This window comes from Vibrio stylophorae (genome assembly GCF_921293875.1).
Classification (GTDB): domain Bacteria; phylum Pseudomonadota; class Gammaproteobacteria; order Enterobacterales; family Vibrionaceae; genus Vibrio_A; species Vibrio_A stylophorae.
Genome location: NZ_CAKLDI010000001.1, coordinates 2,190,774 through 2,248,444 on the forward strand (window position 1 = coordinate 2,190,774; position 57,671 = coordinate 2,248,444).

Annotated in this window: 55 protein-coding genes, 3 tRNA genes and 3 rRNA genes (2 of these 61 cut by a window edge); 29 read left to right on the plus strand and 32 right to left on the minus strand. The window is 48.1% G+C overall.

Going from position 1 to position 57,671, the window contains the following annotated elements:
* Nucleotides 1-707 carry the 5' portion of a cell division protein ZipA gene (zipA, locus tag L9P36_RS10155; protein ID WP_237466556.1) on the minus strand. Its footprint begins 277 nt before the window's first position, so 707 of the gene's 984 nt are visible here — the first part of the coding sequence; it begins with the start codon at nt 705-707; the stop codon falls past the left edge of the window.
* Between the two features lie 278 nt (nt 708-985).
* Between zipA and cysZ the strand changes: the two genes are divergently transcribed.
* From cysZ to crr, 5 genes are all read left to right on the plus strand, one after another.
* Complete coding sequence (cysZ, locus tag L9P36_RS10160) at nt 986-1,801, plus strand: sulfate transporter CysZ (RefSeq protein ID WP_237466557.1); 816 nt, start codon at nt 986-988, stop codon at nt 1,799-1,801.
* A 114-nt stretch (nt 1,802-1,915) separates the two neighbouring features.
* Nucleotides 1,916-2,884, plus strand: a complete 969-nt coding sequence (cysK, locus tag L9P36_RS10165; protein ID WP_237466558.1) for a cysteine synthase A — start codon at nt 1,916-1,918, stop codon at nt 2,882-2,884.
* Nucleotides 2,885-3,187: 303 nt separating this feature from the next.
* Nucleotides 3,188-3,445, plus strand: a complete 258-nt coding sequence (gene ptsH, locus L9P36_RS10170; protein WP_237466559.1) for a phosphocarrier protein Hpr — start codon at nt 3,188-3,190, stop codon at nt 3,443-3,445.
* 53 nt (nt 3,446-3,498) lie between these two features.
* Entirely contained in the window at nt 3,499-5,226 is a 1,728-nt protein-coding gene (gene ptsI / locus L9P36_RS10175) for a phosphoenolpyruvate-protein phosphotransferase PtsI (protein WP_237466560.1), read from the plus strand.
* 36 nt (nt 5,227-5,262) lie between these two features.
* On the plus strand, nt 5,263-5,772 hold the full coding sequence (gene crr / locus L9P36_RS10180) for a PTS glucose transporter subunit IIA (RefSeq protein ID WP_237466561.1): 510 nt from the start codon (nt 5,263-5,265) through the stop codon (nt 5,770-5,772).
* A 143-nt stretch (nt 5,773-5,915) separates the two neighbouring features.
* Here crr and L9P36_RS10185 read toward each other — a convergent pair whose 3' ends face one another.
* Together L9P36_RS10185 and L9P36_RS10190 are read right to left on the minus strand one after the other, a co-directional pair.
* Nucleotides 5,916-6,830 (minus strand): Dyp-type peroxidase, encoded by a 915-nt coding sequence (locus L9P36_RS10185; protein ID WP_237466562.1) that lies wholly within the window; start codon nt 6,828-6,830, stop codon nt 5,916-5,918.
* 93 nt (nt 6,831-6,923) lie between these two features.
* Complete coding sequence (locus tag L9P36_RS10190; protein WP_237466563.1) at nt 6,924-7,451, minus strand: DUF2919 family protein; 528 nt, start codon at nt 7,449-7,451, stop codon at nt 6,924-6,926.
* A 125-nt stretch (nt 7,452-7,576) separates the two neighbouring features.
* On the opposite strand from L9P36_RS10190, the gene L9P36_RS10195 reads away from it, so the two are divergent.
* From L9P36_RS10195 to arsJ, 4 genes are all read left to right on the plus strand, one after another.
* A complete protein-coding gene (locus tag L9P36_RS10195; RefSeq protein ID WP_237466564.1) occupies nt 7,577-7,921 on the plus strand; it encodes a DUF2956 family protein in 345 nt (114 codons plus the stop codon).
* Nucleotides 7,922-8,100: 179 nt separating this feature from the next.
* Complete coding sequence (locus L9P36_RS10200) at nt 8,101-9,108, plus strand: ArsJ-associated glyceraldehyde-3-phosphate dehydrogenase (RefSeq protein WP_237466565.1); 1,008 nt, start codon at nt 8,101-8,103, stop codon at nt 9,106-9,108.
* A gap of 11 nt (nt 9,109-9,119) precedes the next feature.
* Complete coding sequence (locus tag L9P36_RS10205; protein WP_237466566.1) at nt 9,120-9,626, plus strand: phosphatase domain-containing putative toxin; 507 nt, start codon at nt 9,120-9,122, stop codon at nt 9,624-9,626.
* Complete coding sequence (gene arsJ / locus L9P36_RS10210; protein ID WP_237466567.1) at nt 9,616-10,854, plus strand: organoarsenical effux MFS transporter ArsJ; 1,239 nt, start codon at nt 9,616-9,618, stop codon at nt 10,852-10,854. Before L9P36_RS10205 ends, arsJ begins: the two co-directional genes overlap by 11 nt.
* 65 nt (nt 10,855-10,919) lie before the next feature.
* Here arsJ and L9P36_RS10215 read toward each other — a convergent pair whose 3' ends face one another.
* Nucleotides 10,920-11,672 (minus strand): metalloregulator ArsR/SmtB family transcription factor, encoded by a 753-nt coding sequence (locus L9P36_RS10215; protein WP_237466568.1) that lies wholly within the window; start codon nt 11,670-11,672, stop codon nt 10,920-10,922.
* 174 nt (nt 11,673-11,846) lie between these two features.
* Complete coding sequence (locus L9P36_RS10220; RefSeq protein WP_237466569.1) at nt 11,847-12,125, minus strand: winged helix-turn-helix domain-containing protein; 279 nt, start codon at nt 12,123-12,125, stop codon at nt 11,847-11,849.
* Nucleotides 12,126-12,454: 329 nt separating this feature from the next.
* On the opposite strand from L9P36_RS10220, the gene L9P36_RS10225 reads away from it, so the two are divergent.
* Genes L9P36_RS10225 through L9P36_RS10240 form a run of 4 tightly spaced genes read left to right on the plus strand, consistent with a single transcriptional unit; the run spans nt 12,455 to nt 14,958 of the window.
* A complete protein-coding gene (locus L9P36_RS10225) occupies nt 12,455-12,805 on the plus strand; it encodes an ArsC family reductase (RefSeq protein WP_237466570.1) in 351 nt (116 codons plus the stop codon).
* A gap of 19 nt (nt 12,806-12,824) precedes the next feature.
* Nucleotides 12,825-13,961, plus strand: a complete 1,137-nt coding sequence (gene dapE / locus L9P36_RS10230; protein ID WP_237466571.1) for a succinyl-diaminopimelate desuccinylase — start codon at nt 12,825-12,827, stop codon at nt 13,959-13,961.
* On the plus strand, nt 13,958-14,656 hold the full coding sequence (locus tag L9P36_RS10235; protein ID WP_237466572.1) for a M15 family metallopeptidase: 699 nt from the start codon (nt 13,958-13,960) through the stop codon (nt 14,654-14,656). Before dapE ends, L9P36_RS10235 begins: the two co-directional genes overlap by 4 nt.
* On the plus strand, nt 14,656-14,958 hold the full coding sequence (locus L9P36_RS10240) for a hypothetical protein (RefSeq protein ID WP_237466573.1): 303 nt from the start codon (nt 14,656-14,658) through the stop codon (nt 14,956-14,958). Before L9P36_RS10235 ends, L9P36_RS10240 begins: the two co-directional genes overlap by 1 nt.
* Before the next feature lie 185 nt (nt 14,959-15,143).
* Here L9P36_RS10240 and bamC read toward each other — a convergent pair whose 3' ends face one another.
* Both bamC and dapA read right to left on the minus strand, forming a co-directional pair.
* Entirely contained in the window at nt 15,144-16,151 is a 1,008-nt protein-coding gene (gene bamC / locus L9P36_RS10245; protein WP_237466574.1) for an NlpB/DapX family lipoprotein, read from the minus strand.
* The gene (gene dapA, locus L9P36_RS10250) at nt 16,148-17,044 is read right to left on the minus strand and encodes a 4-hydroxy-tetrahydrodipicolinate synthase (protein WP_237466575.1); all 897 of its coding nucleotides are present in this window, start codon (nt 17,042-17,044) and stop codon (nt 16,148-16,150) included. The genes bamC and dapA overlap by 4 nt, the downstream gene beginning before the upstream one ends.
* Nucleotides 17,045-17,206: 162 nt before the next feature.
* Between dapA and L9P36_RS10255 the strand changes: the two genes are divergently transcribed.
* Together L9P36_RS10255 and bcp are read left to right on the plus strand one after the other, a co-directional pair.
* A complete protein-coding gene (locus L9P36_RS10255; protein WP_237466576.1) occupies nt 17,207-17,761 on the plus strand; it encodes an ACT domain-containing protein in 555 nt (184 codons plus the stop codon).
* Nucleotides 17,758-18,225 carry a thioredoxin-dependent thiol peroxidase gene (gene bcp / locus L9P36_RS10260; protein ID WP_237466577.1) on the plus strand — a complete coding sequence of 156 codons (468 nt, stop codon included), beginning with the start codon at nt 17,758-17,760 and terminating at the stop codon, nt 18,223-18,225. Before L9P36_RS10255 ends, bcp begins: the two co-directional genes overlap by 4 nt.
* Nucleotides 18,226-18,299: 74 nt before the next feature.
* On the opposite strand, the gene L9P36_RS10265 is transcribed toward bcp, so the two are convergent.
* Nucleotides 18,300-19,373, minus strand: coding sequence for an AI-2E family transporter (locus L9P36_RS10265; RefSeq protein WP_237466578.1), 1,074 nt, complete (start codon nt 19,371-19,373; stop codon nt 18,300-18,302).
* 260 nt (nt 19,374-19,633) lie between these two features.
* Here L9P36_RS10265 and bepA point away from each other — a divergent pair, with 260 nt between their 5' ends.
* Genes bepA through L9P36_RS10280 form a run of 3 tightly spaced genes read left to right on the plus strand, consistent with a single transcriptional unit; the run spans nt 19,634 to nt 21,886 of the window.
* Nucleotides 19,634-21,091 (plus strand): beta-barrel assembly-enhancing protease, encoded by a 1,458-nt coding sequence (bepA, locus tag L9P36_RS10270; protein WP_435532742.1) that lies wholly within the window; start codon nt 19,634-19,636, stop codon nt 21,089-21,091.
* 50 nt (nt 21,092-21,141) lie between these two features.
* Nucleotides 21,142-21,492, plus strand: a complete 351-nt coding sequence (arsC, locus tag L9P36_RS10275; RefSeq protein ID WP_237466579.1) for an arsenate reductase (glutaredoxin) — start codon at nt 21,142-21,144, stop codon at nt 21,490-21,492.
* Nucleotides 21,485-21,886: a DUF2069 domain-containing protein gene (locus L9P36_RS10280; protein ID WP_237466580.1), complete on the plus strand. Its 402-nt coding sequence runs from the start codon at nt 21,485-21,487 to the stop codon at nt 21,884-21,886. Before arsC ends, L9P36_RS10280 begins: the two co-directional genes overlap by 8 nt.
* Here L9P36_RS10280 and hda read toward each other — a convergent pair.
* The 4 genes from hda to upp all read right to left on the minus strand — a co-directional run bounded on the left by hda (nt 21,883) and on the right by upp (nt 25,985).
* On the minus strand, nt 21,883-22,584 hold the full coding sequence (gene hda / locus L9P36_RS10285; protein WP_237466581.1) for a DnaA inactivator Hda: 702 nt from the start codon (nt 22,582-22,584) through the stop codon (nt 21,883-21,885). The genes L9P36_RS10280 and hda overlap by 4 nt on opposite strands.
* Before the next feature lie 97 nt (nt 22,585-22,681).
* The gene (locus L9P36_RS10290; protein WP_354004724.1) at nt 22,682-23,902 is read right to left on the minus strand and encodes a DUF2066 domain-containing protein; all 1,221 of its coding nucleotides are present in this window, start codon (nt 23,900-23,902) and stop codon (nt 22,682-22,684) included.
* A gap of 41 nt (nt 23,903-23,943) precedes the next feature.
* On the minus strand, nt 23,944-25,272 hold the full coding sequence (locus tag L9P36_RS10295) for a uracil-xanthine permease family protein (protein ID WP_237466583.1): 1,329 nt from the start codon (nt 25,270-25,272) through the stop codon (nt 23,944-23,946).
* Nucleotides 25,273-25,358: 86 nt separating this feature from the next.
* Complete coding sequence (gene upp, locus L9P36_RS10300; RefSeq protein WP_237466584.1) at nt 25,359-25,985, minus strand: uracil phosphoribosyltransferase; 627 nt, start codon at nt 25,983-25,985, stop codon at nt 25,359-25,361.
* Between the two features lie 189 nt (nt 25,986-26,174).
* Between upp and purM the strand changes: the two genes are divergently transcribed.
* A complete protein-coding gene (purM, locus tag L9P36_RS10305) occupies nt 26,175-27,215 on the plus strand; it encodes a phosphoribosylformylglycinamidine cyclo-ligase (protein WP_237466585.1) in 1,041 nt (346 codons plus the stop codon).
* On the plus strand, nt 27,215-27,883 hold the full coding sequence (gene purN / locus L9P36_RS10310; protein ID WP_435532743.1) for a phosphoribosylglycinamide formyltransferase: 669 nt from the start codon (nt 27,215-27,217) through the stop codon (nt 27,881-27,883). Before purM ends, purN begins: the two co-directional genes overlap by 1 nt.
* 80 nt (nt 27,884-27,963) lie before the next feature.
* Here purN and L9P36_RS10315 read toward each other — a convergent pair whose 3' ends face one another.
* From L9P36_RS10315 to dauA, 3 genes are read right to left on the minus strand one after another with little or no spacing between them, the layout of a single operon-like run.
* Nucleotides 27,964-28,788 carry a class II glutamine amidotransferase gene (locus L9P36_RS10315; RefSeq protein WP_237466586.1) on the minus strand — a complete coding sequence of 275 codons (825 nt, stop codon included), beginning with the start codon at nt 28,786-28,788 and terminating at the stop codon, nt 27,964-27,966.
* A gap of 37 nt (nt 28,789-28,825) precedes the next feature.
* Entirely contained in the window at nt 28,826-29,407 is a 582-nt protein-coding gene (gene lpcA / locus L9P36_RS10320) for a D-sedoheptulose 7-phosphate isomerase (protein ID WP_237466587.1), read from the minus strand.
* Between the two features lie 30 nt (nt 29,408-29,437).
* Nucleotides 29,438-31,174, minus strand: coding sequence for a C4-dicarboxylic acid transporter DauA (dauA, locus tag L9P36_RS10325; protein ID WP_237466588.1), 1,737 nt, complete (start codon nt 31,172-31,174; stop codon nt 29,438-29,440).
* A gap of 305 nt (nt 31,175-31,479) precedes the next feature.
* Between dauA and L9P36_RS10330 the strand changes: the two genes are divergently transcribed.
* Entirely contained in the window at nt 31,480-33,690 is a 2,211-nt protein-coding gene (locus tag L9P36_RS10330; RefSeq protein ID WP_237466589.1) for an acyl-CoA dehydrogenase family protein, read from the plus strand.
* A gap of 111 nt (nt 33,691-33,801) precedes the next feature.
* Here the strand turns inward: L9P36_RS10330 and L9P36_RS10335 are convergent, their stop codons facing one another.
* Both L9P36_RS10335 and dnaQ read right to left on the minus strand, forming a co-directional pair.
* Nucleotides 33,802-35,064: a TIGR03503 family protein gene (locus tag L9P36_RS10335; RefSeq protein WP_237466590.1), complete on the minus strand. Its 1,263-nt coding sequence runs from the start codon at nt 35,062-35,064 to the stop codon at nt 33,802-33,804.
* Nucleotides 35,061-35,810, minus strand: coding sequence for a DNA polymerase III subunit epsilon (dnaQ, locus tag L9P36_RS10340; protein WP_237466591.1), 750 nt, complete (start codon nt 35,808-35,810; stop codon nt 35,061-35,063). Before dnaQ ends, L9P36_RS10335 begins: the two co-directional genes overlap by 4 nt.
* Before the next feature lie 46 nt (nt 35,811-35,856).
* Here dnaQ and rnhA point away from each other — a divergent pair, with 46 nt between their 5' ends.
* Entirely contained in the window at nt 35,857-36,318 is a 462-nt protein-coding gene (gene rnhA, locus L9P36_RS10345; RefSeq protein WP_237466592.1) for a ribonuclease HI, read from the plus strand.
* A gap of 10 nt (nt 36,319-36,328) precedes the next feature.
* On the opposite strand, the gene L9P36_RS10350 is transcribed toward rnhA, so the two are convergent.
* Complete coding sequence (locus tag L9P36_RS10350; protein WP_237466593.1) at nt 36,329-37,084, minus strand: methyltransferase domain-containing protein; 756 nt, start codon at nt 37,082-37,084, stop codon at nt 36,329-36,331.
* Nucleotides 37,085-37,107: 23 nt separating this feature from the next.
* Between L9P36_RS10350 and gloB the strand changes: the two genes are divergently transcribed.
* Together gloB and L9P36_RS10360 are read left to right on the plus strand one after the other, a co-directional pair.
* Nucleotides 37,108-37,863, plus strand: coding sequence for a hydroxyacylglutathione hydrolase (gene gloB / locus L9P36_RS10355; protein ID WP_237466594.1), 756 nt, complete (start codon nt 37,108-37,110; stop codon nt 37,861-37,863).
* 69 nt (nt 37,864-37,932) lie between these two features.
* Entirely contained in the window at nt 37,933-39,489 is a 1,557-nt protein-coding gene (locus L9P36_RS10360; protein WP_237466595.1) for a LysM peptidoglycan-binding domain-containing protein, read from the plus strand.
* Here L9P36_RS10360 and L9P36_RS10365 read toward each other — a convergent pair.
* The 14 genes from L9P36_RS10365 to gmhB form a co-directional block, all read right to left on the minus strand.
* The gene (locus tag L9P36_RS10365) at nt 39,486-40,316 is read right to left on the minus strand and encodes an endonuclease/exonuclease/phosphatase family protein (protein WP_290368707.1); all 831 of its coding nucleotides are present in this window, start codon (nt 40,314-40,316) and stop codon (nt 39,486-39,488) included. The two genes, L9P36_RS10360 and L9P36_RS10365, sit on opposite strands and share 4 nt — an antisense overlap.
* Before the next feature lie 41 nt (nt 40,317-40,357).
* The gene (locus L9P36_RS10370) at nt 40,358-40,693 is read right to left on the minus strand and encodes a DUF1904 domain-containing protein (RefSeq protein WP_237466597.1); all 336 of its coding nucleotides are present in this window, start codon (nt 40,691-40,693) and stop codon (nt 40,358-40,360) included.
* Nucleotides 40,694-40,880: 187 nt separating this feature from the next.
* A tRNA-Asp gene (locus L9P36_RS10375) sits at nt 40,881-40,957 on the minus strand.
* A 36-nt stretch (nt 40,958-40,993) separates the two neighbouring features.
* Nucleotides 40,994-41,109: ribosomal RNA gene (rrf, locus tag L9P36_RS10380) — 5S ribosomal RNA — on the minus strand.
* Between the two features lie 95 nt (nt 41,110-41,204).
* Nucleotides 41,205-44,095 (minus strand): 23S ribosomal RNA (locus L9P36_RS10385).
* A 239-nt stretch (nt 44,096-44,334) separates the two neighbouring features.
* A tRNA-Ala gene (locus tag L9P36_RS10390) sits at nt 44,335-44,410 on the minus strand.
* A 39-nt stretch (nt 44,411-44,449) separates the two neighbouring features.
* Nucleotides 44,450-44,526, minus strand: a tRNA-Ile gene (locus L9P36_RS10395).
* 65 nt (nt 44,527-44,591) lie between these two features.
* Nucleotides 44,592-46,144, minus strand: a 16S ribosomal RNA gene (locus L9P36_RS10400).
* The 16S, 23S and 5S rRNA genes sit together here with 3 tRNA genes alongside, the layout of an rRNA operon.
* A gap of 424 nt (nt 46,145-46,568) precedes the next feature.
* Nucleotides 46,569-47,408, minus strand: coding sequence for an ABC transporter ATP-binding protein (locus L9P36_RS10405; RefSeq protein WP_237466598.1), 840 nt, complete (start codon nt 47,406-47,408; stop codon nt 46,569-46,571).
* 1 nt (nt 47,409) lies between these two features.
* Nucleotides 47,410-48,387, minus strand: coding sequence for an ABC transporter ATP-binding protein (locus tag L9P36_RS10410; RefSeq protein ID WP_237467912.1), 978 nt, complete (start codon nt 48,385-48,387; stop codon nt 47,410-47,412).
* The gene (locus tag L9P36_RS10415) at nt 48,377-50,365 is read right to left on the minus strand and encodes an extracellular solute-binding protein (RefSeq protein ID WP_237466599.1); all 1,989 of its coding nucleotides are present in this window, start codon (nt 50,363-50,365) and stop codon (nt 48,377-48,379) included. The genes L9P36_RS10410 and L9P36_RS10415 overlap by 11 nt, the downstream gene beginning before the upstream one ends.
* A complete protein-coding gene (locus L9P36_RS10420; protein WP_237466600.1) occupies nt 50,365-51,396 on the minus strand; it encodes an ABC transporter permease in 1,032 nt (343 codons plus the stop codon). Before L9P36_RS10420 ends, L9P36_RS10415 begins: the two co-directional genes overlap by 1 nt.
* On the minus strand, nt 51,393-52,418 hold the full coding sequence (locus L9P36_RS10425) for an ABC transporter permease subunit (RefSeq protein WP_237466601.1): 1,026 nt from the start codon (nt 52,416-52,418) through the stop codon (nt 51,393-51,395). The genes L9P36_RS10420 and L9P36_RS10425 overlap by 4 nt, the downstream gene beginning before the upstream one ends.
* 184 nt (nt 52,419-52,602) lie before the next feature.
* The gene (gene gmhB, locus L9P36_RS10430) at nt 52,603-53,160 is read right to left on the minus strand and encodes a D-glycero-beta-D-manno-heptose 1,7-bisphosphate 7-phosphatase (protein WP_237466602.1); all 558 of its coding nucleotides are present in this window, start codon (nt 53,158-53,160) and stop codon (nt 52,603-52,605) included.
* Nucleotides 53,161-53,382: 222 nt separating this feature from the next.
* On the opposite strand from gmhB, the gene metN reads away from it, so the two are divergent.
* The 5 genes from metN to L9P36_RS10455 form a co-directional block, all read left to right on the plus strand.
* A complete protein-coding gene (metN, locus tag L9P36_RS10435) occupies nt 53,383-54,417 on the plus strand; it encodes a methionine ABC transporter ATP-binding protein MetN (RefSeq protein WP_237466603.1) in 1,035 nt (344 codons plus the stop codon).
* The gene (locus L9P36_RS10440; protein ID WP_290368694.1) at nt 54,407-55,096 is read left to right on the plus strand and encodes a methionine ABC transporter permease; all 690 of its coding nucleotides are present in this window, start codon (nt 54,407-54,409) and stop codon (nt 55,094-55,096) included. The genes metN and L9P36_RS10440 overlap by 11 nt, the downstream gene beginning before the upstream one ends.
* A gap of 31 nt (nt 55,097-55,127) precedes the next feature.
* Entirely contained in the window at nt 55,128-55,940 is an 813-nt protein-coding gene (gene metQ / locus L9P36_RS10445; protein ID WP_237466604.1) for a methionine ABC transporter substrate-binding lipoprotein MetQ, read from the plus strand.
* Nucleotides 55,941-56,077: 137 nt separating this feature from the next.
* Complete coding sequence (gene tsaA / locus L9P36_RS10450) at nt 56,078-56,791, plus strand: tRNA (N6-threonylcarbamoyladenosine(37)-N6)-methyltransferase TrmO (protein ID WP_237466605.1); 714 nt, start codon at nt 56,078-56,080, stop codon at nt 56,789-56,791.
* 61 nt (nt 56,792-56,852) lie between these two features.
* Nucleotides 56,853-57,671 carry the start of a proline--tRNA ligase gene (locus L9P36_RS10455; protein WP_237466606.1) on the plus strand. 897 nt of this gene lie beyond the right edge of the window, so 819 of the gene's 1,716 nt are visible here — the first part of the coding sequence; the start codon lies at nt 56,853-56,855; its stop codon lies beyond the right edge, outside the window.

Genomic DNA, 57,671 nt, shown 5'->3' on the forward strand with positions numbered 1-57,671 from the left:
GTCACATAGCGATGGAAAAGCTGCATCTCACCATATTGAAGGCCATTACGCTCTAAGCTATTGACCAAACGAACACCTTGGAAAACCTGATCGCGTCCCGCTGCGACATGCAGCACAATAATGATGTTTTCTGGCGCAGCTGGCGCCTCTTCTACCATTGTGTTTTCTAAAACAGTGTTGTCTAAAACAGCATCTTCTACCGCCACGGCTGGCTCAGCAGCAACCTGTTGCGGTTCACGGTGCATTTGCGCTGTACTTTGCATTTGAGCAGAAGTTCGCACAGCCTCAGGAGAGGCTACTGCCACTGCCACAGCTACGTCATCCGTAAAGGCGCTCATTTGTGGCTCAGTGCGCATCTGAATCTGCGACTCACCTGTAGACATCACATCAACAGCATCCGTATTGGCTTGAAAATGAGGAACGGGCGCATCTTGTGGCTCTTCACGACGCGCAAATAGCGGGTCGATTTCTTCCTCTTCCTCGGCAAAACCAAAATTTGGCTCTTGTCGTGCACTGCGCTTCACCACGCGCACTTCGCCAATACCATCTTGATCGAAACCATCGGTATCTCGGTGGCTCACTTTGCTTAGTGGCTTTTCATTAAATTTGGCGGGTTTTTCACGACGGCTTGACCACAAACCGTGCAGTAACAAACCACCAATCGCCAATAAACCAATCACGATTAAAACGAGGCGTAGGTCATCCATTGTGCTTTCTCTACCTTAGTCCGACCCGACAGGACGTTGTCTATTGCTCTTTCGAGCTCACTGATGCGCTTAATGTACCAAAGGTTGTGTAAAAAAAAGAAGCCTTGGTGCCAGTTAAATGTGAGGGGACAACCAATTCTGGTGATTGATCCAACATATTGCACGCCGAATCGCCGCCTATAGCATCACCGATATGCACCAAGCAGATTATTGCTGATGGGTTTTCCAGCACAAGCTGCTAGTATTGAACGCTTCATTTCAGCCTGTGACTCATATTTATGAAACAGAAAATGGCACCCAATCAATTTGGCCATGCGCTTCAAGATTTTCAGCAAGGATTTGAGCTTGCCTTTCATCCCAAGCTGCGCGCTTTTGTACTCATTCCCCTGATGATTAATGTGTTGCTCTTTGTCAGCGCTTTCATTTGGCTATTAAATCAATTTAATACATGGATTGATGCACTGCTGGCACCGCTTCCTGACTTTTTCACTTGGCTGCACTATATTCTTTGGCCGCTGATGCTGATGTCGATTTTGGTTATTTTTGCTTACATCTTTACCATCGTCGCCAACTTCATTGCCGCGCCGTTTAATGGCTTACTGTCAGAAAAAGCAGAAGCGCTGCTTTGTGGTGAGTCACAAGAAAGCATGAGCTGGTCGCAGCTTGTTGCCGATACCCCACGAATTCTTTGGCGCGAAGTACAAAAGCTTGTCTATTACCTGCCTAGAATTGTGGTTATCCTAATTCTGATGGTGATTCCAGTGATCGGACAAACCATTGGGCCGATTCTCTCTTTTCTATTTGCCAGTTGGATGCTGACCATTCAATACGGTGATTACCCCTTTGATAATCACAAAGTCCCCTTTATGGCGATGCGAAAAACGCTGGCGCAAAAACCCCTTCATAGCCTCTCTTTTGGTGCTATTGTCATGGGGTTATCGATGATTCCATTGGTCAATTTGGTGATTATGCCCGTCGCCGTTTGTGCAGCCACGCAAGCTTGGGTGCGTCATTACAAAACACCGACGGTTCACCAACGCCAGCAAAGGCAAGAAGCGGTTCGCGCGATAAAAAATAACCGCCTTGACTCATAACCATCATTCCAATCGATATAGATTATAACGATTTGTTACTTCTATTTTTTATGGGTGGATTTAAGCTGATTTCGACAAAACAAATCCACCTCGATGTGCAAGGACGAATTTATTATGAGCAAAATTTACGACGACAATTCATATACCATCGGTCATACCCCACTTGTGCGATTGAACCGCGTAAGTAACGGCAACGTACTGGTGAAAGTTGAAGCCCGTAACCCAAGTTTTAGCGTCAAGTGCCGTATCGGTGCCAACATGATTTGGGATGCTGAAAAATCAGGCAAACTCAAAGCCGGCATCGAGCTTGTAGAGCCGACTAGTGGTAACACCGGGGTTGCACTGGCTTATGTCGCAGCAGCGCGTGGTTATAAACTCACCCTTACCATGCCTGATACCATGAGCCTTGAGCGCCGCAAATTGCTCAAAGCGCTGGGAGCGAACCTGGTCCTTACTGAAGGTGCCAAGGGGATGAAAGGTGCGATTGCAAAAGCTGAAGAGATTGTCGCAAGCAACCCAGAGCAATATTTACTGCTGCAACAATTTAGCAACCCAGCCAACCCTGAAATTCATGAAAAAACCACAGGCCCAGAAATTTGGGAAGCGACCGACGGCGGCATCGATGTCTTCGTCGCAGGCGTGGGTACCGGCGGTACGCTCACTGGGGTGAGCCGTTATCTAAAAAATACCCAAGGCAAGGCAATCACCTCTGTCGCGGTTGAGCCTCTTGAATCTCCCGTGATTAGCCAAGCGCTTGCGGGCCAAGAAATTCAACCAGGCCCGCATAAAATTCAAGGCATTGGTGCCGGATTTATTCCTGGCAACCTTGATCTAAGCTTGATTGACCGCGTGGAAACCGTGACCTCCGATGATGCCATCACCATGGCCCGTCGATTGATGGAAGAAGAAGGTATTTTGGCCGGTATTTCATCAGGCGCAGCGGTTGTTGCAGCCAATCGTTTGGCTCAGTTGCCAGAGTTTGCAGACAAGACTATTGTTACTGTACTACCGAGCTCGGGCGAGCGTTATCTCAGTACCGCACTGTTTGCCGGCCTGTTTACCGATAAAGAGACCGAGCAATAAGTGCTGATAGAGTGAGCGCTCCTAGTTTGATCGAAATCAAAAAAGCCCCGATTTGGGGCTTTTTTGTTGATTTTCTCGTCGAGCTTTCGTATAAAACCCATGTTTTTATTTTATCGAAAAAAATAAAAATACGCGGAAGCAGAAAAAAGAAAAGGTTTGCGGTGAATAATTACGCAACTTTTACACTATGACACTGCTTTCACACGCTTTCTCTCATCGACTCTGGTTGGAAGCCATTGGCAGCAACCTTCCCGATGGAAAGCGCCAAAAAATATAGATAACCATAATATCGGGGTGAACAATATGTATCAGAAGCAAGTTGAAATTACTGCAGAAAACGGTCTACACACTCGTCCAGCAGCACAGTTCGTAAAAGATGCGAAAACTTTCGACGCAGACATCACTGTGACTTCTAACGGCAAAAGCGCAAGCGCGAAAAGCCTATTCAAGCTACAAACTCTTGGCCTAACCAAAGGCACCATGATCACTATCTCTGCTGAAGGCGCACAAGCGCAACAAGCTGTTGATCACCTAGTAGCACTAATGGACGAGCTAGAGTAATCTACTCAACACGCTCAAATACACCATTTTCTTTAACAATTTAAGGTAAGGCTATGATTTCAGGTATCTTGGCATCTCCGGGTATTGCCTTTGGCAAGGTGTTACTGCTCAAGGAAGATGACGTTGTCATCAACACCGCTCCCGTTCCTGCAGACCAGATCGAAAACGAAATTCAGCGTTTCTATGACGCACGTAACAAATCTGCACAACAACTTGAAGCTATCAAAGAGAAAGCGCGAATCACTTTTGGTGAGGAGAAAGAAGCAATCTTTGAAGGCCACATCATGTTGCTTGAAGATGAAGAGCTTGAAGAAGAAATCCTAGCCTACATCAAAGATAACAAGGCATCTGCTGACGCTGCGATTCACGCTGTGATCGAAGAGCAAGCGGCTGCACTTGAGTCTCTTGACGATGAATACCTTAAAGAGCGCGCTACTGATGTTCGCGACATCGGTAGCCGCTTTGTTAAAAACGCGCTGGGTGTAGAGATCATCTCTCTTAGCGCAATCAACGAAGAAGTAATTCTTGTTGCAAACGACCTAACCCCTTCAGAAACTGCGCAAATCAACCTTGATTACGTGCTTGGTTTTATCACTGATATCGGCGGTCGTACTTCACACACATCAATCATGGCACGCTCTCTAGAGCTTCCAGCGATTGTTGGAACCAATGACATCACTGCGCGAGTGAAATCTGGCGACATGTTGGTTCTTGATGCGATTAATAACCAAATCATCATCAACCCATCAGATGCCCAAATCGAATCATTCAAAGCTGTTCGCGCTGCATTCCTTGCAGAAAAAGAAGAGCTTGCACAATTGAAAGAGCTACCAGCTGTGACCCTAGATGGTCACCACGTTGAAGTATGCTCAAACATCGGTACAGTAAAAGACTGTGATGGTGCAGAGCGTAACGGCGCAGAAGGCGTTGGCTTGTACCGTACCGAGTTCCTATTTATGGACCGTGACGCGCTTCCTTCAGAAGCTGAACAATACCGTGCATACCGCGGCGTTGCTGAAGCCATGAAAGGCCAGCCTGTAATCGTTCGTACCATGGATATTGGTGGTGATAAAGACCTACCATACATGGATCTGCCAAAAGAGATGAACCCATTCCTTGGCTGGCGTGCGATTCGTATCTGTCTAGACCGTCGCGAGATCCTTCGTGATCAGCTTCGTGCGATCCTACGTGCATCTGCACACGGTAAACTTCGCATCATGTTCCCAATGATCATCTCTGTTGAAGAGGTGCGTGAACTAAAAGCTGAGCTAGAAAAATATAAAGCTGAACTTCGCGCCGAAGGCATTGCTTTTGATGAAAGCATTGAAGTTGGTGTGATGGTTGAGACCCCTGCGGCCGCAGCAATTGCTCATCACCTTGCTAAAGAAGTTGAATTCTTCAGTATTGGTACGAACGACTTAACGCAGTATACTCTTGCGGTGGATCGTGGCAATGAGCTAATTTCACATCTTTATAACCCACTTTCACCTGCAGTACTGACCGTAATCAAGCAAGTGATCGACGCTTCTCACAAGGAAGGTAAGTGGACGGGTATGTGTGGTGAGCTCGCAGGTGACGAGCGCGCAACCCTTCTATTGATGGGTATGGGCCTTGATGAGTTCAGCATGAGCTCCATCTCGATTCCACGCATTAAGAAAATTATTCGTAACGCGAACTTCGCTGAGGTGAAAACCATGGCAGAAGAAGCACTCGCAATGCCAACGGCTGCTGAGATCGAAGCGCACGTTGAAAAATTCATTGCAGAAAAAACGAACTGCTAAAATAGCAGCAATACAATAAGGCTTAGGAGCAACGACATGGGTCTGTTCGACATTTTTAAGAAGATGATTTCTGGCGATAGCGCAAAAAGCGGCGCGATTGAAGTAATCGCACCACTTTCTGGTGAGATCGTAAACATCGAAGATGTGCCAGATGTAGTATTTGCAGAGAAGATTGTTGGTGACGGTATCGCAATCAAACCTGCAGGTAACAAAATGGTTGCACCTGTAAGCGGCACCATTGGTAAAATCTTCGAAACCAACCACGCGTTCTCTATCGAGTCTGATGATGGTATCGAGCTATTCGTTCACTTTGGTATCGACACAGTTGAACTAAAAGGTGAAGGCTTTACTCGTATCGCAGAAGAAGGTCAACGCGTGAACGTGGGTGACACCATTGTTGAATTTGACCTAGCGCTTCTAGAAGAAAAAGCAAAATCAACACTAACGCCTGTTGTTATTTCAAACATGGACGAAATCAAAGAGCTAAACAAGCTTTCTGGTCAAGTCAGTGTTGGTGAAACGCCTGTTCTTCGCATCACCAAGTAATTGGTCTGCAAGTCAGAAAAAACGCAGCTTCGGCTGCGTTTTTTTATCTCTAGGATTTTGCGAAACCCATAAAAAAGCCGGCATATTCGCCGGCTTTTTATCATGTTTACTGTTTCGTTGATCATTTCATTGATAAGAGTTAGCTAGGCTGACTCAACAACTTTCAACTGACCTAACAAGTCAGCACTTGGACAGAAGAAATAAGCGCCAGTCACAGCATGGGTGTAATCCAATAGACGATCGTGAATACCATCCACTTCACCATACATACGCTTCAACATCACATCAAAATGATGCACGGTGGCGCAATAAGCAATAAATAACAAACCATGCTCACCTGATGCATAGCCATAAGGCAGGCTATGGCGCACAATCTTCAACCCTTTGCCATTCTCTTTGACATCCACTCGACCCACATGCGAGTCAGCAGGAACATCCTCAAGCTCTACAGAGTCAGGCTTAGTGCGCCCCATCATTTGCTCTTGTTCATGTTGAGAGTGATGATGCCAAGTGACCAAATCATGGACAAAACGCTGCAGCATGACATAGCTACCATTTACAAACTCACCTTCCGCAATACAAGCGGCTTCTTTGCGTTTTTCATCTGTCTTAGGGTTTTCTGTACCATCGACAAAATCTGTCATATCACGGCTATCAAGGAAGCGGAAACCATGGGTTTCATCTAAAACCGTGACACAATCTTGCAGTGCTGCAAGCCAGTTTTTAAAGGCCAAGTAATTTAAGTCATGACGCTGAGAATGTAGGTGAATCAATACATCAGCTTGCGTAGCTGGCGCATCAACCGTGCCATTGCCAAAACCAGGGAAAGGCACCAACTCAGGTGGCATGGCGCAATCTAGTTGCTGCCAGAATCCGGCAGAAAAACTGACGCAGGAAACCAAATCGGCACCTGGATAATCCTGATTAATCTTTTCGCAGGCTTGCGCCAAAAGCTGGCACTGCTCTAATACACGATCCGCACTGTGATCAACATTGACCAAAGCATATAACGCAAAATTACCCGCAATAGGCATCAAAGCTGGCTGTGACAAGGCCATAGATAACTCCTTATTATTTTGATGCACTATTGTAACCGGATGACTCCGAAGGAATAGGAAACGAGTCAAAATAAATCATAAAAGCACGTCAATTTATGGCTTAGATTCCGATTTTTCCTTGCTTGATGCTTTATCGACGGCGCTATGTGCGGCAAAAGCTTCACGCGAACGCTGACTTTTTAGCATAAAAATAAAGGCCCAAACTGTCGTCAGCAATAAAATTGGCTGCCATGTTGCAACCACCTCACCCTGTGACCAAAGATGGTGAATGGTCACCAGCTGGTTCAACCCATCTATCAAAAGGCTAAGCAGTAGAATTGGCTGACCATAACGCCAATAACGCGCAGAAAATGTATGACGGTATTGCTTCAAACTCGCCGTCCAAGCTAACACCAGTGCAGGGAGCCCCAACAAAAGCGCCACCGCTAATTGTCCATGTTGAGGATAAAATTGCGACAAAATAGGCGAGCCATGTTCACGACTAACCCCAGCCATCACAAAAATCAGCCAGCCACGCATCAGCAGCAATACCACCAGCCACAGCCAATGGCTGGGTTTTAATAGACCATATTGGTCAAAATCTTCATCGTTATAAGAGCCGAGGGCGATTTTCGCGGCCATAGTTCACCTCAAATTTACTGCCTTTCATCGCTATCTTGGGGCACAATGAAACGTTTTCAATCAGCAGGTGCTGATATGCTCGTCAAACTTACGTCAAATCATATTGACATAAACAAGGAGTCCGGATGAAACAACCGACGCGCGCGGCGCAAGATGCAGAAGCCATTGCTAAGGCCACACAAAAGCCGGGCCAAACCAAAGCACAAACCAAACTGATCGCACAAGGGATTCAGCAAGGCATTGAGCTTTACAAAAAACAGCAAAAACAAAAATCACGTGACGCCGATAAGGCTAAGAAAAAGCAGCTCAAAGCCAAACAACAACAAGAGGATACGGTGCAACCGTCGGCAGAAGAAAGCATGCCAATCAAAGCTCAATCCAAGGGGATGGGCGGCTGGATCTGCTGCATCCTCACTTGGGGATTACTCCTGACCTTGTATTTCACCAACCTGATGCAATTTAATTTCTAGTTTTACGCCACCTCTTCCATAAATCTCTGCCGATGAATGCCCCTCAAGTCTGGATTGAGGGGCGGCGCAGCGTCTTTTTAGAATCCTTAATAGTGAATTTGGCTAGAATTTGAGCATTGCATTGTTCAAATTGATTTTATATATTCACTTATGCGTATATACAAACATAGCGAGTTCATATGACACTTCGAGTTGGCATTAATGGTTTTGGCCGTATTGGTCGTTTGGTTCTTCGTCACGCCTTTGATTGGCCTGAGATTGAGTTTGTACAAATCAATGATGTGGCAGGTGACAGCCGCGCATTAGCGCATTTAATTGAATTTGATTCCGTGCAAGGTCGCTGGCCTCGACAAATTTCGCACAGTACAAACAATATTGAGATTGATGGTCAGCGCATTCATACCAGCCAACATGACACCATCGAAGCGGGTGATTGGTCTAACTGCGATATTGTCATTGAAGCCACAGGCGTTCATCGCTCGCCCGAGAAACTGCAAGCTTATTTTGACCAAGGTGTTCAGCGCGTGGTGGTCACTGCGCCCGTTAAATCCAATGAGGTGGCCAACATTGTTTATAGCGTCAACCATCATATCTTTGACCCTGCGAAACATCGCATCGTGACGGCTGCATCATGCACCACTAACTGTATCGCGCCAGTGATTCAAGCGCTCAGCGAAAAACTCAGTATTCAACGCGCTAGCTTTACCACCATTCACGATCTCACCAATACCCAAACCATCTTAGATGCACCGCACAAAGATCTACGCCGAGCTCGCGCTTGCGGTATGAGCTTGATCCCTACCACCACAGGCTCAGCTAAAGCGATTATCGATATTTTTCCTGCGCTTAAGGGCAAAATTGATGGCCATGCGGTGCGCGTACCACTGGCCAATGCCTCACTTACGGATCTCACCTTAGAATTTGCGCAAACCGTGACAGTTGAACAAATCAACACCATACTGCAACAAGCCTCTGAACAAGATCTCAAAGGAATTCTTGGCTTTGAGACAAAACCGTTAGTCTCGATCGATTATCGTGGCGATCAACGTTCAACCATTATCGATGCCCTCTCAACCATGGTGGTCGATGACCATATGGTGAAGCTTTATGCTTGGTATGATAATGAAATGGGGTACGCCTGCCGCACCGCAGATTTAATGCGTTATGTGGCGCAAAAAGCGTTCTAAGGAGCATGAATATGTCACACCCGTATTGGACCCTACCCGTGCGTGAAGGTTACGCTGCACTGGTTCTCACCCCTTGCCCTGGCACGCAAGGGAGTAACCTCGAAGAGAGCTTGCTACAGCTGCAAGCGCTTGGTGTTCGCGCCATTGTTACGGCACTCACAGAGCAAGAGATGGCCAATCATCAATTGAGCCATCTCGGTCAAACCATTGAAACACTTGGCATTGATTGGCTACATGCCCCCATTGAAGATGATCAAACGCCCGATGCCGCTTTTTTACAAAACTGGTTAGAGCAAAGTAAGCAGCTCAAAGATCACTTAAGTAAAGGCCACACCATCGCATTGCATTGTATGGGCGGCAGTGGCCGCACTGGTTTGCTCGCAGCGCATATCCTGCTCGAACAAGGATGGGATGAGCAAAGTATTGTGGAAAAAGTGCAAGCGCTTCGTCCAAACGCATTTACTAAAACCAATCAACGCGACTATCTTCGCCAACTCGCACAAGATCATGATGCATAACGCCACCTCGGCGCAGCAATCGCTGCGCCAATACATGCTTGTTACTTTTAATTACTGGAATTTCACTCTGACCGATGGCGCGCTGCGCATGTTGGTGGTGCTCTATTTTCATCAGCTTGGCTATAACGCCCTGACCATCGCCTCACTCTTTTTGTTTTATGAGTTTTTTGGCGTGGTGACCAATCTCGTCGGCGGCTGGCTCGGTGCGCGCTGGGGACTCAATCGCACCATGAATATTGGCCTAGCGATGCAGATCCTTGCCCTATTGATGCTGGCACTGCCCAATCCATGGCTCACCATACCTTGGGTAATGGCCGCGCAGGCTTTGTCTGGCATCGCCAAAGATCTCAATAAAATGAGTGCCAAAAGTGCCATTAAAACCCTCGTGCCCGATGAACAGCAAGGTGCGCTTTATCGTTGGGTGGCAATCCTCACTGGCTCTAAAAATGCGCTAAAAGGTGCGGGATTTTTCTTGGGTGGTTTATTGCTCGCCGTCCTTGGTTTTCAGCAAGCCATGCTACTGATGGCAAGCGTGCTCACGCTCGTGCTGCTCGGTAGCCTACTCTATCTCAATCAAGAGATGGGCAAAGCCAAACACAAGGTTAAATTTCGCCACCTCCTGGCAAAATCAGCGGCCATTAACTGGCTTTCTGCGGCGCGATTATGTTTATTTGCCGCACGCGATGTATGGTTTGTCGTGGCGCTTCCAGTGTATTTAGGCGAGGTCTTTGGTTGGTCGCATCTTTGGGTGGGCGGATTTTTAGCCATCTGGGTCATGGGTTATGGTGTGGTGCAAGGTCTCGCACCGAAAATCACTAATCGTAAAACGCACGGCCTGCCGCAAGCCAGCGCACTGTCATTTTGGGCATTTTTACTCACCCTACTGACATTCGGGATTGCAGCTGCCGTGCAATACGGGCTCTATCCGCAGCAAGTCATTGTGATTGGTTTGCTAAGCTTTGGCGCTATTTTTGCCATCAACTCCTCACTACACTCTTACTGGATTGTGCGCCTTGCCAGTGGTGATGGCGTTTCCATGGATGTTGGCTTTTACTATATGGCCAATGCCAGCGGACGATTATTGGGTACCATCGCTTCCGGCGCGCTATTCCAATGGGCGGGACTCAGCGCCTGTCTTTGGGCCTCCGCTATTTTGTTAGCATTTGCCAGCCTATTAGCACTGCCATTGGCCAAAATCAGCAACGCCAAGCCGCTAACGGCTAAATAATTCAATCCATTTACCCGTCATAAAAAGAGCCACATCAGTGGCTCTTTTTATCAACATTGAGTGAATCAATCTAAATTTAGCGGGCGAAGATTCTCACTTTGACTGAGCAGCATCACCGCCGCTTGAATACTACTTTGACAGGCAAGCAGTTGCTGCTCCAGTATCGTCAGTACCCATGCTGGCAAATCCGCCAAAGAATAAAAGACCCACTGACCGACACGGCGATCCTTTAATAAACCGCAATGGCGTAGATGACTTAAGGCACGAGAAATTTTCGGTTGCGACAACTGCAATGCCGCGCACAACTCGCCAACACAAAGCTCTTGCTCGCTATAAAGAAGCAATAATAAAAGCAATCGCGTTTGATCACTTAAACACTTATTGAGCAACAAAGGATCAAATCCTTGCGCATGCGCCGGTGTCTGCACTAAATGAAACAAACGAATACGTTGCTTGAGCGCTGCTAAGGTTTGTTCAAATTCACCTTGCTCATTAGCTACAGGTTTTGCCAAATCCCAGCTTAAACAGTGCTTATCCACCAACAGCGGTTGGCATTCTGCTTTTGCGCTGGCGCATAGGGTGATCAAATAATCAAATTGACCAAGCTGCTCAGGCCTCAGGGCCGTACTTTGCAACCCCTTCGTTGAGTAACCATGACGCGCTAAGGTCGCAACGGCGCGAGGATCAACCTCAGATGCAGTTAATCCCGCACTTTGCGCTTGATAATATTGACCATAATCTTGATTAATAATGGCTTGCGCCAGCTGCGAGCGAACCGCATTACCTTGGCAAATAAATAGAATGCTTTTTTGTGTCATGATCACCTCTGGCTTTATGCTAACCAAGTTCCCCCAGAGCGACAACCAAGCGATGATATTTATTATGCCCCTCGCCCCACACTAAAAAACCACCCGAAGGTGGTTTCTCTCAAGCGTCAGAAACACTGACTTGCCAAGCATAAGCACAATAAACAGTGCTATAAAGGCGCTAAATTAGCTAATGGCAGCTTGAATTTGCGCTTGCTGATCGATGACCCACAGACGATTCACTGGCCCCCAATCACACACTTGGTAGTAACCATCATTGTGTCTCACGCCATCTTGAACAAAAGATAGTTCAATCCCAATGCCTGCTAATGCCTTGAGTACATCTTGAATGGTGCGACGAGGCCAGCCCGTGTGCTTCATCAACATGGGAACATTCGGACGCTCTAGTTGGTCCACCAGCCAAGCCAAATATAAACGCCTGGCAAAAATTGGATTCATATCCATCGATACCTCCTTGCTATCGGCGCTTATTATTACAATCTGCCTGCTTTTTTTTCTGCGCTTGATCAAAATAGCGTCAATATTCGCATCTAAATCATCGCCTAAGATCCTGTTTAAAATGAATTTCTAAATACAGCCATGATCCAAGTGATAAATTTCTCATCATGACTCACAATAAAAGCTGAAACCACAGCAACAAACTGTCTGCATTTAAAGACAATCATTTTCTGGACCAGAGGCCAGAAGACTTGCACCCACCGACCCCATGGGTCAAACTGCATTTTTCTAAAGCCAGTCCACTTCAGCCAGCTCACTTCAATCAAGGAGCCTTTATGACCACGATTCTTTATGGCATTGCCAACTGCGACACCATTAAAAAAGCAAAAAAATGGCTTGAACAAGCAGGTGTAGATTATCAATTCCATGACTATCGCAAGCAGGGTATTGATACCGACTTAGTGCAGTCATTCTTTACAGAATTTGGTTGGGAGCAAGTACTGAACAAACGTGGCACCACCTATCGTCAGCTTGATCAAGCGACCAAAGATGCACTTGATGAGCAAAGTGCATTGGCGCTCTTAGTTGCGCAACCGGCGATGATCAAACGACCGATTTTGCGTACTGGCGATCAATCTTTAATTGGCTTTAAAGCCGAACAATATCAATCTCTTTTCGTTCAATAGATAAAAATAGGAAGTTACTATGGCGCAGGATAGCCCAGTCATTGCCCTTGCAAAGGATCTACTCGCACGCCCTTCGATTACCCCTGAGGATGAAGGCTGCCAAGAGCTGATGATTGCTCGCCTTGAGGCACTTGGCTTTAACATTGAGCGCATGGTGTTTGAAGACACCACCAATTTTTGGGCCCGTCGTGGTACGCAAAAACCGCTATTTGCTTTTGCCGGACATACCGATGTGGTTCCAGCAGGCAATGAAGCCCATTGGCATACCCCGCCTTTTACACCAACAGAAAAAGAGGGTTATCTCTACGCGCGTGGCGCGGCAGATATGAAGGGCTCATTGGCGTGCATGATCGTTGCAGTCGAGCGCTTTTTAGCTGAGCATCCCAACCATCAAGGCTCTATTGGTTTTTTAATCACCTCCGATGAAGAAGGGCCATTTATCAACGGCACCACACGTGTGGTAGATACCTTGATGGCACGCAACGAACCCATCGATCTTTGCATTGTCGGTGAACCATCAAGCACCGAACACATTGGCGATGTGATTAAAAATGGTCGCCGCGGCTCGATTACCGGCGATCTCACTGTTCATGGCGTACAAGGCCATGTCGCCTACCCGCACCTTGCTAAAAATCCAGTGCATCAGGCCTTTCGCGCTTTAACTGAACTCGCGGAAAAAGAGTGGGACCAGGGCAACGCCTACTTTCCACCGACTAGTTTTCAGATCCCCAATATTCAAGCCGGTACCGGCGCATCGAATGTGATCCCAGGCGATCTTCATGTGCAGTTTAATTTTCGATTTAGCACTGAGCTCACTGATGTCGATATCAAATCTCAGGTTCATGCCATTTTAGACCGCCATGGCTTGGCGTATGACCTCACTTGGACCTTGAGCGGTCATCCATTTTTAACCGATCGTGGTCCTTTGCTGAATGCGATGGTCGCAGCTACAGACAAAGTAGCCGGCCGAACGCCTGAACTGTTAACCACAGGCGGTACTTCAGATGGTCGATTTATTGCTCAAATGGGCGGTCAAGTGGTCGAGCTTGGGCCAGTCAATGCCACCATTCATAAGGTGAATGAATGTGTGAAAATCGCCGACCTTGAAGTGCTTACCGATATTTATCAGCAAACACTGGAAAATCTATTGTCATGACCCCGATGCAGCTGACAGGACTCGACACTCAGCATCTGGTGCCTTGCCCCATCGCTGAACATTCACCGCTCGTTCGAGTTCATCATGCGGTGAGCCAACCATTGCTTGCGCTATATCGCGCGGCAAAAACCGCTGGATTTGATCTTCAACTTGCCAGCGCACACCGAGATTTTCATCGCCAAGCGGCGATTTGGCAGGGCAAATGGCAAGGTGCGCGCGCCATTTTAAATGACGCTAATCAACCGATAGATTTGCACACCTTAAGTGATGCGCAAAAGGTACATGCCATTATGCGCTGGTCTGCCCTACCGGGAACCAGTCGCCATCATTGGGGCTGTGATTTTGACCTCTATGCCAAAAACTGTTTGCCGCCAGCGCAATCTTTGGCACTAGAGCCTTGGGAATATCAGCAAGGTGGTCATCAATATGAATTCGCGCTATGGCTTGAAGAAAATTTATCGCGCTTTGAATTTTTTCTTCCCTATCGTCGCGATCGTGGCGGTGTGGGTATCGAGCCTTGGCACGTCAGCTATGCGCCGATGAGCCAAACGGCACTCACACAATTAAATGTCGCAGTACTGACACAGTGTTATCAGCAGCATCCGGTTGCGGGTCAAGCAATCATTGATACAATGCTGCCTGAACTACTACAGCGCTATGTCTACAATATTGCGTCGTTTGATGAGGAGCAATGATGGAGTGGATCACCAATCCTTGGTTTATCGGATTTATCGTCTTTGGCTTTATCGTGGCGCAGATGGTCACTTTCTGGCAAGCACCTAAACCAAAATTGCCCGATAACTACCTAGCACGCAAAGAAAAAGACCAGGCTGAACTTGCCAAAATGCAAGCAGAAGCCGCTCAGCGCAGAGCTAAGTTTGAGCAGCAACAAGCGCAAATGAAGCCCACTGATCATCTTAAAACGCATGACATGAGCGATACCAATGGCAAGCAAATGGATGCTCAGCAAAAGAATGACCTGCCAGGGAATAAATAATAAAGCACCAGCATTAATCGCTACTTCCTCATTTTGCTTTGTACAAATATCAACTATTTAAATATCAAGCACTCAGCCAGAAAAACGCAGAATGGCATAGCAACCCCAACGCTCATTCAACCAAGCAAAACGGCATAAAAAAAGAGGCGATAGCGCCTCTTTTTCCTATATAGCGATAGATATCGTTACTTTTTCTGTGCGTTTTGCAATGCCACAGCGGCTTGCTCAAGCGTTTCACGAGAAGCTGGTACACCGTAGCGGTCAACAAAGCTAATCGAGGTTCGGTTTTCCAAATCACCAAACTGAATGGTGTAAGTCGACAGTTTAATATCGATATCCTCAACCCCAAGGTCAGCATATTCACTACTGCTTAGCTTATCAAAGCGACCTGAGATGGTCCCTTGTGAACCATTGCGGCTTTCCATGGTGAAGCCAATTTTCTCAAGCAAGGCTGGCGCTTTTTCCCAGAATACATCATATGGTGCGCGGGCAATAATCACAGGTAAACCACTGCGATCTGTACCGACACTAATTGGAATATTTTGAGTTTGGGCAATCGCCTGTTGACGCGCTTGTTCACGCATCAAATTGTCATAGTGAGCAGTCAGCATATTGGCGAGCAGCACGCTATAACGCTGTTTCACCTCATCATCCACCGCCATGGTTTCGCCATCTTCTTGCCAACCGGCAAGGGTAATTTCAAAACCGGTGCGACCCATTTTCGACACTTTATTGATGCGATATTGCACGCCAGCTTCAATTTCTGTATCGGCAATGGTCCAAGTCACCCAATCGGTGAGCAAGCTATTGGCATCTTGTTCCACATAGGACAAGCGATCAGATTGGCCAAGACTTTGCAATGTTTGCCAAACACGATCGGCATCTGCACTGCGCACAGTCCACAACACCACCCCTTGATCCGTTAGCTCTGAACGAACGCCAGGAATCAGATCAAATACCTGCATTGGCGGGCGAATATCTACGCCAGGGCCAATCTCACCGTTAACTGGTTGTGCTGGGATTTGATACTCCAACGCCGATTGCGCAGGCCCAGTAGGCGTGTTGATCGGCTGCTGCTCATAGGTTGCAAGATAATCGAAATTATCGCTCGCTTGGCGGCGTGATTCTGGATTCGAGCAAGCTGCAAGCGTAAGCGCCAGCGAGCTAACTAACAAAGGATGGGTGAGTTTCATTCAATCTCCTGACATTCAATCACGCCAGCATGCGCAAGCGCCTGCTCAACCTTGGCATGATAGGCTTGGCTTAGCACTGTTAACGGTAAGCGAAGCTCGCCATTATCAATGAGACCAATACGGGTGCAAGCCCATTTCACCGGAATGGGATTGGCCTCAACAAACAAATCATGATGCAGCGGCATCAAGGTGTCATTGATCACGGTTGCAGCAGCAAAATCACCTGCTTTAGCCAAGTCACAAATTTTTGCCATCTCAGGCGCTGCCACATTGGTGGTGACTGAAATCACACCTTGGCCACCGAGACGCATAAATTCCAGCGCAGTGGCATCATCGCCACTCAATTGGATAAAGTTTTCGCCACAAAGTTCACGTGTTTTCGCCACACGTGATAGATCACCGGTCGCATCCTTGATACCAACGATCTGAGGCAATTTGGCAAGACGTGCCACTGTTTCAGGAAGTAAATCACAACCGGTTCGACCCGGTACGTTATACAAAATTTGAGGGATCTTCGCGGCTTTCGCAATCGCCTCAAAATGCAAATACATCCCCTCTTGCGTGGGCTTGTTATAGTAAGGGGTCACGGTTAGACAAGCGGCAACGCCCATCTCATTGAATATCTCGGTAAACGCTACCGCTTCATGCGTCGCATTGGCGCCAGAACCTGCAATCACAGGAATACGGCCCGCTGCATATTTCAGCGTTTCTTGAACTACCTTGACATGCTCTTCAACGGTCAGCGTTGCTGACTCCCCCGTCGTCCCCATAGAAACAATGGCATCCGTGCCAGCGGCCACATGGTATTCCACCAGTTTTTTAATGCCCGCATAATCGACTTCACCCTGCGCCGTAAAAGGCGTCACTAGGGCGACAATGCTTCCTGAAAACATGTCTATCTCTCCTTCACATTAAGCTCATCATGGTACTTTTGGCGTTAGCCAAAAACAAGCATTGACGCTGCTTGGTGAAAATAAATACTCGCTTTGTGACCAGTAGCTTAACGCGATGACTGTGCTAACATAGTCGCACCAATCTAAGATCGCTTGTAACGCATGGAACACTATTTGGTTATTACTGCCATGGGCCACGATCGCCCAGGTATCAGCAACATCATTATGCACCATGTCACTGAGTGTGGCTGCAACATTATTGATAGCCGAATCGCTCAGTTTGGCAGTGAATTTACACTGATCATGCTGCTCAGTGGCAATGCCAACGCCATTACCCAAGTTGAAACCACCTTACCGGAACAATCTGCCCTTCACGATCTGCTCACCGTGATGAAGCGAACTCAGCGCCACCGCCCAAAACAAAGTGTGTATCGTGCAGAGATTCGTGTGCAAGTGGATGACACCGCCGGCATCTTAGATCAATACACCTACTTTCTTGCCAGTCGTGATATCGACATCGCCAGCTTAAGCGCCCACACCACAGAGGCGTGCGATGACGAGCACCTTGCCCAGCTTCATATTCATATCAGTGCCAACCTGCCGCTCAGTGCAAAACGTGCGGATGTTGAGCAGGACTTCTCCGCACTGTGTGATGATTTACTGGCACGCGGCGAGATTGAATTTTTAGACCAGCCACAAAAGGACATCATGGAATGAATACATTAACCGCAGGTACCACTGCGCCTGATTTCTCTTTGCTCAATCAAGATGGTGAAACCATCAGCCTTAGCCAATTTGCGGGCAAAAAGGTGCTCCTCTACTTTTATCCTAAAGCCATGACCCCAGGCTGCACCGTGCAAGCTTGCGGTCTGCGTGATAGCAAATCAGAGCTCGACCAACATAATGTCGTGGTACTGGGTGTCAGCATCGATCCGGTCAAACGCTTGCCAAAATTTATTGAACGCGATCAGCTGAACTTCACCCTTTTGTCCGATGAGGATCATCAGGTTGCCGAGCAATATGGCGTGTGGGGCGAAAAGAAATTCATGGGTAAGGTTTATGATGGCTTACATCGCATCAGCTTTTTGATTGATGAGCAAGGCACCATCATGCATGTCTTTGATAAATTTAAGACCAAAGATCATCACCAAGTGGTGCTTGATTTTCTCAACCAGCTTTAAGTGCGATGGATTCAAAAAAAGCCTTCTATGAAGGCTTTTTTTATACCAGCGATTAAACTTGCGCCAGTCAAACGCTAAACATCAACATCATGATGCGGCTCCGCTGGCGTTGGTAATGCGCCCCATACCGCTTTGACTAAGGTCGCCAGTGGAATGGCAAAAAACACGCCCCAAAAACCCCAAAGTCCACCAAAAACCAAAACTGCAACAATGATCCAGACCGGATGCAAATTCACCGCCTCAGAAAAGAGCACTGGCACCAACACATTGCCATCCAAAGCTTGAATAATGCCGTAGGCGATCATTAGCCACCAAAAATCTGGCCCCAATCCCCACTGAAAAAGTCCCACCATGGCGATAGGAACAGTCACCACCGCCGCGCCAATATATGGAATCAAAACCGATAGCCCAACCAACACAGCAAGCAGTAGGGCGTAGCGCAGATCAAGCAGCGCAAAGGTGACATAGCTGGCGATGCCAACAATTAAAATTTCCACCACCTTGCCGCGAATATAATTCGAGATTTGCTGGTTCATCTCCAACCAAACTTGCGTGGCTAAGCGTCGATTTCGCGGCAGTAGACCCGCCGCAGTTTGCAGCATCTCTTTTTTATCTTTGAGCAAAAAGAACACCAACAGCGGCACTAAAATCAGATACACCGCCAAGGTTGCCAAACTAATCAAGGATGCCAGTGAGCCTTTCACCACAGACTCCCCCATCTCCAAGGCTTTCACCCGCATCGAGGCCATCAATGCATCCACCAGTGCGGGATCGATCACTTCAGGATAACGATCCGGTAGATTGGTCGCGTAAACTTGAAAGCGACTAAACATGGTCGGAATATCACTGGTTAAATTAGCAATTTGGCTAGTAATGGTCGGTAATAAACCGCCAAGGGCGATCACCATCAACCCACTAAAAAGCAGTAGGATCACAGTTGCCGATAGAGAGCGAGACAAGCCCACACGGCACAATTTACTCACCGGCCACTCCAATAAATAGGCCATCACAATGGCCACCAAAAGCGGCGCAAGCAGTGCACCAAAGAAATAAAGGACCACACCGCCCATCAGCAAAATACCAACCAACGCCACCGCATCTGGATCGGAAAAACGTCGTTGGTACCAGCGATTCAACATCTCAATCATAAATGGCCTATCCTCTGGTCGTTTATTATTGAAAATCAATCACTTCATACTAACCTAAGGAAGTGAATGAAAAACAGTCAATGGATAAATCTTTTCACAATATTTTAACCTATTTACTGCTATGTCAGTGGCAAATCCCTGATACACAGCGCAAATTGCACTTTGTCACTGACTAGAGAATGATGGAAAAGCGTGGTAAAAATGAAACCTTATTCAGGTTTTCTGGTCTTTATTGATACTCAATCGCTCGCTGGATCGCTATGCGCACTACTTTTTTCCGCTCATTGAAGATGACACTGCTCAGTACCACACTGGCTATGCTGCCAGCGATGGGCCAAGCCAATAATCTGCCCGATATGGGAACCACAGCTGCGGCCACACTCTCCATTGAAATGGAGAGTCAATATGGCGATGCCTATATGCGTATGCTGCGCGCCAGCCGCCCTATCATTAGCGATCCCGTACTACAAAGCTATATCAATGATCTTGGCAATCAATTGGTTGCCAATGCGAGCGATGTCAAAACGCCCTTTACTTTCTTTTTAATTCGCAATTCTGAAGTCAACGCCTTTGCTTTTTTTGGCGGCTATGTGGGGTTACATACTGGACTGTTTTTACATGCCCAAGATGAAAGCGAATTGGCCTCAGTCATGGCGCACGAAATTGCTCACGTTACTCAGCGCCACCTAGCGCGCAGTATGGAGGAACAAGCCAAGCGCTCTCCCGCAGCACTGGCAGCAATGATTGGTAGTTTGCTCTTAGCAGCGGCATCGCCTGAAGCGGGTATTGCCGCCATCCATGCAACCACGGCAGCCAATATGCAAGGGCAAATCAACTACACCCGTAGTAATGAGCAAGAAGCCGATCGCGTGGGCATTGAAACCCTGTATCGCAGCGGCTTTGACCCTTACGGCATGCCTAACTTTTTCGGACGTCTAGCCGATCAGTTCCGTTATGTCAGCAAACCGCCGGCCATGCTACTGACTCACCCCTTACCTGAGTCACGCATTACCGACTCACGTTTGCGTGCCGAGCAATACCCAAGACAACTCGATCAAAACCATCTTGCCTTTCATTTAGCCAAGGCTCGGGTGATTGCCCGCTTTAGTGGCTTACAAGCGCAGCAAAGTCGAGATTGGTTTATTCGCCGACAAGCCAAAGCGCAGGGCGTATTTGCAGATAGTTTGCAATATGGTCTGGCCATCGTTGCGTTGGATCAGCACCAATATCAGCAGGCGCAAACATTACTCAATCCGCTATTGAAGAAATCTCCCAACAATCGCTTCTATCTCGATGTCGCCACAGATATTGACTTAGGCTTAAAACGTTATGATATCGCGGCGAAACGCCTTGAAAATGCACTAAAACTTGCGCCTGACAACGCAGTGCTTGAGCTCAACTTGGCCAATGTATATCTCAATAGCAAACAGTACGCACCTGCCATTCGATTATTGCAGCGCTATACCCACCAGCGTCCCAATGAAACCGTGGGCTGGAATTTACTCGCGCAGGCCTATGCTAATCATCAACAACTGGCCGAAAGTTATGCTGCGCAGGGTGAAGTGATGGCGCTTCGCGGCCAATGGCAAAAAGCCATCAACCGATATATTGAGGCCAGTCGCATTAGTGAGCTGGGTAGCTTAAATCAAGCCAGATTTGATGCGCGAATTGACCAGCTTCGGCGTGAACAAGTGCGATTTAATGCGCTAAGAAACTAAATCTAAATACAACCCGTTCCAACAACAATAAAACAGCTCAAAGGACACGATTGATGACTCAGATTTACCACAACCCTCGCTGCTCAAAGAGCCGTGAAACATTGGCGCTTTTACAGGAGCATCACATTGAGGTAGAAGAGATTCGCTATCTCGATACGCCGCCGACAGCAGCAACCATTGAGTCGCTACTCAAAGCCTTGGGATTTGACTCAGCACGCCAACTAATGCGCCAAAAAGAAGAGCTCTACAAAACGCTCAACTTAGCAAACGAGCAAAATGAAGATGCCTTAATTGCCGCCATGATTGCCAATCCAAAATTGATTGAGCGCCCGATTGTGGTTCATGGTGAAAAAGCGGCCATTGGTCGCCCACCCGCGCAAGTATTGGCACTTTTTGCTTAAGGATCAGAATAAGCACAAGCGCGAAGGTCAAAACCTCGCGCTCTATAGCCAACTGCTACTCATGCTCTGGGTTGGTAGTTGGCATCTATGGCTCAGCCCACATCCGCATTTCTCACCACTCATCATCACCACACTTTGGCTATTACCGCTTGCGCTGCCGCTTTATGCTATTGGCAAACGACAGGTCAAAGCCCTGCAATATAATGGCTTTCTGTTGATGATCTACGTTATCCACGGCGCCACACTCTTGCTCTCAAATAATGAATGGCAATTGGCTGCCATAGAGCTCATATTAACGCTGCTGTGCTTTTCCACGCAGGTCATGATGATTCGCCGCTGGCACCCACCAACCCAAAAGAAAGATAAAAAAGCTGAAATAGACAATCAGCGCTAAAGTGAGAGCGCGGATTTTACGAAGGGAATCGTCAGCTTACGCTTGGCTTCAATCGAAGCAAGATCAAGCTGATCAAGGGTTTCAAACAGGGTTCGCATATCGCGGCTTAAACGCTTCAGCAAGAATTGCCCCACCTCATCGGTCAGCTCAAAACCACGCAAATGAGCGCGATGCTGCATGGCCGCCAATTTTTCACTATCAGAGAGCGGCGCCAATTTATAATTGGTGCTCCAATCTAAGCGTGAAATCAGATCAGGGAGCGCTAGCCCCAAATGTTTGGGCGATTGCCGTCCTGAAACAAGCAAATGAGCACGACGCTTTTCCACTATACGATTATAGAGATCGAAAATCGCCTCTTCCCACACACTCTCACCAGCAATGGCATCGATATTATCCAGACAGACCAAGGACAGATTTTCCAGACCATCTAAAATCGAGGGCGATAATTGTGCGTATTTTTCAAGGGGAATATAGCTTGCTTGACGGTCGGCTTGCGTTGCCTGTGCACAGGCTGCGTGCAAAAGATGAGTTCGACCTGCACCCTGCGGGCCAAAAAGATAAAGTAATGGATTACCAGAGCCAGATGCACAGGCTTGAACCGCATCGATCACGGTTTGGTTTTGCGCTGCATAGAAACTGGCAAAGGTTTCATCGTCAGGCAGAAGAACATTCAAAGAAAGCTGTGCGTGTTTGGTCAAGCTTATCCATCCATTGGTATAAGATGCAGCATTAAGGCCATATTATCATGACCTCAGCAGTGAGAGAACTCACTGCTGATTGGTTCTATCGTGAAGATCACGAATCTTGATTTGGTTGCCAGAAATATCCCATTGTCGGAGTCACAACCTCTGGCTTTTGAACCGCTTGAACTGGCGTTTCAGTTGCCGAGTCAGCCTTGTATTGCATCTTATCAACCGTGGTAAGCGCTTGTTCTGGATCTTTTTTGGGCGTTGTTACGACCACTGCAGGCGCTTTCGGTAACGCTTTTTTCTGCACGCGACCATCATTGAGCAGATCTTGATAAAACTGATCTTCACCGCTTAAAAGCTTCAGCTCCACATCAGCATAATCCCCTGTGATATTGCGCAGTTTCACTTGCGCCACACTGGTTAAGCTTTTTAACATGCGCTCAAGCTCAAAGTAATCTTTGCTGTTATGAATTTGATACACTCGCAGCGCAAGCCCTGTGCTTTGCGTCGCTTGAGGATCAATCTCTTTTGGTGCGTTTAACTTGGCATGATATTGCACCACTTGGGTAAAGACATCAGCCAAAGCGCCATCAGCACCAACCATGCCTTGACCACTGATCGATGCCGACTGCCCACCCATGCGAGATGCTGGCATATTCCAAAGTTGCCATTGTGCCTGCAGCGGCTGATGGCCTGCTTGGCGCGCCTTGATCACCAAGACAGATTTGGCCTGATAACGCTCACTAGCCGTAGCGATAGGCTGACTAAAGCCGCCCCAAATATCAGGCACCGAGATCGCCATAGCATCATCCAAATCACCAATAGGCATTTGCACAGGCACAGCTAAATGTTGCGCAGCTTGACGCAGCAGTTGATCATAATCGCTGCTGTCTTGATCCCAAATGATTCGGCGCTCGCTGCCATTATCCACTACCAGCCAGACCAACACAGGTGCGCGCACGCCGCCCCAATAACCTTGCTTAGTTTCTTTGAGCAGTGTATCAAGCTGACTCGCGCTATAACCAAATTGCCAAATCACTTGCGCTTCACGCTGATCAGAGCTGCTACTCGCAAGATAATTTTCAGGCGTTGCTAAGGCTTTTTTCACCAGTGGCTGCTCGACAATGGCTCGATCGCCGGTTAATTGAACCAATACTTGCGCCAAGCCTTGGCTCAATAGCGCCGAATTTGCTTCCCTTTCGGTGCTACTCAACTGAGTTCGATATTCATTTGCCGCGAGACATTGAGCGCTTACAAGCAACAACAACGCGACCCAAATTTGTTTCCACATATGCAAACCACTGGATAAAAAAAATCGCCCGATCATAAAATGATCGAGCGACTCTCAGCAACTATTATGCGAGATTTTTACTCAGGCTTCGATTTAGGTAACAGTAGATTGAGCAAAATACCAACAATTGAACACAGTGCGATACCTTGAAGCGCGAAATTACGCGGCTTTTCTAGGTTGGCACAAGCTTCAACCATATTCGATGCAAGCGGTGTTTGCTTACATAGCTCAAGCATTTCTGCTGCAGGACCGCCCACAGAAATGTTAATCGCCATACCACCGATACCAAAAATTAGAATCACAGATACGATACATAGGTTACGCGCATCATTCAGATCCACTTTATGGCGAACCAAGGTGTTCATCCCCACCACAGCAATCGAACCAAAGAGCAGGGTCATAATACCGCCCATCACCACAGTTGGAATGGTTTGCAGGAACACACCCAATGGCGCAGTGAAAGAAACCAAGATGGCAATCACTGCCGCCCAAGTCATGATCACTGGGTTAAAGGCTTTGGTTAGCATCACCGCACCCGTTACCTCTGAGTAAGTGGTATTTGGTGGACCACCAAATGCAGCTGCGGCCATAGTCGCTAGGCCATCACCCAACATGGTACGGTGCAGACCTGGCTTTTTCAGATAGTCTTTACCGGTTACTGAGCTAATCGCCAAAATATCACCGATATGTTCAATCGCAGGTGCAATCGCCACTGGCAAAATGAATAAAATCGCTTCCCAGTTAAAACTTGGCGCCGTGAAGTTTGGCATCGCAAACCATGGCACATTGGCAAATTTAGAGAAATCAACCAAACCAAAGTAAAGCGATAGGCTATAACCGACAGTGATACCTGCCAAAATAGGAATCAAACGGAAAATACCGCGACCTAAAATGGCCACCAACAAGGTGGTGGTCAAGGTTGAAATTGAGATAAAGAGCGCGGTGCTTGGATCAACCACTTGCTCACCACTCAATACGCCCATGGCTTGGCTAACAGCAACAGGCGCAAGGTTCAAACCAATCACCATAATCACTGGGCCAACCACGACAGGTGGCAAATAGCGATGTAGCATGCCCACGCCACGCCATTTCACTAGCGCACTCAAAACAAGATAGAGGCCACCCGCAGCAATCAAGCCGCCAAGGGTATCAGCCACACCCCAGTTACCAATACCGGCACTGATTGGCGCAATAAACGCAAAAGATGAAGCCAAAAATACCGGCACTTGGCGTTTGGTGCAAAATTGGAAAATAAGGGTACCAATACCAGCAGTAAAAAAGGCCACATTGGGGTCAAGACCAGTAATGAGTGGGACTAGCACCAGTGCACCAAATGCGACGAATAGCATCTGACCGCCGGTGAGCGCATCTCGAGCCACAGATTGCAGGGTTCGAGCCTGAGTCATGGGGGGTTCTCCTTGTAACAGCTAAGTTAGCTTGTGAATGATTTTTTCCTGAAAAAAACCGGCTAACGCCGGTTTTTTAAAAAATATTATTTTGTGCCAAAAATCTTATCGCCGGCGTCGCCTAGACCCGGAATAATGTAGCCCTTGTCGTTCAGGCGTTGATCAATAGCAGCGGTATATAGCTCCACATCTGGGTGCGCTTTTTCAAGCGCGGCAATCCCTTCAGGCGCAGCCACGAGTACCAATACCTTGATATGCTCACAACCATTTTCTTTAAGCAGATCGATAGTTGCGATCATTGAACCACCTGTTGCCAACATTGGGTCAACCACCAAAGCCACACGCTCTTCAATGCTTGGCGCAAGCTTGTGGAAATAAGGCACTGGCTCAAGGGTTTCTTCATCGCGGTAGATACCCACCACGCTGATACGTGCACTTGGAATATGCTCTAGCACACCATCCATCATGCCTAGACCAGCACGAAGAATTGGCACAACCGTTACTTTTTTACCTTTGATTTGATCCACTTCCACAGGACCATTCCAACCGTCGATGGTTACTTTCTCAAGTTCAAAATCAGCGGTTGCTTCGTAGGTCAGCAAGCTACCGACCTCGGTTGCAAGTTCACGAAAACGCTTAGTACTGATATCCCCTTCGCGCATCAGACCAATCTTGTGTTTCACCAACGGGTGTTTCACTTCAACAATTTTCATTATGTAACTCCAACCAGCAAATAAACCGCCGCATTATAACCTAAACATTCAGCTGATATACAAGCATTTGTAGCAGAAAATCAGCACGAACCATCAACAAGTTGATTTCACGCAAACGATTTCCTTTGCTTTGCAACTGCTGTTAGAATAGCGCCGCTTTTTCGACTCTAACCATGGTGGGATACTTAAGTGAGCACGAATAACACGTCACTGAGCTACAAAGATGCAGGTGTTGACATTGACGCGGGGAATGCGTTGGTCGATCGAATTAAAGGGGTAGTTAAAAAAACTCGTCGTCCTGAAGTGATGGGCGGGATTGGTGGTTTTGGCGCACTATGCGAACTACCAAAGAAATACAAAGAGCCTGTTTTGGTCTCTGGTACTGACGGTGTAGGTACCAAACTACGCCTCGCTATGGATTTGAAAAAGCACGACAGCATCGGCATCGATTTGGTGGCCATGTGTGTCAACGATTTGATTGTTCAAGGTGCAGAGCCCCTCTTCTTCTTGGACTACTATGCAACCGGTAAACTTGATGTCGACACAGCAGCGGCTGTCGTTGCCGGCATCGGCGAAGGCTGTTTGCAATCTGGCTGTTCACTGATTGGTGGTGAAACGGCTGAAATGCCTGGGATGTACCATGGCGAAGATTACGACGTAGCAGGTTTTTGCGTCGGTGTTGCTGAAAAATCAGAAGTGATTGATGGCAGCAAAGTGAAAGCGGGCGATGCGCTGATTGCCTTGGCATCTAGCGGCCCACACTCCAATGGCTACTCTTTGGTTCGTAAAATCATTGAAGTCAGCAAAGCTGATTTGTCCGCAGATCTTGACGGCAAGCCGCTATCAGAGCACCTACTGGCGCCAACTAAGATTTATGTGAAATCTGTACTGAAGCTACTTGAAACCACCCCTGTACATGCCATTTCTCACATTACTGGCGGCGGCTTCTGGGAAAATATTCCTCGCGTATTGCCAGCCAATACCAAAGCTGTGGTGAAAGGTGCAAGCTGGCAATGGCCTGCAATCTTCAACTGGCTACAAGAGAAAGGCAATGTTGAAACCTACGAAATGTACCGCACCTTTAACTGCGGCGTGGGTTTGATCATGGCGTTGCCAGCAGAACTTGCTGAGCAAGCCATCGCTATTTTGAATGCCGAAGGCGAAAACGCATGGCTACTCGGTCATATTGACCACGCAGCCGATGGCGAAGAGCAGGTCGAAATCCTGTAATGTCTGCCATGGTCAAAGGCGGGATTGTGGTGGTGATCTCAGGTCACGGCTCCAATCTACAAGCGCTGATTGATGCCAGTGTGCGCGGTGAAATCACCGCGCCCATTCGTGCGGTGATCAGCAATAAAGCCGATGCTTTTGGCCTTGAGCGCGCTCGCCTTGCGAATATTCCAGCGCTCAGCCTTAACGTGAAAGACTACGCCGACCGCGCGCAATTTGATCAAGCCTTAGCCGATTGTATTGCTGAATTTGAGCCAAGCTTGGTTGTGCTCGCGGGTTATATGCGTATTTTAAGTGCTGAATTTGTGCAGCGATTTAGCGGCAAAATGCTCAATATTCACCCCTCTCTTTTGCCAAAATATCCAGGACTCAATACCCATCAGCGCGCCATTGAACAAGGCGACAGCCATGCGGGTACCAGTGTGCATTTCGTGACTGAAGAGCTCGATGGCGGCCCTGTTTTAATGCAGCTGATGGTGGCCATTGAAGATGGTGAGACTGAAGCGCGTTTAAAAGCGAAGGTACAAAAGCTTGAACATGCGCTATACCCAACTGTTGTGCAGTGGTGCCTTGAAGGTCGATTCACCTTGCAAGGTAATCATGCGTACTTAGATGGTCAGCGACTTGAAGCGCCACTCATTCCGCTCTATGACAGTCATCTGGCATAAACAGCGCGAAAACGCTCAACAAATAAAGATCGAAAAAGCCGACCTCTCAGTCGGCTTTTTTATGTTTATTCTATATTCAATTAAGCTGATTTTGGCTGCGCATTAGGCGGCAGTTGCGGCGCACAAAAACCATGATTGGTGGCTTTTAGCTCTCCCAAATGGAAAACACAGTATTCACCTGGACGCATTTTGTGCCACTGCTCATTGTTGGTCAGCGGCTGCGTAGCGATCACAGTAACCACATCATTGGGCGTGGTTTCTTGCTGAAAATCGATCACCACATCTTCATCAATCAATGAAGCTTCACCAAAGGGTGCGCGGCGAGTGATCCAATGCAGATTGTTACTGCAATAGGTAAACACCGACTCACCATCACTGAGCAACATATTAAACACCCCGAGGCTACGCAGTTTATCGCAGCACTGGGCAATAAATTGATAGAGCGCAGTTAAGTCCGCAGGCAGTGCAATAAATTGCTGCTCCAGCTGATTGAGCAACCAACAAAACGCCAATTCACTATCCGTTTCGCCGACAGGAATGTAGCGGCCCGTGGGTAAATTTTCATAGTGCGATAACTGGCCATTATGAGCAAAGGTCCAATAACGACCCCATAATTCTCGCGTAAAGGGATGGGTATTTTCCAGTTTGACTTCGCCACGATTGGCTTGGCGAATATGACTCACCACGGCGCAGCTTTTGATGGGATATTGCTGAACGAGCTCAGCAATTTTAGATTGGCAACTGGGGTTGGGGTCCTTAAAGGTGCGAAATCCTTTGCCCTCGTAAAAGGTAATTCCCCAACCATCTCGATGCGGCCCAGTGTTGCCACCGCGCTGCATCAAACCAGTAAAACTAAAACAGATATCTGTTGGCACATTGGCACTCATGCCAAGCAGCTCGCACATAAAAGCCCTTCCTTGCTTTCAATTGAATGCTTTGAGCTTATGCTTTTTCCATTTCTGCTTCAATCAACATCATTAGAATATGAATGACTTTGATATGCACTTCTTGAATGCGATCAGCATAGCCAAAATGAGGTACACGAATTTCGATATCCGCCATACCGGCCATTTTGCCGCCATCTTTACCGGTCAAAGCAATGGTCTTCATGCCTTTTGCTTTTGCCGCTTCAATAGCTTTGATGATGTTGCCTGAATTGCCTGAAGTTGATAAGCCAAGCAACACATCCCCTTGCATACCCACGGCTTCAACGTAGCGTGAGAAGACATATTCATAACCGAAGTCATTACTCACGCAAGAGAGATGACTCACATCAGAGATCGCAATCGCCGGATAACCAGGACGGTTTTCACGGTAGCGGCCAGTCAGCTCTTCTGCAAAATGCATGGCATCGCAGTGTGAGCCACCGTTACCGCAAGAGAGCACCTTACCACCCGCTTTAAAACTATCAGCGAGCAGCTTTGCTGCTGCTTCAATTTGCGCAATATTGTCAGGGTTTGACAAAAACTGGTCCAGCACTGTGGCGGCTTCTTTCAGTTCATTCAAAATGGCATCTTGGTACATAAGGCCTCTCTTTTCCTTTAACAGCTCAACCTAATGCGGTTGTGGCGATGAGGAATCAGTGTACATAGAAGTTTCATTCTCTGTCGATAGCGCTTGTGTGACCTTGGGCGAGATCTGGTCAATCAGAGGACGAATTCCTGCCACATTGGCACACAACCAGCAGTGATCCGATGGAATGATACCGGCTTTATAGAGCTTATGCTGAATATGTGCAGCAGCGCCAAGAATGATCACAGGTTTTGGCGCGATATCTTCAAGGGTCATCGCAAACTGTTTCAATGCGGTGTAATCCATGGCCACCAATTGGCGCATATCAAGCACCACCAGCTGGCTGTTGTGATGGCTATGGCTCAACTTCATCAGCACTTTTTCACAAGCAGCAAAGAAGAAAGCGCCGCGTAGTTTGTACACGCTCACTTCATCACCCAAATAGGGTACCGGCGTCATCTCTTCGCTTTGGCCTTGCTCGATATCAGTCAGGCGCGCCATACGATGAATAAAGAGAACACCCGCAAGCAACATGGCATAAGCCACTGCAATCACCATATCGAACACCACGGTCAAACCAAAACAGGTCAGCAATACGGCAACATCTGCTTTTGGTGCGACTTTAATGGTACGAATAAAGTGTGGCACTTCTGACATATTCCAAGCCACCATCACCAGCAATGCCGCCAAGGTACTCATAGGAATAAAGCTGAGCCATGGCGCCAAAGCCACAATCGCAAGTAGCACAAAGGCCGCGTGAACCATACCTGCAATCGGTGAAATCGCACCCGCGCGAATGTTTGCCGCAGTACGAGCAATCGCCGCTGTTGCCGGAATCCCACCAAAAAATGGGGTGACCATATTGGCAATCCCTTGGGCAACCAATTCACCATTTGGATTGTGTTTGGTTTTAGTCATGCCATCGGCAACCACCGCACATAGCAAAGACTCAAGCGAGCCAAGCAACGCAATGGTAATGGCCGCAGGTAGCAGTTCGACCACCATGGACATATCAATGCCGGCAAAAGGTGAATGCCAGCTAGGCAAAAATGGCGGAATACCCACGCCTTTCACGCCATTGAGGTCATAGCTAAAGCGATCGCCAATAGTCGCAGCGTGGCCAAGCCCTGTATGAGTGAGTACTAAAGCAGTCACAGTGCCCACAACCAAGGCAATCAAGTGCGGTGGAATATTGGATTTGCGACGACGCCACAAAACAAAAGCCGCCAGCGTCACTGCGCCCACAATGGCATCAGCCCAAACCAGAGTTGGCAAGGCTTGACCGTAGGCTGCAACTTTTTCAAGAAAATGGTGTGGATTTGAAGATAGCGTCAAACCCAATAGGTCTTTGAGTTGCAAAAAGGCGATGGTAAAGCCAATACCGGCGGTAAAACCGGCCACCACAGGGTAAGGCACAAACATCACCAAACGGCCCAGCTTGAGTAGCCCCATCAAAAACAGGATGGCACCAGACATGACGGTGGCAAGGAGTAACCCTTGAATCCCATACTGCTCAGTAATCGGCAGCAAAATGACCACAAATGCAGCCGTTGGACCGGTAATATTAAAACGAGAGCCACCACATAGTGCCGCGATGGTACCCGCGACAATCACGGTATACAAACCATACTGAGGCGGTACGCCAACAGCAATAGCAAGCGCCATCGCTAGGGGAATCGCAATGATCGCAACGGTGATCCCAGCAACGAGATCGGCTTTAAAATTGGAACGTGAATAGCCACTGCGAAACGCATCTCGCAGCGCTGAAAAAATAACCACATTAACCTCTGTATTCAGAAAAACTGGATTGTCGTCCCTGGAGAGTCAGGGTCAGCCGCAGGCTGGCTCTAGGCATTAGCGTCAGGACAGGCAACGCAAAATCAGACGGGATGCTTATCAATGAATAAGCAAGCGCTCACATTTTACGCCGTTCGGTATGAAGATCAACGGCCTTAGGCGCTCGATTTTCATTCAATTGGAAACTAATAATGACAGCGTGAGACAAAGTTAAGACAACCCAGTCAAGCGGCTGCCACTCATCTACACTGAATGTATTGCAATGATAATGCGTTCAAGGAGTGAATATGTGGTCCTTGCTCTATGCCTTCGGGGTTTTGATATTCAGTGGCTACCTAATTTACCTTCGTTCAGGGCTTTGGCTATTTAGCAGTAGCACCCTTGGCTTACTCATACTTGGCGTTGCTTTCAGCCTACTCACCCCTTGGGCCGTGGTTCTCGCGCTATTGATTTTAACGCCGCTTAACCTACTACAATTGCGACAAAAAGCGCTCAGCTTGACGCTCTACCCCTATATCGCAAAGCATTTAAAAAAGCACTTTCATTCAGCATTACAAGGCTATGACTATCTTAAAAGCGGTTGGGATAGCAGCCTATTCCAAGGACGAGCCGATCAAGCAACGCTCAATCATTTAAGCCTGCCGCGCAGCGGCAGCGAAGGGCATAATTTTCTCGCAGGCCCAGTCGCGCAGCTGGGGCAAATCTATAGCCCGACCCAACCCGAACGCTGGCAAACCTTTTTGCAAACTCAGGGCTTTTATCGATTGTGTATTGATAAACGCTACCAAGGCTTTGAGTTTACGCCCTTTACTCTCAGTCGTGTGATTCAGCGCTGTAGCACCATTGCGCCCCAGTTAGGTGCGTTGATCGCCTCTCCTGCACGCTTACATGCCGAACAATTGATCAAACAGTGGGCAAACCACAAACAAAAAGATGAATGGCTCAGCGCCATTGCCAGCGAAGAGCTCAAAGTGATCGTGCCGCCCTCTCAACTTGCACTGGCGCATGGCGATGAAAAAATCACGCCTTTGACTGGCGAGTTGAATGAACATGAAATCACTGTGTTTGGTCATTGCAATCAATTCGAGGATCACTTTAGCCACTGCATTGTGCTGTGCCAAATCCAAGCGCAAAAGGATGCATGCTTGATAATGCTCACCCAGCAGCAACTCCACCAGCTCAATCAGCAACATCGAATTGGTGTTGATTATTCGCAATTGCTCGGCTGTCACGCAAAAGCCAAGCGAATCAAAAATCAACTTCGCAAAAGCGCCTTAGTGCCCTATGCCATTGCGGCGCCATCTCTGACTTTAGCGGGCTTTGAGCAGCTCACCGTACTCTTAAGCGCGCAGCTTACGTGGCAAAACTGGCAATGTACGCAAGCGCCAGAGCAGCTTGAGCCACTGTTAGTACAAAGCCAGCAGCTAACCACGCAACTGCGCGCACTCATTCAATTTCACTGCGCGCTCCATGAACATCGAGAATTGGGCCAACTCAGTATTGCTTTATCACATCAATATGGACTTCATCGATTACAGCAACTGATATTACAACTGCAACAGATGCAATTTCGCGATGGCCCGATGCAACAAGCGCATGGCATGCTCAAACAGTGGCTTGAACTATGCCAACAACAGCTTCAACGTAGCCCATTTTCTATCGCCTGGGTTGAGCACAATGCCGCGATTCAGCTGCTTTATAGCAGCCACCCCTATTTTCATCACAGCGATGAGGCCATTCGTCGCTTTCAGCACAACAGCCATCATCGCCAGCGCGCCCTAAAGCAATTTGACCGTGCGCTTTTTGGTACCCTGGGATTACAACTGAGTCACATGCTTGCCGCGCGGTGGTGGGGATTGAGCGCGCGCTTTAGAAAACAACCGCAACAAGCCAAAATGCATCAAGCCAGCTGTAATTTCGCACTCTATTTAGATGCACTACTGACCGGCCAGCAACCATGGTCCACACGGCAAAAAACGCGACTATTTGAATATGCGCAGTGCTTATATATCGCGGCAGCGACTGTGCAGCAATGCCACCATCCGCATCGATACAGTGAAGCCGCTTTAACGCCACTATGGCGACAACTCAACCGTCTGGATCAAGCCTTGGTTCGCAACCAAAGCAAGCGCTGGCGTATTTTATGCTGGCTGATGAGCCAAGCAATTCGCTCACCGATTGTGCCTGATGTGCAGCAAGCCGATCAGCTGCAAACTCAGCTTAAAAATACCCAGTGGCAGCACAGTTTTACCCCTCAGCTTAGCGAGACACAGCCGCTGCTTTGGCACAGCGCTCAAATATGGCAAGGACTACAAAAATTCAAACCCTATCGCACTGAATTTGCCAAGCAATCCTGTGTCCTGCTCGACTATTTTGCCTCGCCGCCAGCCACACTCAGCGCCTCTCAACGTGAGTTATGGCTCAATCTGCACAGTAGCTTAGCCGCCTTTGTGCCGGTGCATAAAGAGAAGCACAGCGATACGCAGGCAGTGGCCTAATTCTGTCGGTGTCATTCACGACATCTATTGGACAGCAATAAATTAAACAGGAACATCAGCGATATGAAAAAAGAGAAAGCCAAGGCTTTCTCTTTTTTTCATTCTTGGATATCAATCCGAAGGGGGCAAGGCTAGCTCAGAAGCAGCTTTTTCAGCTTTCGCTTTTTTACGCTGCCACAACAAAATCCCAGATGTTGTGCCCACCAATAACACCAAGTTAAAAATCACCACCCAACGGATCACAGATTTGCGTTTAGCTTGACGCTCAAGCTCTGCCACACGCTCTGCTTCCTCTTTTTGTTTGGCTAATTGACGCGCCCGCAACGCTTCAAGATTGGTATCAATTTGTAAGGTCGCAGCCATAGTAAAGCTTCGCTTTTCAAGCCCAAGCACATATTCGCGATGATACTCATCGGTACCATAAATCCAGCCCCACCATTCATAGCGGCCGACCTCTTTGGGATTAGGTAAATCAACCACCAGCCGATCAGCACCCGGCGCCATGGTGCCTTGTGCCACCGAAATCTGGCCGTTTGGATCGCGCATTTCAATATGCGCTGCAATCGCGGTACTTGCCAAAGAGCCCGATTTTAAGGTCACCACCAATTGATGATCTTGGTCGACACTTTGCCCTTGAATAAAGGTAATGTTCACCGGTGGTGGAAAGACGAAAAGATCTTGCTCATGAGCCCGAAGAAAAACGCCATTGCTCGACACAATACGCACACGATATTTACCGGGCTTCACCTCAACGGGTAATTCAACGGTAAAGATGCCATCCCCAGCATGTTCATCCAAACCTTCACCGTTGTCATAAAAGGTGCCCAGCGTTTTCTCAATGGGCGCGCCTGGTACAGGTTCATCGAGCTCGTCACCTTTCATCGGTAAAAATTCAACCGTGAGTTTAACTCGCTCTAGAAAGTCACGCATCACCAAGGGCGCACCGTCTTGGGTTAAACGCGCCGTAAACTTAAAGCGCTCATGCTGATAAAGCCGCTGCGGCAATTTAGATACACTGAGCTTTAAATTTGAGATGACATGAATTTGGTTATCTGGCGAGATCTTGCCTATGGCCTGCCAAGGCCCGGGCATTGGATGGTTAATGGTAATGATGTCGAGCGTGCTTTCCTCATACCAAGAAACATTTTTAGGATGGCGCCAAGCATAATATTTGGTGCCATCGGGACGCACCAACACCACAGGCGTGGACTCATTTTCTCGATGAATTAAAAAAGCCACCTGACGAATACTGGGATCCACACGAAAGCGGTTATCCAGCAGCATTACAGCTTGACCTTCAGCATGTAAACCAAAGCAGGGCCAAAGGCTTAGCCCCACTAAGAAACATGAGAAAATGCGTCGCAGTCGCGTCATTGAGTCTCCTCTTGACGCCAGATGGTCGGCGCCCCTTTCTTTTCAACCAAATCCAAACGCGCATTGTGCGCATCTAGTTCATCGGCTGATAGGGTCACACACTTTAATTTTTTTGCGCGATCATCAAGGCGGATCACACCTTGTCCGCTATTTTGATTGTCATCTGATTGATTGAAGGCAAGTTTAGTCTGACCACCTGTCATCAACAGATAAACATCAGCAAGGATCTCGGCATCAAGCAAAGCGCCGTGCAAGGTACGGTGCGAGTTATCAATACCGTATCGTTCACACAGTACGTCCAAGTTATTTCGCTTACCTGGGAACAGTACTTTAGCCATTGCCAAGGTATCGGTGACCTGGCAATAATCCTCAGTCTTGCCAATGCTGCTATCAAGCATGGCAAACTCGTGGTTCATAAAGCCGACGTCAAAGGGCGCGTTATGCGCGACGATCTCAGCGCCACGAATGAAGTTTAAGAAATCTTGGTGCACGTCAGCATAGCTGGGCTTGTCGGCCAAAAAGGCATCGGTGATCCCATGCACCGCAATCGCTTCAGGATCGACTTCACGGTCAGGCTTGATATAAACGTGAAAATGGTTGCCCGTTAATCGGCGATTGATAATTTCCACCGCACCAATTTCAATGATGCGGTGGCCTTCATAGTGAGCACCGATACCGGTGTTCATACCTGTGGTTTCGGTATCCAGCACGATAATGCGCTGACTGTCGCTAGCATTTAGGGTCATGGTTATGTCAGACTGAGCCAATGTTATCCCTATACTAACAAATTCGATGAAACAGGTAGAGATTTTCACCGATGGCTCATGCCTCGGAAATCCCGGTCCCGGTGGTTACGGCGTTGTAATGCGCTATCAGCAGCATGAAAAAGAGCTTAGCTGCGGATATAAACACACCACTAATAACCGTATGGAAATGATGGCCGCCATCGTTGCCCTGCAAACCCTAAAACAGCCTTGTCAGGTGATTTTAACCACAGATAGCCAATACGTGCGTCAAGGGATCACTCAGTGGATCACCAATTGGAAAAAACGAGGTTGGAAAACCGCGGATAGAAAACCGGTGAAAAATGCCGACCTATGGCAGCTTTTGGACCAAGAAACAGAGCGCCACCAAATCGATTGGCGCTGGGTGAAAGGTCATGCGGGTCATGCTGAAAATGAGCGTTGTGATGATCTTGCGCGTCATGCAGCCGAATCACCGACGAAAGAAGATGTAGGCTACCAAGCGGAATAATTGCAAGCCATTAAGGCTCAGCAGAGGATTGTCGTTTCGCCTGAACGCGATAGTTACTGACCACCACCACCGGACGCCTACTGGCCATTAAACGTGGGCGCACTTTATTTAAAGGGATGGTGCGCTTACGCGCAATTAATAAATAGTTGCTGGCAAGCAAAGGCAGCCAAGGGGATAGCTGCTGATCAAATCGTTCACGCCAGCGACTAGGATGCGCGCCCGCACAAACGCCAAAATGCTCTCGATGCACCACTTCAAAATTGAGCAGCGCAAGCCAGTCTTCAATGCGACCTTGGGTAAAGAAACGACCATGCCATGGACAACGTTTCCGCTTCCATGGCAACAAGCGATTGAGTCCCATCCCACTGACTGGGTTCCACCCCGCCAACACTAAATAACCATCATCCATCATCACCCGATCGATTTCGCGCAATAAGCGATGCGGATCTTGGCTAAATTCCAACTGATGCAGTAGCAGCACCGCATCAAAGGATTTACCGACAAAGGGAAGTTGATAGGGATCGGCTGTGATTTGACGATGAGGATGGGTTCGCGCAACACAAACCTGATGGGCAATGCTACAATCCTGACTATCCAAACTAATGCTCAAACCGCCAAGTTTAAGCATATGATAGCCAAAGAAACGTGACCACCATGGTGCCAATCGCGCATCCAGCTGAGACTGCAACCAGGGTCCCTGATTGAAGTCATGCCAAAACTGCGGCGCATCAATGAGCTGTGAGCGAAAGGCGTTTGGTGTTATCACGGTCATCACCACGGAGTGAACACATGTTGAGTGTAACAGCTATCCCTGCCTTTTCAGACAATTATATCTGGCTGATTGAGAACGATCGCAAACAAGCTGTGATTGTCGATCCCGGCGATGCTGCCCCTGTATTAGAATTTTTAGAACATCAACGCTTACAACTAGCGGCCATCTTAGTGACTCACCATCACCACGATCATACCGATGGTATTGCCGCGCTAGTTGCGCAGCACCCAAACACACCAGTGTACGGACCGGCCAATAGTCCATTTTTAGGCATCACTCATCCTTTAGAAGATGGCGATAGATTCAAGCTGCTCAATCATCAATGCCAGGTGATCGCCACCCCCGGTCATACCCAAGATCATATCTGCTATCTGCTGGGCCATCGCCTATTTTGTGGTGATACGCTATTTTCTGCCGGTTGCGGCCGATTGTTTGAAGCGCCGGATGCGATGTATGACTCACTGCTTAAACTCAAAGCGCTCCATGATGATACAGCCATCTATTGTGCGCATGAATATACGCTCAGTAACCTAAGGTTTGCACAGGCGGTAGAGCCTAATAATTTAGCCATCCGCAATCATCTCGAAAAAATCAGCCAATGGCGTCAGAACAATCGCTGCTCTTTACCGAGCTCCATGGCGCTAGAGCGCGAGATTAACCCATTTTTACGCTGTGATATTGCGGCCGTACACACTGCTGTATCAGATTCTGTGTCAAAGTTTGATGAGCAAAGTGTCTTCCGTGCGCTACGTCACTGGAAGGACGTTTTTTAAGCACAATTCCTTGTCACATTGAAAAGGGGAACGTATTATCGGCAACCATTTTGTCCATAGGTAGTTTGCATGAAACGCATTGCTTTTTTGACCAGTGCGCTAATTCTTAGCGGTTGTCAGCTTGTTCCCCAAAAATCCACAGAATCTGAGTCTGGCACTCCGATTCAGGAACCGCAGGTAATGACGCCAGTCACACCAAAAGAAGCAGAGCCGCAAATACCTGTTGTACTGACCCCACAGCAACAAGAAGACCTATGGAATCGTATTGGCATGCAGCTAGAAATGGCTGTGCCTGAAGATGAGCGAGTCGATTACTATCGTGATTGGTATGTAAAAAAACACCCCAATCACCTCAAAATCGTTGCTAAGCGCGCTGATCCATTTATGTATCTTATCGTCGAGCAAATCGAAGAGCGCGGCTTGCCACTTGAGCTCGCGCTGCTCCCCATCGTTGAAAGCTCATTTGACCCATTCGCCTACTCACATGGCAGTGCCGCTGGACTTTGGCAATTTATTCCAAGTACGGGCCGCCGCTTTGGTCTTGAGCAAAACTGGTGGTATGACGGTCGCCGAGATGTAGTGAAAGGCACTGAAGCCGCTTTAGACCTGATGGAATACCTCTACAAGCGCTTTGATGGCAATTGGCTGCATGCACTTGCTGCATATAACACTGGTGAAGGTCGCGTCCTACGCGCGATTAAGGCCAACAAAAAAGCAGGGAAACCGACAGATTTCTGGCATCTGGACCTACCGAAAGAAACCCGAGGTTATGTGCCTAAGCTGCTGGCACTGAGCGATATCATCAAACATAAAGATCAATATGATGTTGAACTGCCAGTCATTCAAAACCACGCCAAACTCAAAGTCGTCGATCCTGGCATTCAAATGGATCTCGCGATGGCTGCGCAATATGCTGATATGACGGTCACTGAGCTGCAAAGCTTTAACCCAGCATACAACCATTGGGCAACTGCGCCTGAAGGTCCAAATCATTTCCTATTGCCGATTGGCAAAGTCGACGTATTCACCAGCAATATGGCGAAAAACGGCAATAAAGGTATGAAAGTCGTTCGCTACAAAATTCAACCGGGCGATAGCTTGAGTGTGATTGCTGAAAAACACCAAACCACAGTCGCAGTGATCAAGCGTGCGAATAACCTCGGTAGCAACAGCATTCGCGTGGGTAAACATTTACTCATTCCAGTCGCGATGAAAGATGCAAGTCATTATGGTTTGAGTTCAGATCAACGCCTTGACCGCATTCAAGACCGTGCCCATGGTGGTCATCGCATCACGCACGTAGTCGAATCTGGCGATTCATTCTGGAGCCTTGCTAAGAAATACAAAGTATCCGTAGCCAATCTTGCTGAATGGAACGGTATGGCACCTAAGGATTCACTGCGTATCGGCCAGAAGCTTGCAGTGTGGCAACAGCCAGCACCACAAGCGATTATGCGCACCGTGATCCATCAGGTACGCAGCGGTGACTCTCTCAGTACCATTGCAGATAAATACCGAGTTTCTGTAGACAGCATTATCAAACTCAACAATCTGAATAAGAAAAGCTATCTACAGCCAGGACAAAAACTAAAGATTCGCGTTGATGTTACGAAAATGAGTAGTTAATGCGTGAGCAAGTGAAAACTTGCAACCATCGGATTATGATCAGAGGCATCACTTGTGGGTGCCTCTGCTTTTATCAGCTGCAAGCCACGATAGAACATATGATCGAGGTGATGACCAAATACGCTCATTCGTGCATCAGGCGTAAAATCAACCTCAATCAGCCCCAATGTATTCGCTACTTTTCTTAATGCCGCCACACGCGCATCACGCCAAGTATTAAAATCACCAGCCAGAATCATCGGCCCTTTGTGTGTAAGCAATGCTTGCTCAGCAAGGCCTAGCTGCGTTTCAAAAGCATCCATCCCCATTGAAAAGTTAATGCTGTGCAAATTCACCACAAGCAATCGCTGCCCATTGGTTAAAGGGTACTCACTTACTAATAAGGATTTAGGTAGACGTAACAACGGCTCTGTCGTCAATAACCCACAGGCACTGACTGGTGATTGCGTTGACAACGTCATTACGCCCGCCGAGGCGCCAGCATAATCAAAAGCGCGTACAAGCTGAGCATAAATACGGTGACGCTGAAGATAATCAAGAAATGCTGAGCTTAAACGAACTTCTTGCAGAAGCACCAAGTCACTACCAACACTCACTCGCTGTAATTCTTTAGCCCAGCTATCACGCTGACCTTTATAGATATTCCAGCTCAGCACTTTGAGTTCACCAGCCCGATCAAGCGGCTTGGCTTTTAATTCAAAGTAACAAGAATCTGGATGTAGTTTGGCCCCATACTGCGGCGTCATAATCCAAACTTGCGTCTGACTCGGCGTTTGAAATTGGGTATAAGCCCAAATCGAAAGGGCCGATAACACCAGCCCAATCACAGAAAAAAGAAGGGTAAATCGTTTCGTTTTAAGTAACCGTATCAATAGTGCTGTCCATTATCGTAATAACCCGCAGGTGTCAGCGGATAGAAGATGACAGCAATATTATCGACCGCTGGAAGTGCAGCTCGCAAGTGTTCAGTGATCAATTGTGCCACTTTATCCTGTACATCTTGCCCACGATCGAACCAAAACAGCTCAACAAATGGATAACGGTTACCATGAACTTCGCCATCAAACACAAACGTTGAATGTACCTGCTCTAACGTAAAATCGAGACGAGGACTATTCATGAGTGGCACCAGTGCGTCAACAAGATCAGTAGAGATGGTTTGTAGGGTATCAGCTTCGATACCGCGAAAACGTAGATGTGGCATAACAAGACTCAATCAACAAATAAAGCGGCACTATAACAAAGCAGACAGAATAAAATAGCGACTCTGATCGCGCCTTTTTGCAACTTTAGTTGAATCAAGGAGGTCTTGCGAGAAGTAAAGTAGAATAAAATTTTGAGCATTTCAGACGTAAAAAAGCCCAAGTCTTTCGACTTGGGCTTAGTATAAGTGGCGGAGCGGACGGGACTCGAACCCGCGACCCCCGGCGTGACAGGCCGGTATTCTAACCAACTGAACTACCGCTCCACTCAAGCAGATGCGATGCATCAACTTAAATTTAAAGCCTGGCGGTGACCTACTCTCACATGGGGAAGCCCCACACTACCATCGGCGCAGCTGCGTTTCACTTCTGAGTTCGGCATGGAATCAGGTGGGTCCACAGCGCTATGGCCGCCAAGCAAATTTGTTAAATCTGGAAAGCTTTATTCGACTAGTTCTTGCTTCGTTCTCAACACAATCAAGCTTGTGTACGTAAAACCCTCTTGGGTGTTGTATGGTTAAGCCTCACGGGCGATTAGTACAGGTTAGCTCAACGTCTCACAACGCTTACACACCCTGCCTATCAACGTTCTAGTCTCGAACAACCCTTTAGGAGACTTAAAGTCTCAGGGAAGACTCATCTTGAGGCTCGCTTCCCGCTTAGATGCTTTCAGCGGTTATCGATTCCGAACTTAGCTACCGGGCAATGCCACTGGCGTGACAACCCGAACACCAGAGGTTCGTCCACTCCGGTCCTCTCGTACTAGGAGCAGCCCCTCTCAATCTTCCAACGCCCACGGCAGATAGGGACCGAACTGTCTCACGACGTTCTAAACCCAGCTCGCGTACCACTTTAAATGGCGAACAGCCATACCCTTGGGACCGACTTCAGCCCCAGGATGTGATGAGCCGACATCGAGGTGCCAAACACCGCCGTCGATATGAACTCTTGGGCGGTATCAGCCTGTTATCCCCGGAGTACCTTTTATCCGTTGAGCGATGGCCCTTCCATTCAGAACCACCGGATCACTATGACCTGCTTTCGCACCTGCTCGAACCGTCATTCTCGCAGTCAAGCGGGCTTATGCCATTACACTAACCTCACGATGTCCGACCGTGATTAGCCCACCTTCGTGCTCCTCCGTTACTCTTTGGGAGGAGACCGCCCCAGTCAAACTACCCACCAGGCACTGTCCTCACCCCAGATAATGGGGCCAAGTTAGAACATCAAACATACAAGGGTGGTATTTCAAGGTCGGCTCCACAGAAACTAGCGTCTCTGCTTCAAAGCCTCCCACCTATCCTACACATGTAGGCTCAATGTTCAGTGCCAAGCTGTAGTAAAGGTTCACGGGGTCTTTCCGTCTAGCCGCGGGTACACTGCATCTTCACAGCGATTTCAATTTCACTGAGTCTCGGGTGGAGACAGCGTGGCCATCATTACGCCATTCGTGCAGGTCGGAACTTACCCGACAAGGAATTTCGCTACCTTAGGACCGTTATAGTTACGGCCGCCGTTTACCGGGGCTTCGATCAAGAGCTTCGAGTTACCTCTAACCCCATCAATTAACCTTCCGGCACCGGGCAGGCGTCACACCGTATACGTCTTCTTTCGAATTTGCACAGTGCTGTGTTTTTAATAAACAGTTGCAGCCACCTGGTATCTGCGACTCTCAGCAGCTCCATCCGCAAGGGACTTCACCATCAAGAGCGTACCTTCTCCCGAAGTTACGGTACCATTTTGCCTAGTTCCTTCACCCGAGTTCTCTCAAGCGCCTTGGTATTCTCTACCCGACCACCTGTGTCGGTTTGGGGTACGGTTCCTGATAACCTGAAGCTTAGAGGCTTTTCCTGGAAGCATGGCATCAATGACTTCACCACCGTAGTGGCTTCGACATCAGGTCTCAGTCTTAAGTGTCCGGATTTGCCTAAACACTCAACCTACACCCTTGAACCAGGACAACCGTCGCCTGGCCCACCTAGCCTTCTCCGTCCCCCCATCGCAGTTATCAGCAGTACGGGAATATTAACCCGTTTCCCATCGACTACGCTTTTCAGCCTCGCCTTAGGGGCCGACTCACCCTGCCCCGATTAACGTTGGACAGGAACCCTTGGTCTTCCGGCGAGGGAGTTTTTCACTCCCTTTGTCGTTACTCATGTCAGCATTCGCACTTCTGATACCTCCAGCAAACTTCTCAGTTCACCTTCAACAGCTTACAGAACGCTCCCCTACCCAATATACTAAAGTACATTGCCGCAGCTTCGGTGTATTGCTTAGCCCCGTTACATCTTCCGCGCAGGCCGACTCGACCAGTGAGCTATTACGCTTTCTTTAAATGATGGCTGCTTCTAAGCCAACATCCTGGCTGTCTGAGCCTTCCCACATCGTTTCCCACTTAGCAATACTTTGGGACCTTAGCTGGCGGTCTGGGTTGTTTCCCTCTCCACGACGGACGTTAGCACCCGCCGTGTGTCTCCCGGATAGTACTTACTGGTATTCGGAGTTTGCAAAGGGTTGGTAAGTCGGGATGACCCCCTAGCCTTAACAGTGCTCTACCCCCAGTAGTATTCGTCCGAGGCGCTACCTAAATAGCTTTCGGGGAGAACCAGCTATCTCCGAGTTTGATTGGCCTTTCACCCCTAGCCACAAGTCATCCGCTAATTTTTCAACATTAGTCGGTTCGGTCCTCCAGTTGATGTTACTCAACCTTCAACCTGCCCATGGCTAGATCACTCGGTTTCGGGTCTATATCCAGAGACTAAACGCGCAGTTAACACTCGCTTTCGCTACGGCTCCCCTAATCGGTTAACCTCGCCACTGAATATAAGTCGCTGACCCATTATACAAAAGGTACGCAGTCACACCACGAAGGTGCTCCCACTGCTTGTACGTATACGGTTTCAGGTTCTATTTCACTCCCCTCACAGGGGTTCTTTTCGCCTTTCCCTCACGGTACTGGTTCACTATCGGTCAATCAGGAGTATTTAGCCTTGGAGGATGGTCCCCCCATATTCAGACAGGATACCACGTGTCCCGTCCTACTCGATTTCATCTAAAGTGCACTTTCAGCTACGGGGCTATCACCCTGTATCGCCGTCCTTTCCAGGAACGTTCGCTTAGCACACTAAAAACTTAAGGGCTGGTCCGATTTCGCTCGCCGCTACTTTCGGAATCTCGGTTGATTTCTTTTCCTCGGGGTACTTAGATGTTTCAGTTCTCCCGGTTCGCCTCTTACAGCTATGTATTCACTGTAAGATACTTGCTTATGCAAGTGGGTTTCCCCATTCGGAAATCCATGAGTAGTAATGACTCTTACCGTCTCCTCATGGCTTATCGCAGGTTAGTACGTCCTTCATCGCCTCTGATTGCCAAGGCATCCACCGTATACGCTTAGTCACTTAACCATACAACCCGAAGAGGGCTATATGAACAGTCACCAAGATTTCTAGTTTTCGCCGTACTCAAGACACTTGATTGTGTTTTTGAGAACTCGTTTATTCATATGGGTATATGAATAAACATTTTTAGTTATTCATTGAACTTACATTCAAATGAATTTACTAGTCAGCTTTCCAAATTTTTAAAGAGCATGTGTTTCTTTCGAAACCATTTTTAAAAGCACTTAAGCAAATGCGTTTAAAGATGGTGGAGCTATGCGGGATCGAACCGCAGACCTCTTGAATGCAAATCAAGCGCTCTCCCAGCTGAGCTATAGCCCCAAATATTTCGCTTACATCCAATTCTTTCTGGAGAAGAATTGGTGGGTCTGAGTGGACTTGAACCACCGACCTCACCCTTATCAGGGGTGCGCTCTAACCACCTGAGCTACAGACCCAATAAGCGTTGCTCGTACTTTATAACCAAATCAATCTGTGTGGACACTTGTCAGTAGTCTTTAGGTAAGGAGGTGATCCAGCCCCAGGTTCCCCTAGGGCTACCTTGTTACGACTTCACCCCAGTCATGAACCACAAAGTGGTGAGCGTCCTCCCGAAGGTTAAACTACCCACTTCTTTTGCAGCCCACTCCCATGGTGTGACGGGCGGTGTGTACAAGGCCCGGGAACGTATTCACCGTGGCATTCTGATCCACGATTACTAGCGATTCCGACTTCATGGAGTCGAGTTGCAGACTCCAATCCGGACTACGACGTACTTTTTGGGATTCGCTTACCATCGCTGGTTCGCCGCCCTCTGTATACGCCATTGTAGCACGTGTGTAGCCCTACTCGTAAGGGCCATGATGACTTGACGTCGTCCCCACCTTCCTCCGGTTTATCACCGGCAGTCTCCCTGGAGTTCCCACCATTACGTGCTGGCAAACAAGGATAAGGGTTGCGCTCGTTGCGGGACTTAACCCAACATTTCACAACACGAGCTGACGACAGCCATGCAGCACCTGTCTCATAGTTCCCGAAGGCACCAAAGCATCTCTGCTAAGTTCTATGGATGTCAAGAGTAGGTAAGGTTCTTCGCGTTGCATCGAATTAAACCACATGCTCCACCGCTTGTGCGGGCCCCCGTCAATTCATTTGAGTTTTAATCTTGCGACCGTACTCCCCAGGCGGTCTACTTAACGCGTTAGCTCCGAAAGCCACTCCTCAAGGGAACAACCTCCAAGTAGACATCGTTTACGGCGTGGACTACCAGGGTATCTAATCCTGTTTGCTACCCACGCTTTCGCATCTGAGCGTCAGTCTTTGTCCAGGGGGCCGCCTTCGCCACCGGTATTCCTTCAGATCTCTACGCATTTCACCGCTACACCTGAAATTCTACCCCCCTCTACAAGACTCTAGATGACCAGTTCCAAATGCTATTCCCAGGTTAAGCCCGGGGCTTTCACATCTGGCTTAATCATCCGCCTGCATGCGCTTTACGCCCAGTAATTCCGATTAACGCTCGCACCCTCCGTATTACCGCGGCTGCTGGCACGGAGTTAGCCGGTGCTTCTTCTGCAGCTAACGTCAAATGGCAAGAGTATTAATCTTACCACCTTCCTCACTGCTGAAAGTGCTTTACAACCCGAAGGCCTTCTTCACACACGCGGCATGGCTGCATCAGGCTTGCGCCCATTGTGCAATATTCCCCACTGCTGCCTCCCGTAGGAGTCTGGACCGTGTCTCAGTTCCAGTGTGGCTGATCATCCTCTCAGACCAGCTAGGGATCGTCGCCTTGGTGAGCCTTTACCTCACCAACTAGCTAATCCCACCTAGGCGTATCCAGTAGCACAAGGCCCGAAGGTCCCCTGCTTTGCTCCAAAGAGATTATGCGGTATTAGCCATCGTTTCCAATGGTTATCCCCCTCTACTGGGCAACTTCCTAGGCATTACTCACCCGTCCGCCGCTCGCCGCCCATAAACGCACCCGAAGGATTGTTTATGTCGCTGCCGCTCGACTTGCATGTGTTAGGCCTGCCGCCAGCGTTCAATCTGAGCCATGATCAAACTCTTCAATTAAAAGTTTTTTTGGTCTTTCGACCGACTCAATGAATACTGATTACATTACTATCGTAATGTGAATTGACTGTGCCAAATCTTTCGATTTGTTTGGTCACTCAGTTCATTGATTTAAATCTTTCGACTATCAATAACGAGTGCCCACACAGATTGATTGGTTACATTGTTAAAGAGCAGCTTCGATTTCATCTCGAAGCGGAGGTGCATTCTACTGCACTTCACTGTTGAGTCAAGTCTTTTTCTTAACTTTCTCAACCCGTTGTTTCCGACGTTTGCCGTGACAACGAGGGCGCATTATAGGGAGAGATTTTTTCTTGGCAAGGGGCAAAATAAGAAAAAATGCAGTTTTTGTTTTGTTTGTTCATAAAACACACAAAGCTGCATTCTATCCTAGAGAAATCAGCTTAATTTGGTGAAGAAAACATCAAACAGCCTGCTGTTGCGACAAATTGATTTGCTCTCTTTTTCTTAAACTGGGATGACGAACCGGAATTGCAGCCAATAGTTTCTGCGTATATGGATGCTGTGGGGCATGATAAACCTGCTGCGCCTCACCCTGCTCTACGATTTCACCTTGATACATCACTGCGATGCGATCGGATACATGCCGCACCACGGATAGGTCATGTGCGATGAAAATCGTCGCAAGCCCCATCTCTTGCTGTAGTGATAAAAGCAGATTAATGATTTGTGCCTGCACGGATACATCAAGTGCTGATACAGCCTCATCGCAAATCAGAAGTTTGGGTGACAATGCGATGGCTCGTGCAATACCTATGCGCTGACGTTGGCCACCAGAAAATTCATGGGGATATTTATCAATACTGGAAGCTGGCATTCCAACTTTTTCTAATAAAGCCAAAACGCGCGCTCGGCGCTGCTGTTGATTTCCCAATCCATGAATAAGCAAAGGCTCTTCTATTATCATTCCAATCGTGTGGCGCGCATTCAATGACTCCATGGGATCTTGAAATACCATCTGCATCTGCTGGCGTAAAGCGCGCATCTCTTTGCCTCTCACATGGGTATACTCGTGTCCTTGAAAATACAGAGCCCCTTCACTAGGTCTGAGCAAATTAAGAATAGTTTTCCCCAGTGTCGATTTACCCGAGCCAGATTCACCGACAATACCAAGCGTTTCGCCGGCTCTCACACGCAATGAAACACCTTTGACCGCTTGAAAGTATTGCCGCTTCTTCCACCAAGGGCCTTTCAATGCAAAGCGCTGCCCAATATCAACTACTTCTAATAGCGGTGTTGTCATTTCAGATCTCCTGCCAGTGCCAACATGCCACACCATGTTGCTGCTGCCATTGCATTTGCGGGGACTGCTCACACTGCGCTGATACATATTGGCAGCGGTTGGCAAATCGACATCCCTTTGGCATAGCATGCAAAGGGGGAACTTGACCTTCAATGGTCAGCAATTTGCTCTTTGCAGTTTGCGATATTGATGGCATTGCCGCATGCAATCCTTTGGTATAAGGATGACGCGGAAAATCAAACAAGGTAAAGACATCGGTTTGTTCCACCGCTTTGCCGGCATACATCACCAAAACTTGGTCGCACATCTCAGCAACAACGCCCAAGTCATGGGTAATAAAGATCACCGCCATGCCAGTTTCTTGCTGCAAAGATTGAATCAATTCTAAAATTTGCGCCTGAATGGTGACATCCAGTGCAGTGGTTGGCTCGTCGGCAATTAAAATATCTGGCCGACATGCCAACGCCATGGCGATCATCACCCGCTGGCGCATCCCACCAGATAACTGATGTGGATAAACCAACAAACGAGCGGCAGGCTCAGTGATCCCCACTTTCTCAAGCAAGGCGATGGATGCCGCTTTTACTTTCGGCTTTGCCACATCGCTTCGGTGCAGTTCAAATACTTCGGCTAGCTGCTGGCCAATAGTTTGTACTGGGTTAAGCGCGGTCATAGGATCTTGGAAAATCATCGCAATGCGATTGCCCCGCAGCTGATAACGTTGCTGCGCCGACGCTTTTAATAAGTCCTGCCCCTGAAATAGAATCTCGCCACCGCTCACCCGCCCATAGGGTTGAGGCAATAAACCAAGGATCGACATTGCCGTCACACTTTTACCGCAGCCTGATTCCCCGACAATACCCAAGGTTTCACCAGCGCGCAGCTCAAAACTCAAATCATCGACGACTGTCAACAGCCCTTGTTCGGTTTGAAACTGGGTGGTTAATGACTTGACCGCAAGAATCACATCACTCATCACCACCTCCTGATATCGTGTCTGTCGTTTGTTGCTGCGCGAGTGCGTCCTCATGCACCAACTTAAATTGATGATCAATCAAGGTCACCGGATTCATCGGTCGCTCGTCTTCTTTGGCTTCTTCTGTTTTTGCCTTTTCATCGAGATCAATCCAGAAAGTCCCCGTTGAGCCGGCAAAACCCGATTCAAAGAAAATTGCCGTGGCTTTTTTCGTCGCTGGTTGCTCAGGTAGTTTCATCCAACGCCAATAGGCCGAGCGGCTATAGGGCACTGCAAAACCTGGCACAATCACCGCCGCATCAATGACCTCTTGCTGAATCTGCCGAGATAACGCTCGCTTGGTTTCAATATCAAACTCATCGCGGTAACGCATAATCAACTGATCGAGCTTTTCCGAGTGATAACCGGTAAAATGGTTGGTTTGCGGCTTGTTGGCATTAAATGAATGGAAATATTGCCAGTACACGGGAATATCCCCGGCTGACATACCAAACATCGCGAGCTGATGATTTTTCTCAAGCACATATTTAAAGCCGGTTGAGCCTTCAACCAATTTCAAATTCAGCTCTAAACCCGCCAGCTTGGCCTGCTCTTTTAGGATCACCACCCGCGGGGTATGCGCTTTACTTAAGTACACCAACTCCAGCGCCAATCGCTCCCCTTTGGCGTTAATGCGAATGCCATCACCACCGAGACGATCAAAGCCACCTTTGGCAAAGTATGCGCCCGCTTTTTGTGGGTCAAACGGGAGAGGGGCTGTATCGAGGTCGTACGCCCCTCGCCCACCGCCCAATCCATGGGGTTTTCGAGAGTAATCGCCACGCAGCACGCGCTCAATCACCAAATCCAAATCCAGCGCTTGCATCACACCACGGCGCACATTGAGATTATCCAGCGGCGGCTTATTTACATTCAGCCAAATATCCCCAGCACCCTGTGAGGTTTCGTTATAGAGCCAAGCTTTATGAATATAGCCTTGGTCATACAACTCACCCTTGGCTTTATCGTGCCAAAAGGTCGGCATCAGCATCACGAAGCTATCTAATTTGCCCTTTTCAAAATATTTCAGGGCGATGTCCATATCGCGGATCACCTTGATACGAATCTTGGCGACATTAAATCGGTTCTGATAGTAGCGATTGTGGTAGCCCCACCAGTCTTGCCCCATGTGGTGAAACTCCACTGTCTTGCCCTTTCGAATTTTGGCAATGCGATAGGGACCGGTCACCGGCTCAGGTTTAAAGTTAAAGCGGCGTACATAGTTATCTTCGACCCCATCTTGATTGACATCATTTTTCGGGTTGGCATAAAAATGGGCGGGGCGTGGGGTTAAATTGACGTAGTACATCAGCTCATCGGCATTACGCGGTTTAGCTGATACCACTGCCAGGGTGTGATCGTCGTACTTAATTACCCCTGAAAGCTCATTGGTGTAAAAGTCGTTATACCAAGGCGACACTATGTCTTTTGAGCGCATAAATTGGAAAAGATAGAGAAAATCATCGGCGGTTACGGGCACGCCATCACTCCAACGTGCCTTAGGATCGAGCCGGTAATAAACGGTTTGATGATCATCTCCCAGCGCCCAAGATTGTGCGATCGCCGGTAGCCACTGCTCAGTATTGGGGTGTTTTTGCAAAAGAGACTCTGATGCTTGCAAAATCCAAGCACGAAATGAGCCATTTGAATCAGGGCCAACGGTACGAAATGTTTGAGGGAAAGAAGCGATAAAGGTGCGATAAGTACCGCCAAATTTCGCTTCAGGCGAGGCAAACAAAGGCGCGTCATTATTATATTGCCAGATTAAATTGGCGGGCATGGGTTTCAGCGCTAAGCCGGGCGTTGCAGCCACAGCCGTTTGTTCAGCAGCCAATTGAGGCGCATTTTCTTGCACCTGCACGCCATTTGTTGTTTGCACAGAATGCTCAGCGCAAACCGCAGCACTCCATAAGCCAATAAAAAGCAGTCCATATTTTTTCATTAGCAGTACCGTGTGTATTTTTTCGGATCGAAGGCCTCGCGTACGCCCTCACCAATAAAGGTCACCATCACCAAGACCAGCACCACAGCCGTAACCACGGAACTGACAATCCAAGGCGCTTGTAGGTTGGATTTACCTTGCTGCAGTAGCTCTCCCCAACTCGGGGTTGGTGGCATCAGCCCTAGCCCCAAATAATCTAAAGCGGTTAATGCTGAAATATTGGCGACAATGGCAAAGGGCGCGAGCGTCACCACCATCACCATGGTGTTGGGTAAAATATGACGGGTAATAATGCGCCAATTAGAAGCACCAATGGCGCGTGCCGCCATAACATAATCACGCGCTTTTTCTTTGTAGGTCATGGTGCGCATATACCAGGTCATTCCCATCCAGCCAAAGAGCACGTTAATGGCGACAAATAGGGTAAAACTTGGCTTCATGATCGACACCAAGATCATAATGACGTAGAGAAAGGGCACCATGGACCAAATCTCGATAAAGCGCTGCATAAGCAAATCAAACCGGCCGCCAAAAAATCCCATAGCCGAACCTACCAGCACCCCAATGGCAAAGGAGACTGACATCGTCAGTAGGGCAAAGCCAATGGCGATACGAAAGCCATAAATCAATCGCGCGGCAATATCTCGCCCCACGGTATCTGTTCCGAGAAAATGACGATGCTCTAGATTGGGCGCGCTAGGCGGAAAATCATTGTCATAATCTTGCTCAAAGGGGTTCCATGGAATGATCGGCATCAGCACTAAATTATCGCTACCGATAAAGGCTTTTTTTAGCGCTCGATAATCAGTTTCATAGCCATAATCTTGGCCAAAGGTATGTCCCGAATAGACATTGGCGTAGGTTGGAAAATACCACTGCCCGTCATAACGCACCGCTAAGGCACGGCTATTCACAAACAGCTCGGCAAAACAGGCCAATAGCAGCAATGCCAACATCAGGAGTAAAGAGTAGTAACTGCGTTTAATGGCGCGAAAACGCTGCCATTTCTTTCGAGTTAAATCGCTTATCATGCTGCTGCCTCGCCAAATTTCACGCGCGGGTCCACCAGCGCAACACAAATATCAGACAGAAGATTGCCCACCATTAGCAGCACCGCGTTGATCGCTAAAATGCCCATCACCACCGGATAATCCCGTTCCATAATGGCGTCGTATGCCAACAGGCCAATGCCATCAATGTCAAAGATCACTTCAATCAAAAAAGAACCCGTTAAAAAGAACATCAGTGAGTTGCCAAAATGACTGGCAATGGGGATCAAACTATTACGCAGTGCATGGCGACGCACCGCTTGGCGAAATGGCAACCCCTTAGCAATGGCGGTGCGCACATAGTCAGCGGCCAAGTTTTCCATTAAGTTATTTTTCATGGTCATGGTCAGCAGCGCAAAATCGCCCACCACATAACAGGTCAGCGGTAACACCGCATGCCAGAGCAGATCTTTAACCTGCCCCCACAGGGTAAAATCACTAAAGTCATCATCGACAAAGCCCCCCATGGGAAACCATTCCAAATGATCGCTAAACACACTGATCAGTAGCACCCCCACCACATAACCAGGCAGCGCATAACCAATAAAGATCACCACAGAGCTAGCAACATCAGAAGGCTGCTGATGTTTCAGCGCCTTGTAATACCCCAGTGGAATTGAAACCAGATAAGCAATAAGAAAGGTGGCAAGGCCATAGAAAAGCGAGACAGGAAGGCGTTCTAAAATCATCGACAGTACAGGTTCGTAGTAGCGTGTCGATTCGCCTAAATCAAACTGCAGCAAATGCCCCAACCACTCAAGATAGGCACTGCCAATGGGTTTATCCAAACCATAAAAGGCATTGAGCTCCGCAAGTTGATCTTGCGATAGGCCTGAGCTGGACTCCTCCATCATACTGCTGGTGCCGCCTTCCAGCTGGCTTGCCAACATTAAACGCTCCACCGGCCCACCCGGTACAAAGCGCGTCAGAGCAAACACCAATAGGGTGATACCAATAAAGGTGGGGATCATCAAAAGTAAGCGGCGAGCGATATAACTGGGCATAGCGGCAAATCCATCCTTGTCGGCCGATGATCAAAAAACATACGCTCAAGTATATAAGACGAAACAAAAAAAAGACCACAGCCTTGGCTGTGGTCTCATAATTCAGTCACATTGTTCGCCGATCATTCTAGACAGCAAGCGCACAATTGGATATTGCATACATTGGCAATCAAGCGATGGTCGATTATGCGCGATCGCGCAAATAAGCTGGCACATCAGCAATACTATCAAGCACTGCATCAGCCAAGCTTTCGCCTTGCTCAGTCACCGGCTTGCCGGTGCGCACCAACACCTTGGTACCAATACCCGCATTGATCGCCGCTTGCATATCATCGGCTTTGTCACCAATCATCACTGAATTGGCCATATCGATTTTTAGAAAATCGCGCGCAGAGAAAAACATGCCAGGCTTGGGTTTACGACAATCACAATCTTGCTTGTATTCGCCAATGCCATGCTCTGGGTGATGCGGACAATAATAGATGCCATCAAAATCCACGCCGTTGTCTGCAAAGTTCCAATCCATCCATTCAGTAAGGGATAGAAACTGGTCTTCACTAAAATAACCTCGGGCGATCCCCGATTGGTTGGTCACCAAAACCAATAGGTAACCCTGCGCTTTAAGCGCGCGGCAGGCATCAAAAACACCTTCGACATATTCAAAATCATCGGTGGTCGCCACATAACCATGGTCAACGTTAATGACACCATCTCGGTCAATAAAAACGGCTGGGTTTGACAAAATTGCATTCTCTTTGATCAATCAACGGCTAAGTATCGCATGCAGCCTTAAAGAAATCACGGCAAAAAGTTTTAGACGTCTAGACATAAAAAAGTCTATTGACTTGCTTCATTCTAGTCCCTAGTATCATTTGCAACGAGAACATATCTGGCTGGCAGGATGCCAAAATATCATCAGGATATTCCGGCAAGATGCTTGAGCACGCAGGAAGTAGGAAGTGCCATGATTCAAATCGAACAGGTCAATAAGATTTTTCACCAAGGCGGACGCGATATCGCGGCGCTGCGTGATATCAATCTACAGATCCCAGCAGGGAAAATATTTGGCGTTATTGGCGCCTCAGGCGCAGGTAAAAGTACGCTGATCCGCTGCGTCAATCTTCTAGAGCGCCCCACCAGCGGCAAAGTCATTGTCGATGGTATCGACCTCACCACCTTAGATGATCAAGCGCTCTCTCAAGCGCGCCGCAATATCGGCATGATTTTCCAACATTTTAATCTGCTTTCATCGCGCACTGTGTTTGCCAATGTGGCATTGCCGCTTGAATTGGCCAACACGCCAAAAGCTGAAATCGAGCAGCGCGTCAGTGAATTACTTGAACTAGTTGGCCTCAGTGATAAGCGCGATGTCTATCCTGCTAATCTCAGTGGCGGTCAAAAACAGCGTGTCGCCATTGCCCGTGCGCTAGCCAATAAGCCAAAGGTACTGCTTTGTGACGAAGCGACCAGTGCGCTAGATCCAGCCACCACCCAGTCTATTTTAAATCTGCTTCGCGAAATCAATCAGCAGCTCAACCTCACTATTTTGCTGATCACCCATGAGATGTCTGTGGTCAAACAAATTTGCTCTGATGTGGCGATTATTGGTGGCGGTGAGCTGGTTGAAAGCGGCCCTGTGGGCGATATTTTTGCCCATGCCAAAACACCGCTAGCGCAGCAATTTATTCGCTCAACCTTAAACCTTACCATTCCGGCTGAATTTGCTGAGCGCCTCCAGCCAGAATATGAAGAAGGCTGCTATCCACTGATCCGCCTGGAATTTACCGGCGCTTCGGTAAATGTGCCGCTGATAAGCCAAGTGGCGCGTGAGTTCAACATTGATATTAGTATTCTCAGCTCAGATTTAGACTACGCCGGCGGCGTGAAATTTGGTCTGCTCCATGCCGAACTACTCGGTACTAAAGAGGATGGCGAGCAAGCCATTGCCTATATTCGTCAGCACAAAGTGAATGTGGAGGTGCTTGGTTATGTTCGCTAGTCTACAAGCTTGGATCGCGGATCCTGAAACACCGAAACTGTTATCACTACTTCCTGGTGCCATGCTCGATACGCTGATCATGGTTGCCATTGCCAGTGTGATTGGCTTTATCGTCGGCACTGTACTTGGTGTGATCCTACACCAGAGCAAATTGGGTGGTATCTACCAAAACGCCAAACTCAATCTCATTTTAGGTTGGGTGGTCAATGTCGGTCGATCCATTCCATTTTTGATTCTAATGGTGGCTTTGGTGCCTTTTACCCGCTTCGTGGTCGGCACCAGTATCGGTACCGCGGGCGCTGTGGTGCCACTGACCATTGGCATCATTCCATTTATCGCACGTCTGATTGAAGGCGCACTGATGGAAGTCCCATCCGGTCTTGTGGAAGCGGCAAAAGCCATGGGGGCGAGCAAGTTTCAGATTATTTGTAAGGTGCTTTTACCCGAAGCGCTTCCCGGAATTATCAATGCATTGACCATTACCCTGATCACTTTAATCAGCTACTCAGCTATGGCGGGTACTGTGGGTGGTGGCGGTATTGGTGACTATGCCGTCAACTACGGCTATTACCGCTCACAACATGGCGAGATGGTGGTGGCAATTATTCTACTCATCATATTGGTGCAACTGGTGCAAAGCCTTGGCGATTACTTGGTCCGCCGCGTTGATCACCGTTAATGGATAAAAATTGAAAGTTAGGAGAACAATGATGAAATTTAACCTAAAACATATTGCAGTGGCCTTGGGCCTTGGCGCACTACTTGCCCTAACCGGCTGTGGTGAAAGTAAAGATGAACAAGCGCAAGTGCTAAAAGTTGGCGTGATGGCTGGTCCTGAAACTGAGCTTGCTGAAATTGCGAGTAAAGTTGCGAAAGAGAAATACAACCTTGATGTTGAGCTTGTGACCTTTAATGATTACGTGACACCAAATACCGCACTGCATGACAAATCAATTGATCTCAATGCATTCCAGCACAAGCCATATCTTGATGCGCAAGTAAAAGACAAGGGCTACCAGTTTGCAATTGCTGGCAATACCTTGGTTTACCCAATTGCAGCTTATTCAAAATCAATCAAGAACATCAGCGAGCTGAAAGAAGGCGACAAAGTTGCCCTACCAAACGATCTCACCAACTTGGGTCGTTCACTGATTTTGCTTGAGAAGCAAGGTCTTCTGAAACTCAAAGACAATGCAGGCCTCACCGCAACTGCGCTGGATATCGTTGAAAACCCACTGAACCTTGAGTTTGTTGAACTGCCAGGGGCGCAATTGCCACACGCACTAAACGATGTACAACTTGCTGTGATTAACAACACCTTTGCTGGTCGCGCTGGCCTCACCGCTGAAAAAGACAGCTTGTTTGTTGAAGACAAAGAATCACCTTACGTCAACCTCATCGTTGCTCGTCAAGACAATGTCAATGATGAAAAAGTGAAGCAATTTGTTCAGTCTTACCAAACTGACGCAGTCTTTAATAAAGCGCTTGAGCTATTTGATGGCGGCGCAGTAAAAGGCTGGTAATTACCGCGATTGATTGAATCATTGCACAACAAAGGCTGACACCATGTCAGCCTTTGTTTTTATCTCAATCCCAGCATACAGCGCCAAGCGGCTATGCTATCTTCTGCCACCATGTCGCATTCAACCAAAAATAAATTATGACCTATCGCATCACCCCCGTGGGCACGCTGAAAAGCCCCTATCAAGAAAAGTTTGCCGTACCGCGCCAACCCGGTTTAGCGCCGAGCGTGATCAGTGAAATTCATCTTCAAGGGCAAGCCAACCAATGGGAAGCGGTGCGTGGATTGGAGCAATTTAGCCATCTATGGCTACTATTTTTGTTTGATCAAAATTTAGAGGCAGGCTGGCGACCAACGGTTCGTCCGCCACGTTTAGGTGGCAATGAACGCATTGGCGTATTTGCGTCTCGCGCCACCTTTCGTCCTAACGGTATCGGCCAATCGGCAGTCAAATTAGAAGGGATTCGACTTGAGCAAGGGCAAGTGATCATTGCCGTGAGCGGTGCCGACCTGGTGAATGGCACACCCATTGTCGATATCAAGCCCTACATTCCCTACAGCGATGCCATTGTCGATGCTAAGGGCGGATTTGCGCCCAGTGCGCCGACACCCAGCGAGGTCACTTGGTCTGCGCAAGCACTGCAGGATCAGCAAAACCTGAAGCTAAGCACGATGCAACAGCAGGTGATTGTCGAAGTTTTAAGCCAAGATCCACGCCCTGCTTATAAAAAAGGCAAGGCCGATCAAAAGCGCTATGCGGTACATCTTTTTGATCTCAATGTGCACTTCTATTTTGAACTAGGCGATGATGGCCATACTCAAATTGTGATTGACCACATCCAGCACTTTTGAACTAAAGCAAGCGCTGGTAAACTAACCCACTATTTTTTTCATTTTGAATACGGATACCCAAATGCGTACCAGTAAATACCTTCTCTCCACTTTGAAGGAAACCCCAAACGACGCAGAAATCGTGAGCCACCAGCTCATGCTGCGTGCAGGTATGATCCGTAAGCTGGCTTCAGGTCTTTATACTTGGCTGCCTACAGGTCTACGCGTGCTGCGTAAAGTTGAAAACATCGTTCGTCAAGAGATCGACAACGCCGGTGCAATCGAAACATTGATGCCGGTTGTTCAGCCGTTTGAATTATGGGAAGAGACTGGCCGCTCTGAGAAGATGGGTCCCGAGCTTCTTCGCTTTACCGACCGCCACATGCGTCCTTTCGTTCTGAGCCCAACTGCAGAAGAAGTGATCACCGCATTGGTGCGCAATGAAGTGAGTTCTTACAAGCAACTGCCAATCAATCTATATCAAATCCAAACCAAATTCCGCGATGAGCGCCGTCCACGTTTTGGTGTGATGCGCGCCCGCGAATTTTGCATGATGGATGCTTACAGCTTTGATATGGACAAAGCGGGTCTTGAGCAATCTTACCAAGCGATGCACGATGCTTACTGTAAAGCCTTTGACCGCATGGGTCTTGAGTACCGTCCAGTATTGGCTGACTCTGGCGCTATTGGTGGTAATGGCTCACAAGAGTTCCACGTACTAGCGGAAAGCGGCGAAGACTTGATCGCATTCTCAACCGAGTCTGATTACGCAGCGAATATCGAGAAAGCAGAAGCCATTGCGCCTGCCGTTGAACGCGCGGCACCAACTGTCGAGATGACTTTGGTTGATACACCAAACGCGAAAACCATCGCAGAATTGGTTGAGCAACACGGTTTGCCA

What these genes read in the sequence shown, in the direction of transcription:
- cysZ (WP_237466557.1), top strand. Translation starts at nt 986, where the DNA reads ATGAAACAGAAAATGGCACCCAATCAATTTGGCCATGCGCTTCAAGAT.
- lpcA (WP_237466587.1), bottom strand. Translation starts at nt 29,407, where the DNA reads ATGTACCAAGATGCCATTTTGAATGAACTGAAAGAAGCCGCCACAGTG.
- L9P36_RS10440 (WP_290368694.1), top strand. Translation starts at nt 54,407, where the DNA reads ATGTTCGCTAGTCTACAAGCTTGGATCGCGGATCCTGAAACACCGAAA.
- L9P36_RS10225 (WP_237466570.1), top strand. Translation starts at nt 12,455, where the DNA reads ATGACCACGATTCTTTATGGCATTGCCAACTGCGACACCATTAAAAAA.
- L9P36_RS10205 (WP_237466566.1), top strand. Translation starts at nt 9,120, where the DNA reads ATGTCACACCCGTATTGGACCCTACCCGTGCGTGAAGGTTACGCTGCA.
- L9P36_RS10185 (WP_237466562.1), bottom strand. Translation starts at nt 6,830, where the DNA reads ATGGCCTTGTCACAGCCAGCTTTGATGCCTATTGCGGGTAATTTTGCG.
- metN (WP_237466603.1), top strand. Translation starts at nt 53,383, where the DNA reads ATGATTCAAATCGAACAGGTCAATAAGATTTTTCACCAAGGCGGACGC.
- L9P36_RS10370 (WP_237466597.1), bottom strand. Translation starts at nt 40,693, where the DNA reads ATGCCACATCTACGTTTTCGCGGTATCGAAGCTGATACCCTACAAACC.
- L9P36_RS10315 (WP_237466586.1), bottom strand. Translation starts at nt 28,788, where the DNA reads ATGTGCGAGCTGCTTGGCATGAGTGCCAATGTGCCAACAGATATCTGT.
- gloB (WP_237466594.1), top strand. Translation starts at nt 37,108, where the DNA reads ATGTTGAGTGTAACAGCTATCCCTGCCTTTTCAGACAATTATATCTGG.
- L9P36_RS10405 (WP_237466598.1), bottom strand. Translation starts at nt 47,408, where the DNA reads ATGACAACACCGCTATTAGAAGTAGTTGATATTGGGCAGCGCTTTGCA.
- rnhA (WP_237466592.1), top strand. Translation starts at nt 35,857, where the DNA reads ATGAAACAGGTAGAGATTTTCACCGATGGCTCATGCCTCGGAAATCCC.
- dapE (WP_237466571.1), top strand. Translation starts at nt 12,825, where the DNA reads ATGGCGCAGGATAGCCCAGTCATTGCCCTTGCAAAGGATCTACTCGCA.
- L9P36_RS10425 (WP_237466601.1), bottom strand. Translation starts at nt 52,418, where the DNA reads ATGCCCAGTTATATCGCTCGCCGCTTACTTTTGATGATCCCCACCTTT.
- dapA (WP_237466575.1), bottom strand. Translation starts at nt 17,044, where the DNA reads ATGTTTTCAGGAAGCATTGTCGCCCTAGTGACGCCTTTTACGGCGCAG.
- L9P36_RS10235 (WP_237466572.1), top strand. Translation starts at nt 13,958, where the DNA reads ATGACCCCGATGCAGCTGACAGGACTCGACACTCAGCATCTGGTGCCT.
- bepA (WP_435532742.1), top strand. Translation starts at nt 19,634, where the DNA reads ATGCGCACTACTTTTTTCCGCTCATTGAAGATGACACTGCTCAGTACC.
- purN (WP_435532743.1), top strand. Translation starts at nt 27,215, where the DNA reads ATGTCTGCCATGGTCAAAGGCGGGATTGTGGTGGTGATCTCAGGTCAC.
- L9P36_RS10330 (WP_237466589.1), top strand. Translation starts at nt 31,480, where the DNA reads ATGTGGTCCTTGCTCTATGCCTTCGGGGTTTTGATATTCAGTGGCTAC.
- crr (WP_237466561.1), top strand. Translation starts at nt 5,263, where the DNA reads ATGGGTCTGTTCGACATTTTTAAGAAGATGATTTCTGGCGATAGCGCA.
- L9P36_RS10215 (WP_237466568.1), bottom strand. Translation starts at nt 11,672, where the DNA reads ATGACACAAAAAAGCATTCTATTTATTTGCCAAGGTAATGCGGTTCGC.
- L9P36_RS10295 (WP_237466583.1), bottom strand. Translation starts at nt 25,272, where the DNA reads ATGACTCAGGCTCGAACCCTGCAATCTGTGGCTCGAGATGCGCTCACC.
- L9P36_RS10360 (WP_237466595.1), top strand. Translation starts at nt 37,933, where the DNA reads ATGAAACGCATTGCTTTTTTGACCAGTGCGCTAATTCTTAGCGGTTGT.
- L9P36_RS10195 (WP_237466564.1), top strand. Translation starts at nt 7,577, where the DNA reads ATGAAACAACCGACGCGCGCGGCGCAAGATGCAGAAGCCATTGCTAAG.
- dnaQ (WP_237466591.1), bottom strand. Translation starts at nt 35,810, where the DNA reads ATGACCCTAAATGCTAGCGACAGTCAGCGCATTATCGTGCTGGATACC.
- L9P36_RS10240 (WP_237466573.1), top strand. Translation starts at nt 14,656, where the DNA reads ATGGAGTGGATCACCAATCCTTGGTTTATCGGATTTATCGTCTTTGGC.
- L9P36_RS10190 (WP_237466563.1), bottom strand. Translation starts at nt 7,451, where the DNA reads ATGGCCGCGAAAATCGCCCTCGGCTCTTATAACGATGAAGATTTTGAC.
- ptsH (WP_237466559.1), top strand. Translation starts at nt 3,188, where the DNA reads ATGTATCAGAAGCAAGTTGAAATTACTGCAGAAAACGGTCTACACACT.
- cysK (WP_237466558.1), top strand. Translation starts at nt 1,916, where the DNA reads ATGAGCAAAATTTACGACGACAATTCATATACCATCGGTCATACCCCA.
- L9P36_RS10335 (WP_237466590.1), bottom strand. Translation starts at nt 35,064, where the DNA reads ATGACGCGACTGCGACGCATTTTCTCATGTTTCTTAGTGGGGCTAAGC.
- L9P36_RS10255 (WP_237466576.1), top strand. Translation starts at nt 17,207, where the DNA reads ATGGAACACTATTTGGTTATTACTGCCATGGGCCACGATCGCCCAGGT.
- arsJ (WP_237466567.1), top strand. Translation starts at nt 9,616, where the DNA reads ATGATGCATAACGCCACCTCGGCGCAGCAATCGCTGCGCCAATACATG.
- metQ (WP_237466604.1), top strand. Translation starts at nt 55,128, where the DNA reads ATGAAATTTAACCTAAAACATATTGCAGTGGCCTTGGGCCTTGGCGCA.
- L9P36_RS10265 (WP_237466578.1), bottom strand. Translation starts at nt 19,373, where the DNA reads ATGATTGAGATGTTGAATCGCTGGTACCAACGACGTTTTTCCGATCCA.
- bamC (WP_237466574.1), bottom strand. Translation starts at nt 16,151, where the DNA reads ATGAAACTCACCCATCCTTTGTTAGTTAGCTCGCTGGCGCTTACGCTT.
- tsaA (WP_237466605.1), top strand. Translation starts at nt 56,078, where the DNA reads ATGACCTATCGCATCACCCCCGTGGGCACGCTGAAAAGCCCCTATCAA.
- bcp (WP_237466577.1), top strand. Translation starts at nt 17,758, where the DNA reads ATGAATACATTAACCGCAGGTACCACTGCGCCTGATTTCTCTTTGCTC.
- L9P36_RS10290 (WP_354004724.1), bottom strand. Translation starts at nt 23,902, where the DNA reads ATGATCGGGCGATTTTTTTTATCCAGTGGTTTGCATATGTGGAAACAA.
- upp (WP_237466584.1), bottom strand. Translation starts at nt 25,985, where the DNA reads ATGAAAATTGTTGAAGTGAAACACCCGTTGGTGAAACACAAGATTGGT.
- L9P36_RS10220 (WP_237466569.1), bottom strand. Translation starts at nt 12,125, where the DNA reads ATGGATATGAATCCAATTTTTGCCAGGCGTTTATATTTGGCTTGGCTG.
- ptsI (WP_237466560.1), top strand. Translation starts at nt 3,499, where the DNA reads ATGATTTCAGGTATCTTGGCATCTCCGGGTATTGCCTTTGGCAAGGTG.
- L9P36_RS10415 (WP_237466599.1), bottom strand. Translation starts at nt 50,365, where the DNA reads ATGAAAAAATATGGACTGCTTTTTATTGGCTTATGGAGTGCTGCGGTT.
- L9P36_RS10200 (WP_237466565.1), top strand. Translation starts at nt 8,101, where the DNA reads ATGACACTTCGAGTTGGCATTAATGGTTTTGGCCGTATTGGTCGTTTG.
- L9P36_RS10420 (WP_237466600.1), bottom strand. Translation starts at nt 51,396, where the DNA reads ATGATAAGCGATTTAACTCGAAAGAAATGGCAGCGTTTTCGCGCCATT.